The 57,671-nt window shown below is 43.1% G+C and carries 53 protein-coding genes and 4 other annotated features (1 of these 57 running past the window's edge); of the genes, 2 read left to right on the plus strand and 51 right to left on the minus strand.

Annotated elements, in window-relative coordinates:
- Nucleotides 1-127: 127 nt before the first annotated feature.
- Nucleotides 128-1,897, minus strand: coding sequence for an aspartate--tRNA ligase (aspS, locus tag EP58_RS02020; RefSeq protein ID WP_036089413.1), 1,770 nt, complete (start codon nucleotides 1,895-1,897; stop codon nucleotides 128-130).
- Complete coding sequence (gene hisS, locus EP58_RS02025) at nucleotides 1,894-3,186, minus strand: histidine--tRNA ligase (protein WP_036089414.1); 1,293 nt, start codon at nucleotides 3,184-3,186, stop codon at nucleotides 1,894-1,896. The genes aspS and hisS overlap by 4 nt, the downstream gene beginning before the upstream one ends.
- Nucleotides 3,187-3,436: 250 nt before the next feature.
- Nucleotides 3,437-3,673: a binding site (T-box leader), on the minus strand.
- A gap of 155 nt (nucleotides 3,674-3,828) precedes the next feature.
- On the opposite strand from hisS, the gene EP58_RS02030 reads away from it, so the two are divergent.
- A complete protein-coding gene (locus tag EP58_RS02030; protein WP_036089416.1) occupies nucleotides 3,829-5,115 on the plus strand; it encodes an N-acetylmuramoyl-L-alanine amidase family protein in 1,287 nt (428 codons plus the stop codon).
- 240 nt (nucleotides 5,116-5,355) lie between these two features.
- Here EP58_RS02030 and dtd read toward each other — a convergent pair whose 3' ends face one another.
- From dtd to ruvA, 14 genes are all read right to left on the minus strand, one after another.
- Nucleotides 5,356-5,811 (minus strand): D-aminoacyl-tRNA deacylase, encoded by a 456-nt coding sequence (dtd, locus tag EP58_RS02035; protein ID WP_036089419.1) that lies wholly within the window; start codon nucleotides 5,809-5,811, stop codon nucleotides 5,356-5,358.
- 21 nt (nucleotides 5,812-5,832) lie between these two features.
- A complete protein-coding gene (locus tag EP58_RS02040) occupies nucleotides 5,833-8,052 on the minus strand; it encodes a RelA/SpoT family protein (RefSeq protein WP_036089421.1) in 2,220 nt (739 codons plus the stop codon).
- Nucleotides 8,053-8,220: 168 nt separating this feature from the next.
- On the minus strand, nucleotides 8,221-8,742 hold the full coding sequence (locus EP58_RS02045) for an adenine phosphoribosyltransferase (RefSeq protein ID WP_036089424.1): 522 nt from the start codon (nucleotides 8,740-8,742) through the stop codon (nucleotides 8,221-8,223).
- Nucleotides 8,739-11,102: a single-stranded-DNA-specific exonuclease RecJ gene (recJ, locus tag EP58_RS02050; RefSeq protein WP_036089428.1), complete on the minus strand. Its 2,364-nt coding sequence runs from the start codon at nucleotides 11,100-11,102 to the stop codon at nucleotides 8,739-8,741. The genes EP58_RS02045 and recJ overlap by 4 nt, the downstream gene beginning before the upstream one ends.
- 243 nt (nucleotides 11,103-11,345) lie before the next feature.
- Nucleotides 11,346-11,675, minus strand: coding sequence for a LapA family protein (locus EP58_RS02055; protein WP_036089433.1), 330 nt, complete (start codon nucleotides 11,673-11,675; stop codon nucleotides 11,346-11,348).
- 49 nt (nucleotides 11,676-11,724) lie between these two features.
- Complete coding sequence (locus tag EP58_RS02060) at nucleotides 11,725-12,288, minus strand: hypothetical protein (RefSeq protein ID WP_036089435.1); 564 nt, start codon at nucleotides 12,286-12,288, stop codon at nucleotides 11,725-11,727.
- A gap of 88 nt (nucleotides 12,289-12,376) precedes the next feature.
- On the minus strand, nucleotides 12,377-12,634 hold the full coding sequence (locus EP58_RS02065; protein WP_036089436.1) for a hypothetical protein: 258 nt from the start codon (nucleotides 12,632-12,634) through the stop codon (nucleotides 12,377-12,379).
- A gap of 134 nt (nucleotides 12,635-12,768) precedes the next feature.
- Nucleotides 12,769-15,030, minus strand: a complete 2,262-nt coding sequence (gene secDF / locus EP58_RS02070) for a protein translocase subunit SecDF (RefSeq protein WP_036089437.1) — start codon at nucleotides 15,028-15,030, stop codon at nucleotides 12,769-12,771.
- A gap of 70 nt (nucleotides 15,031-15,100) precedes the next feature.
- Complete coding sequence (locus tag EP58_RS02075; protein ID WP_036089583.1) at nucleotides 15,101-15,382, minus strand: post-transcriptional regulator; 282 nt, start codon at nucleotides 15,380-15,382, stop codon at nucleotides 15,101-15,103.
- A gap of 246 nt (nucleotides 15,383-15,628) precedes the next feature.
- Nucleotides 15,629-15,955 carry a preprotein translocase subunit YajC gene (gene yajC, locus EP58_RS02080; RefSeq protein ID WP_052165054.1) on the minus strand — a complete coding sequence of 109 codons (327 nt, stop codon included), beginning with the start codon at nucleotides 15,953-15,955 and terminating at the stop codon, nucleotides 15,629-15,631.
- A gap of 34 nt (nucleotides 15,956-15,989) precedes the next feature.
- Nucleotides 15,990-17,129, minus strand: a complete 1,140-nt coding sequence (gene tgt / locus EP58_RS02085) for a tRNA guanosine(34) transglycosylase Tgt (protein WP_036089440.1) — start codon at nucleotides 17,127-17,129, stop codon at nucleotides 15,990-15,992.
- A gap of 87 nt (nucleotides 17,130-17,216) precedes the next feature.
- Entirely contained in the window at nucleotides 17,217-18,248 is a 1,032-nt protein-coding gene (queA, locus tag EP58_RS02090; protein WP_036089442.1) for a tRNA preQ1(34) S-adenosylmethionine ribosyltransferase-isomerase QueA, read from the minus strand.
- A 14-nt stretch (nucleotides 18,249-18,262) separates the two neighbouring features.
- Nucleotides 18,263-19,264 (minus strand): Holliday junction branch migration DNA helicase RuvB, encoded by a 1,002-nt coding sequence (ruvB, locus tag EP58_RS02095; protein ID WP_036089444.1) that lies wholly within the window; start codon nucleotides 19,262-19,264, stop codon nucleotides 18,263-18,265.
- A gap of 16 nt (nucleotides 19,265-19,280) precedes the next feature.
- Nucleotides 19,281-19,883, minus strand: a complete 603-nt coding sequence (ruvA, locus tag EP58_RS02100) for a Holliday junction branch migration protein RuvA (RefSeq protein WP_036079740.1) — start codon at nucleotides 19,881-19,883, stop codon at nucleotides 19,281-19,283.
- A gap of 158 nt (nucleotides 19,884-20,041) precedes the next feature.
- On the opposite strand from ruvA, the gene EP58_RS17415 reads away from it, so the two are divergent.
- A complete protein-coding gene (locus EP58_RS17415; RefSeq protein ID WP_156110610.1) occupies nucleotides 20,042-20,179 on the plus strand; it encodes a hypothetical protein in 138 nt (45 codons plus the stop codon).
- 60 nt (nucleotides 20,180-20,239) lie between these two features.
- Here the strand turns inward: EP58_RS17415 and EP58_RS02105 are convergent, their stop codons facing one another.
- The 35 genes from EP58_RS02105 to icd form a co-directional block, all read right to left on the minus strand.
- Nucleotides 20,240-21,178: an L-lactate dehydrogenase gene (locus EP58_RS02105; RefSeq protein WP_036089586.1), complete on the minus strand. Its 939-nt coding sequence runs from the start codon at nucleotides 21,176-21,178 to the stop codon at nucleotides 20,240-20,242.
- Nucleotides 21,179-21,352: 174 nt separating this feature from the next.
- Nucleotides 21,353-21,721 (minus strand): DUF4064 domain-containing protein, encoded by a 369-nt coding sequence (locus EP58_RS02110; protein WP_036089451.1) that lies wholly within the window; start codon nucleotides 21,719-21,721, stop codon nucleotides 21,353-21,355.
- Between the two features lie 84 nt (nucleotides 21,722-21,805).
- The gene (locus EP58_RS02115; RefSeq protein WP_036089453.1) at nucleotides 21,806-22,531 is read right to left on the minus strand and encodes a YebC/PmpR family DNA-binding transcriptional regulator; all 726 of its coding nucleotides are present in this window, start codon (nucleotides 22,529-22,531) and stop codon (nucleotides 21,806-21,808) included.
- 129 nt (nucleotides 22,532-22,660) lie between these two features.
- The gene (pheA, locus tag EP58_RS02120; protein ID WP_036089455.1) at nucleotides 22,661-23,518 is read right to left on the minus strand and encodes a prephenate dehydratase; all 858 of its coding nucleotides are present in this window, start codon (nucleotides 23,516-23,518) and stop codon (nucleotides 22,661-22,663) included.
- Between the two features lie 18 nt (nucleotides 23,519-23,536).
- On the minus strand, nucleotides 23,537-24,826 hold the full coding sequence (gene obgE / locus EP58_RS02125; protein WP_036089458.1) for a GTPase ObgE: 1,290 nt from the start codon (nucleotides 24,824-24,826) through the stop codon (nucleotides 23,537-23,539).
- A 418-nt stretch (nucleotides 24,827-25,244) separates the two neighbouring features.
- A complete protein-coding gene (gene glpK, locus EP58_RS02130) occupies nucleotides 25,245-26,738 on the minus strand; it encodes a glycerol kinase GlpK (protein WP_036089459.1) in 1,494 nt (497 codons plus the stop codon).
- 46 nt (nucleotides 26,739-26,784) lie between these two features.
- Complete coding sequence (locus tag EP58_RS02135) at nucleotides 26,785-27,597, minus strand: MIP/aquaporin family protein (protein WP_036089461.1); 813 nt, start codon at nucleotides 27,595-27,597, stop codon at nucleotides 26,785-26,787.
- Between the two features lie 434 nt (nucleotides 27,598-28,031).
- Nucleotides 28,032-28,322 carry a 50S ribosomal protein L27 gene (gene rpmA, locus EP58_RS02140; protein ID WP_036066768.1) on the minus strand — a complete coding sequence of 97 codons (291 nt, stop codon included), beginning with the start codon at nucleotides 28,320-28,322 and terminating at the stop codon, nucleotides 28,032-28,034.
- 14 nt (nucleotides 28,323-28,336) lie between these two features.
- A complete protein-coding gene (locus EP58_RS02145) occupies nucleotides 28,337-28,657 on the minus strand; it encodes a ribosomal-processing cysteine protease Prp (protein ID WP_036089462.1) in 321 nt (106 codons plus the stop codon).
- Nucleotides 28,658-28,678: 21 nt separating this feature from the next.
- Nucleotides 28,679-28,987: a 50S ribosomal protein L21 gene (rplU, locus tag EP58_RS02150; protein WP_036066764.1), complete on the minus strand. Its 309-nt coding sequence runs from the start codon at nucleotides 28,985-28,987 to the stop codon at nucleotides 28,679-28,681.
- A 12-nt stretch (nucleotides 28,988-28,999) separates the two neighbouring features.
- Nucleotides 29,000-29,078 (minus strand) — a sequence feature (ribosomal protein L21 leader region).
- A gap of 61 nt (nucleotides 29,079-29,139) precedes the next feature.
- The gene (locus tag EP58_RS02155) at nucleotides 29,140-30,492 is read right to left on the minus strand and encodes a ribonuclease E/G (RefSeq protein WP_052171326.1); all 1,353 of its coding nucleotides are present in this window, start codon (nucleotides 30,490-30,492) and stop codon (nucleotides 29,140-29,142) included.
- Nucleotides 30,489-31,118 carry a hypothetical protein gene (locus tag EP58_RS02160; RefSeq protein ID WP_036089468.1) on the minus strand — a complete coding sequence of 210 codons (630 nt, stop codon included), beginning with the start codon at nucleotides 31,116-31,118 and terminating at the stop codon, nucleotides 30,489-30,491. Before EP58_RS02160 ends, EP58_RS02155 begins: the two co-directional genes overlap by 4 nt.
- An 88-nt stretch (nucleotides 31,119-31,206) precedes the next feature.
- Nucleotides 31,207-32,007, minus strand: a complete 801-nt coding sequence (gene minD, locus EP58_RS02165) for a septum site-determining protein MinD (protein ID WP_036089470.1) — start codon at nucleotides 32,005-32,007, stop codon at nucleotides 31,207-31,209.
- 2 nt (nucleotides 32,008-32,009) lie between these two features.
- The gene (gene minC, locus EP58_RS02170) at nucleotides 32,010-32,687 is read right to left on the minus strand and encodes a septum site-determining protein MinC (protein ID WP_036089471.1); all 678 of its coding nucleotides are present in this window, start codon (nucleotides 32,685-32,687) and stop codon (nucleotides 32,010-32,012) included.
- A 176-nt stretch (nucleotides 32,688-32,863) separates the two neighbouring features.
- Nucleotides 32,864-33,388 carry a rod shape-determining protein MreD gene (mreD, locus tag EP58_RS02175; protein WP_036089472.1) on the minus strand — a complete coding sequence of 175 codons (525 nt, stop codon included), beginning with the start codon at nucleotides 33,386-33,388 and terminating at the stop codon, nucleotides 32,864-32,866.
- A complete protein-coding gene (gene mreC, locus EP58_RS02180) occupies nucleotides 33,388-34,251 on the minus strand; it encodes a rod shape-determining protein MreC (RefSeq protein ID WP_036089477.1) in 864 nt (287 codons plus the stop codon). The genes mreD and mreC overlap by 1 nt, the downstream gene beginning before the upstream one ends.
- An 85-nt stretch (nucleotides 34,252-34,336) precedes the next feature.
- Nucleotides 34,337-35,350, minus strand: a complete 1,014-nt coding sequence (locus tag EP58_RS02185; RefSeq protein WP_036089479.1) for a rod shape-determining protein — start codon at nucleotides 35,348-35,350, stop codon at nucleotides 34,337-34,339.
- Between the two features lie 238 nt (nucleotides 35,351-35,588).
- Nucleotides 35,589-36,263 (minus strand): RadC family protein, encoded by a 675-nt coding sequence (gene radC, locus EP58_RS02190; RefSeq protein ID WP_036089483.1) that lies wholly within the window; start codon nucleotides 36,261-36,263, stop codon nucleotides 35,589-35,591.
- Between the two features lie 15 nt (nucleotides 36,264-36,278).
- Nucleotides 36,279-37,022, minus strand: coding sequence for a prepilin peptidase (locus tag EP58_RS02195; protein WP_036089485.1), 744 nt, complete (start codon nucleotides 37,020-37,022; stop codon nucleotides 36,279-36,281).
- Nucleotides 37,023-37,253: 231 nt separating this feature from the next.
- Nucleotides 37,254-38,537, minus strand: coding sequence for a bifunctional folylpolyglutamate synthase/dihydrofolate synthase (locus EP58_RS02200; RefSeq protein WP_036089589.1), 1,284 nt, complete (start codon nucleotides 38,535-38,537; stop codon nucleotides 37,254-37,256).
- Between the two features lie 76 nt (nucleotides 38,538-38,613).
- Nucleotides 38,614-41,256 (minus strand): valine--tRNA ligase, encoded by a 2,643-nt coding sequence (locus EP58_RS02205; protein ID WP_036089487.1) that lies wholly within the window; start codon nucleotides 41,254-41,256, stop codon nucleotides 38,614-38,616.
- Nucleotides 41,257-41,318: 62 nt separating this feature from the next.
- Nucleotides 41,319-41,540: a binding site (T-box leader), on the minus strand.
- Nucleotides 41,541-41,584: 44 nt separating this feature from the next.
- Nucleotides 41,585-42,871, minus strand: coding sequence for a glutamate-1-semialdehyde 2,1-aminomutase (hemL, locus tag EP58_RS02210; RefSeq protein ID WP_036089488.1), 1,287 nt, complete (start codon nucleotides 42,869-42,871; stop codon nucleotides 41,585-41,587).
- On the minus strand, nucleotides 42,872-43,852 hold the full coding sequence (gene hemB, locus EP58_RS02215; RefSeq protein ID WP_036089490.1) for a porphobilinogen synthase: 981 nt from the start codon (nucleotides 43,850-43,852) through the stop codon (nucleotides 42,872-42,874).
- 2 nt (nucleotides 43,853-43,854) lie between these two features.
- Nucleotides 43,855-44,562: a uroporphyrinogen-III synthase gene (locus EP58_RS02220; RefSeq protein WP_036089491.1), complete on the minus strand. Its 708-nt coding sequence runs from the start codon at nucleotides 44,560-44,562 to the stop codon at nucleotides 43,855-43,857.
- Nucleotides 44,555-45,487: a hydroxymethylbilane synthase gene (gene hemC / locus EP58_RS02225; protein WP_036089492.1), complete on the minus strand. Its 933-nt coding sequence runs from the start codon at nucleotides 45,485-45,487 to the stop codon at nucleotides 44,555-44,557. Before hemC ends, EP58_RS02220 begins: the two co-directional genes overlap by 8 nt.
- Nucleotides 45,484-46,782 (minus strand): glutamyl-tRNA reductase, encoded by a 1,299-nt coding sequence (hemA, locus tag EP58_RS02230; protein WP_036089493.1) that lies wholly within the window; start codon nucleotides 46,780-46,782, stop codon nucleotides 45,484-45,486. Before hemA ends, hemC begins: the two co-directional genes overlap by 4 nt.
- A 96-nt stretch (nucleotides 46,783-46,878) precedes the next feature.
- On the minus strand, nucleotides 46,879-47,463 hold the full coding sequence (yihA, locus tag EP58_RS02235) for a ribosome biogenesis GTP-binding protein YihA/YsxC (RefSeq protein WP_036089494.1): 585 nt from the start codon (nucleotides 47,461-47,463) through the stop codon (nucleotides 46,879-46,881).
- Between the two features lie 99 nt (nucleotides 47,464-47,562).
- Nucleotides 47,563-49,485, minus strand: a complete 1,923-nt coding sequence (thrS, locus tag EP58_RS02240; protein ID WP_036089495.1) for a threonine--tRNA ligase — start codon at nucleotides 49,483-49,485, stop codon at nucleotides 47,563-47,565.
- Between the two features lie 101 nt (nucleotides 49,486-49,586).
- Nucleotides 49,587-49,820 (minus strand) — a binding site (T-box leader).
- A gap of 60 nt (nucleotides 49,821-49,880) precedes the next feature.
- Entirely contained in the window at nucleotides 49,881-50,804 is a 924-nt protein-coding gene (gene dnaI / locus EP58_RS02245) for a primosomal protein DnaI (RefSeq protein WP_036079331.1), read from the minus strand.
- Between the two features lie 5 nt (nucleotides 50,805-50,809).
- A complete protein-coding gene (locus EP58_RS02250; protein ID WP_036089496.1) occupies nucleotides 50,810-52,207 on the minus strand; it encodes a replication initiation and membrane attachment family protein in 1,398 nt (465 codons plus the stop codon).
- A gap of 21 nt (nucleotides 52,208-52,228) precedes the next feature.
- Nucleotides 52,229-52,687, minus strand: a complete 459-nt coding sequence (gene nrdR, locus EP58_RS02255) for a transcriptional regulator NrdR (protein ID WP_036089498.1) — start codon at nucleotides 52,685-52,687, stop codon at nucleotides 52,229-52,231.
- A gap of 64 nt (nucleotides 52,688-52,751) precedes the next feature.
- A complete protein-coding gene (gene coaE, locus EP58_RS02260) occupies nucleotides 52,752-53,348 on the minus strand; it encodes a dephospho-CoA kinase (RefSeq protein WP_036089499.1) in 597 nt (198 codons plus the stop codon).
- Between the two features lie 9 nt (nucleotides 53,349-53,357).
- The gene (gene mutM / locus EP58_RS02265; RefSeq protein ID WP_036089501.1) at nucleotides 53,358-54,179 is read right to left on the minus strand and encodes a DNA-formamidopyrimidine glycosylase; all 822 of its coding nucleotides are present in this window, start codon (nucleotides 54,177-54,179) and stop codon (nucleotides 53,358-53,360) included.
- 21 nt (nucleotides 54,180-54,200) lie between these two features.
- The gene (polA, locus tag EP58_RS02270; RefSeq protein WP_036089502.1) at nucleotides 54,201-56,828 is read right to left on the minus strand and encodes a DNA polymerase I; all 2,628 of its coding nucleotides are present in this window, start codon (nucleotides 56,826-56,828) and stop codon (nucleotides 54,201-54,203) included.
- Nucleotides 56,829-56,977: 149 nt separating this feature from the next.
- Nucleotides 56,978-57,671: the 3' portion of an NADP-dependent isocitrate dehydrogenase gene (icd, locus tag EP58_RS02275; protein WP_036089504.1), read on the minus strand. It continues 575 nt past the right edge of the window; 694 of the gene's 1,269 nt are visible here — the last part of the coding sequence; its start codon lies off the right edge, out of view; the stop codon is at nucleotides 56,978-56,980.

Consider the following 57,671-nt stretch of genomic DNA (forward strand, 5'->3'; position numbering starts at 1 on the left):
CAAGAAAATGCTTGGGTTGGAAAACACCGTATGAAGTTTTCTTTGATATCGTGTTGCACTTGACTTGACAATTCAAGGCAAAAAAATAGGATTTCCCGCATGAAACTACGCGAGAAATCCTATTTTCTTATTCCGCTTTCTTCGCCTCAATCGCAAGTTCTAGTTCAGCCAATTGTGCCGCACTAACTTCACTTGGCGCATTCGTCAACGGATCTGCTGCACTTCCTGTTTTAGGGAAGGCAATCGTGTCGCGCAAATTATTTCGTCCAGCAAGAATCATGATAATGCGGTCCAAGCCAAGCGCAATCCCACCATGTGGCGGTGTTCCGAATTCCAACGCTTCTAGCAAGAAACCAAATTGTTCTGTCGCCTCTTCATCTGTGAAGCCAAGCGCGCGGAACATTTGTTGCTGCATTTCTTTTTTATAAATACGGAGCGAGCCCCCGCCAATTTCATAGCCGTTCAAAACGATATCATACGCTTCTGCCATCGCTTTTTCTGGCGCTGTTTCAAGCAATGATGCGTCTTGTGGCATCGTGAATGGATGGTGAGCCGAAACAAAACGCCCTGCTTCTTCGTCGTATTCGAATAACGGCCAATCCGTCACCCATAAAAACGCCAATTCGTTTTGGTCAATCAAATCTAACTCTTGGCCAAGTTTCGAGCGTAACGCACCGAGCGATGCCGCAACAACTTCTGCTTTATCAGCAACAAATAGTAATAAATCCCCAACTTCTGCATCTAAAACGCCCGCCACTGCCGCTTGATTTTCTGGTGTGAAGAATTTTGCAATCGGTCCTTTGAAGCCGTCCTCTTCCACTTTCATCCATGCAAGGCCTTTCGCGCCGTATCTGCCGACAAACTCGCCTAGCGCATCAATATCTTTACGCGAATAGTTCGCCGCTGCGCCTTTCGCGTTTATCGCTTTTACTTCGCCGCCGCTTTCGATTGCGTTCGTGAACACTTTGAAATCAACATTTGCCACTGCTTCTGCCACGTTTTTCAATTCTAAACCGAAACGCACATCCGGCTTATCGCTTCCAAAACGATCCATTGCTTCTGCATATGTCATGTGCGGGAATGGTTTCGCGATTTTAATGCCCTTCGTCGCCTCAACGACCGCTACCAACATTTCTTCTGTAATTTCTTGAATCTCCTCTTTCGTCAGGAAACTCGTCTCTAAATCGATTTGCGTAAACTCTGGTTGACGATCCCCGCGCAAATCTTCATCGCGGAAACAACGAACAACTTGGTAATATTTATCAAAACCAGCAGACATCAACAACTGCTTCAAAATTTGCGGTGATTGGGGTAAAGCATAGAAGTTACCCGGATACACACGACTCGGTACCAAATAATCACGCGCACCTTCTGGCGTACTCTTCGTCAAATACGGCGTTTCAATATCGAAAAAGCCCATTTGATCTAATTTTTGGCGGAATGTTTTCGTTGCCGTATGGCGCATCTGGAAAATCTGATTCATCTCCGGACGACGCAAGTCCAAATAACGATATTTCAGGCGCAGCTCATCCGACACGTTCACACCATCTTCAATATAAAAAGGCGGTGTTTTCGAAGCATTCAGCACTTCAATTTCCTCCGCTAAAACTTCAATCCGACCTGTCGCCAACTTGTCGTTTATCGCGCCTTCACTTCTCGCCGCAACTTTACCAACAACCGTCACAACGAACTCATTACGAACCGATTCTGCAATCGAGAGCGCATCCGCCGAAAAATCGGGATTAAAAACCACTTGGACGATTCCCTCACGATCGCGCAAATCGATAAAAATAAGTCCTCCTAGATCACGACGCTTTTGTACCCAGCCGTGCAGTGTTACTTTTTCCCCGATATGTTTTTCCGTGACATCGCCACAATATAACGTTCTTTTCTTCATTTGTTTTCCCCCTCTAATTGCTCGCGCGCGGCCTGTAAACCAGCCGTCACAGCTGCCAAATCGATTTCCGTTTGCTCGCCTGTTTTCATGTTTTTCAACTTGCAGATACCGCTTTCGAGTTCTGTGTCGCCTAAAATCATCGTGAACCACGCATTTTTGCGATCGGCATCTTTTAACTGGCCTTTCATTTTGCGACCCATATAATCTTTCTCTACGCTAAAACCGTTTAATCGCAACTCGTTAACGATCGTCACAGCTTTCACCTCAGCCGTTTCTGTTGCCGTAATGACGTAGCAATCTAGTTCGCGCGCTACAGGAAGTTCGATTCTCTCCACATCAAGCGCAGCGAATAATCGCTCCACGCCTAGACCGAAGCCAACACCTGGCGTTTCCGGGCCATCAAATTCTTGCACCAAACCGTGGTAACGACCGCCGCCACAAAGTGTAGATTTCGCGCCAAAACCTTCTGCCGTACTCATAATTTCGAAGGTCGTGTGATTGTAGTAATCCAAACCACGAACGAGCGTTGGGTCAACCGTATAAGCAATACCTAACGCATCCAAATACGCCTTCACTTTTGCAAAATAAGACCTCGATTCCTCATTTAAAAATTCCAAAATCGATGGTGCCGTTGCGATAAGCGGGTGAGCATGATCGACTTTACAATCCAAGATGCGTAGAGGATTCTTGTGCAAACGCACTTGACAATCTGCACAGAACTCATCGATTTGAGGTTCGAAATGGGCAACCAAGGCGTCTTTGTGCTTCAAACGGCTTTCTTTATCACCTAAACTATTGATGACTAGTTCGATATTCTGTAGTCCTAGTTCTTTATAAAATGACATCGCAAGCGAAATAATCTCCGCGTCAATCGCTGGATCATTACTTCCAATCGCTTCTAGTCCCATTTGCGTAAACTGGCGTTGCCTCGCGCCTTGTGGACGTTCGTAGCGGAACATTGGTCCGGAGTAATATAATTTCACTGGTTGGTTCACTTGTCCGAATAGTTTATGCTCTACAAACGCGCGTACCACTGATGCAGTACCTTCTGGGCGCAACGTCAAGCTTCTATTTTTCTTATCTTGAAACGTGTACATCTCTTTTGAAACGATGTCCGTTGTATCTCCTACGCCGCGTTGGAATAATTCTGTATGCTCAAAAATCGGTGTCCGAATTTCTTCATATTGAAATCTCTCACAAATCGATTGAAAAACGCGCTCTACATAATGCCACTTCTCTACTTCTCCTGGTAAAATATCGCGTGTTCCCCTTGGCAATTTCATCTGCATGCCTTATCCCTCCTTAAAATTACGATAGTATCGTTGGTTTGGTTGAACTGTTTTGGGTTTGGTAGATTAGAGCAAACTAAGCAACTTGGTTTTCTGCTGCTTATTTGTGTAGTGGTTGCTCCTGGTAAGACCCACTGGGGGATTACATGCTCACTGCGTTCGCATGCATATTGAGGCTCTAATTCAGCAGAGTACGCTTCATAAGACCCACAACAAAAACAACCCCCGCCCCTTGTCTTAACTAAATAAAACAAGGGACGAGAGTTAACCCGTGGTACCACCCTAAATTGAAGAACAAAAAAGCTCCTCCACTCAAAACAGTTAACGCCTGTCAACGTTCTTACTTACTCAGCGCATATTCGCCTTTTAGCAAGAAGCCTCTGGAGTGTCTTTCTAACAGTTTAACTGCGATAGGTTTTACAGCCTAGGAACCTATCTCTCTTTACCAGCAAATGCCTGTTATACTTTTCTCCGTCATCGGTCATCTATTAATTACCCTTAAGACTACTAGAATTTGCCTCGAAAGTCAATAAGATTTTGAAAAATAATCGCGAAATTGTAGGTTTAATGTTTCATAATGCCTTGTTTTGTGATAATCTTTTTATAGTAGATATTTATTAGGGGTATAGGTGGTGTCCATTGATGAAAAATAAGTTCCTGTTTATAACCGTGCTCTCGTTCTTGCTTATTGGAGCCGGCATCTTGTCTACAATCGCGATGGCAAATGCAAACACGGTGCAAGTAAAAGCGGAAGTTCTAAACGTCAGAAGCGGACCAGGACTCGCATTCGACGTCACATCTCAAGTCAGAAAAAATGAAATTCTAAACGTTATTGATGAGGAAAATAAGTGGTACAAAGTTCGTCTTGAGAACGGGCAAAGCGGTTACGTGGCAAGCTGGCTCGTGAAAAATGTCGATGTCAGTGCTTCCAGTAACAGTCTCGCCACCGTCACAAGCGATGGTAGTCTGAACGTTCGAAGCAAAGCCTCCACAAACAGCACCATTCTCGGAACTTTAAAAAGCGGCGATCAAATCACCGTCACCAGTCAATCCAATGGTTGGACGCAGATCCAGTACCAAGGTCAAAGCGCGTGGGTCAACTCGACATATATTAAAATGCAAGAATCCGCGACGAAAGAATCGAAAAGCAATTTGCAAACCGTTACCATCCGATCTAACGGCACGAATATCCGTTCAGGTCCAGGTCGTAACAACAATACAATCGAGAAAGCCGATTCAGGAACCGTCTATAATATCGACGGCGTGCAAGGCGATTGGTACCAAATCACAACATCATCCGGCGCACAAGGTTACGTAGCCAACTGGGTTGTTGATGTCTCGACCTCCAAAACTGAAAGCGCACCGAAATCCAAAACAACATCACTTGCCGAAGCAACCATCGTGATTGACCCAGGCCATGGAGGCAACGATCCAGGCGCCAAAGGACAAAACGGTACCGTGGAGAAGAAAGCAACATTAAAAACCGCCAAAGCCGTGGCAAAACGCTTAGAACAAAGCGGTGCGAAAGTCATTTTAACACGAGATAGCGATGAGTATGTTTCTCTAAAAGATCGCGCGAGAAAAGCAGAGAAATACAACGCAGACGCCTTCATCTCGCTTCATTTTGACTCCGTAGAAGACGCAAGCGATGCCAGTGTCAACGGCCAAACAACCTACTACTACAAAAACAAAGACCAGAGCTTAGCCGAAAGCATCAACGCGAGCCTAGCAAGCAACTTAACCAGCAAAAACCGCGGCACACGCTCCGGCGACTTCTACGTACTACGCGAAAACACCCAACCGTCCGTACTGCTAGAACTAGGATACCTAAGCTCAAGCATCGACGAAGAGAAAATGAACTCCGACACTTTCCGCGAAGACGTCGCCGATGCGATTTTCGAGGGACTGAGCGGGTATTTTAAAAACTAGGTGCCGAAAGAGCCCATTAGACTCGACAGAAATTGTTAGGGGGCGCAAGGATCGAATGCTCACTTCGCTCGCACTCATATTGATACTCTAAGGAACCAAAATACGATTCCTAAGAGCATCAACAATTTCCGAGAGTCTGGCTCTTGAGGCCCGATTCGAAGACGCAAAACATGACGCCAAAACAAAAAAATGCGAGGACAAGATTCCAAATCTTGTCCTCGCATTTTTTCATCCCCAACCCTATTTCCCCAACAACTCCTGCGAATCCAAAATAACCGTCACCGGACCGTGGTTCACTATACGCACATCCATCATCGCACCGAAAACCCCAGTCTCCACAACAATCCCTTCAGCCGCAAGCAGTTTGTTAAACAAATCATACAAATCCGATGCCACATCCGGAGCCGCCGAATTCGTAAAACTCGGGCGCCTTCCCTTTTTCACATCGGCATATAACGTGAATTGCGAAACGCTAAGAATCGCGCCTCCAAAATCTTGAATCGACAAATTCATTTTATCCTCATCATCTTCAAAAATGCGCAATCCAACAATTTTCTTCACAATGTAATTCACGTCTTCTTCTGTATCGCCATGCGTGAAACCAACGAGCAGACAAAGCCCACCCGCGATTTCTCCCACATTTTCATCATCAATCGTTACACTTGCTTCGAAACAACGCTGCGCCACAACTCGCATACTAAAATCCCCCAGTCAGTCTCAATTCATTAAACGTCTAACCGTGTAGACATCAGGAACTTGCTTGATTTTATCGACAACGCGTTGCAAATGATTAATATTATGAATCTGAAGCGTCAGAACGAGCGTCGCCATTTTGTTATTATCGACTTTTGCGTTAACGCCATTAATATTGCTTGTCAGGCTGTTCACGACTTGTAAGATATCATTCAGCATACCATTGCGATTATAGCCAAACACCTCAATATCGACGTTGTAATCGGTTTTAGCCGTCATATCCGCATCTTCCCACTCGACATCAATCAATCGCTCCGTATCTGGACCATTGACATTCGGACAATCTTTCCGGTGAATCGAAATACCACGGCCTTTCGTGATGTAGCCGACAATCTCGTCACCTGGAACCGGGTTACAACAGCGCGATAATCGAATGAGTAAATTACCAACACCCTGCACTACTACGCCTGCATTGTGCTTGATTTTAAGACGCTCATTATTGCTGTCTGTCGGGTTTTTCGGTTTCGCTTCGATTTTATTTAATAACTTCTCTGTTTGCTCCTCAAGTTCCCGCTCGCGACGCTCTTTCTCCGTCAAACGATTCGCAACTTGAAGCGCCGTAATACCATTGTAGCCAACCGCCGCAAATAAATCGTCTTCATGACTAAAATTCAAACGTTCGGCGAGTTTGTTGATGTTCTCCGTCGTCATCACTTTCTTCGGCTCGAAATCAAGTTGGCGCAATTCCTTCTCGACCATATCGCGACCTTTTTCGACGTTTTCTTCCTTCGCTTGGCGTTTGAAGAACTGGCGAATCTTGTTTTTCGCTTGCGACGTCTGCACCAGTTTCAGCCAATCACGACTTGGTCCATACGAATGTTTTGACGTCAAAATTTCAATGATATCGCCTGTTTTTAATTTATAATCAAGCGTGACAATTTTGCCATTGATTTTAGCGCCAATGGTCTTGTTCCCGATTTCGGTATGGATTCGATAAGCAAAATCAAGCGGCACAGAACCGTTTGGTAGCTCGAAAACGTCTCCTTTTGGCGTGAACACATAGACTACATCGGTGAACAAATCGAGTTTCAGCGATTCCATGAATTCCTCAGCGTTCTCCGACTCATTTTGGTATTCAATAATTTCGCGGAACCAGCTCATTTTATTGTCAAAGGATGTCTTCGAATTGATGACTTTGCCTTCTTTATAAGCCCAATGCGCCGCAACCCCGTACTCGGCAATTTGATGCATTTCCAGCGTCCGAATCTGAACTTCTAGCGGCTCGCCTTGCGGACCAATCACCGTCGTATGAAGCGACTGATACATGTTTGATTTCGGCATCGCAATATAATCTTTAAAACGGCCAGGCATCGGTTTCCAACGCGTATGGATGATTCCAAGAACCGCGTAACAATCCTTGATGCTATCCACTAAAATCCGAACCGCCAGCAAATCGTAAATTTCGTTAAACTGCTTGTGCTGCTCCGACATTTTGCGGTAAATCGAATAAATATGTTTCGGGCGACCAGAAATATCCGCCTTAATATGAAGTTCATCCAGATTCTCATTCACGCCATCAATAACATCGCGCAAATAACGCTCCCGCTCTTCCCGTTTCTGCTTCATCAAATGCACAATGCGGTAATATTGCTGCGGATTCAAATAACGTAACGCCGTATCCTCGAGCTCCCATTTCACACGGGAAATCCCCAAACGATGCGCAATCGGTGCAAAAATTTCCAGCGTTTCATTCGCAATACGGCGCTGTTTCTCTACCGGTAAATGTTTCAACGTCCGCATATTGTGCAGTCTATCCGCCAATTTCACGAGCATCACACGAATATCCTGTGCCATCGCGATGAACATTTTGCGGTGATTCTCCGCTTGCTGCTCTTCGTGCGACTTGTATTTAATTTTTCCAAGTTTCGTAACGCCGTCGACAATCATTGCGATTTCTGGGCTGAACGTTTCTTCTAAATCTTGCAATGTAATCGGCGTATCTTCTACCACATCGTGCAAAAATCCTGAAGCAACAGTAGCCGGATCCATCTCCAGCTCCACTAAAATGCCTGCCACTTGGATAGGGTGAATAATGTAAGGTTCCCCCGATTTGCGGAACTGATCCTTGTGCGCCTCACGTGCATAGTCACACGCTTTTTTGACAAGCGCAAGATGCTCCTCATTCATGTAATGAGAAGCCATTTCAATTACTTGATCCGCTGTTAAATTTTGTTCTTTAGCCATAATGTCCCCACACCCTTTTCATCCACGCTATCTATTAAAGTATGTAAAAGCACCCACGAATGAGTGCTTTTTAAAATAATTCTTATTTGATATTATAACATGTTTTACACGACTCACAAAGCAATTTTGTTGCCCGAGCCTGAAAAAACACTTTTTTCGAAAATAGTTCTAGAAATCCATCAAAATCAGGCGGTCATATCCTTCTAATTTCTTATGGCCTTCAAGCTCTGTTAGTTCGATCAAGAAAGCACAACCAGCTACCACGCCGCCAAGTTCTTCGACAAGTTTAATCGTCGCTTCAATCGTACCACCTGTCGCTAGCAAATCGTCCGTAATAAGCACGCGTTGCCCAGGTTTAATCGCATCTTTATGCATCGATAATTTATTCGTGCCATACTCTAAATCGTATTCCATATCCACCGTTTCACGCGGCAATTTATTCGGTTTACGAACTGGCGCAAAGCCAATGCCAAGCGAATAAGCTACCGGACATCCGATAATGAAACCACGCGCTTCAGGCCCAACAATGACATCCACACTTAATTTTTTTGCATATTCTACAATTTGGTCCGTCGCAAATTTGTAAGCCTCACCATGACTCATCAATGGCGTGATATCCTTAAAAACAATACCTTCTTTTGGCCAATCATTGACAATCGCTACATAACTTCTCAATTCTTCTAAGTTCATTTTACTGTTTCCTCCAAAATTGAATTCCCCTTCGAATTCATTAGCTTCTCCATCCAATCATACAATTCGTTGTAATTGGAATAGAGTAATTTCTGTTCCATCGCAATCCGGTATACCCGAGCTTTATAAACAGCCGAGTCCTCCAGATTACGCTTTTCCCCAATTTCATTCAATCTAATCACGCCATCCTCTATTGTAGCAAAATTTAGATCAAAAAACACGCGTGACATAAAATCAACTTGATCGTCCGTCCAGCTAAATTGCTTACAAAGGCGTGACATGTTTTGAGCGAGCGGGAAAGGTTGGTGTTTTTTAAGCACCGCATAAAGTTGCGCAAAATGTTGACGACTAGGCATAGACGCAATCGCATTCCCATTTTTGGCTTCCACATGCAAATAAATTCGATCCGCTGACGTGTTCGTAACCAACGCCTCAAGCAAAGCCACATCATCCGGCATATCCGCAAAAATAAGATCTTTCGTCGCAGCGTCCGTGCAGTCATCGATCGACTGGATTTGCGCACAAACAAGATTTGCATTCTCGGCTAACAGTTTTTCTCGCGTCCCATCTTGGAAACACACGAATACTTTATCAGCCATGCCATCCGTTTGTAGCAACTTCTCCCATTCTGCGCGACTTCTGACATCAAACAATTGCCAATGTCCGATTTTCAAGTCTACAATGCGGAGTTGCGGTTTACGCATATTATTCCATTCATTGATCGATAGTTCGCCGACCACGTCCACTTTTGCCATTGGAGAAATTTTTTCAACGAGTTCGCCCGTTCCAAATCCAACCGCATCAATCGAAGCACCCGAATCCGCCGTAATCGCTGTTTTCAGATGATTCTTGTCCGTGCCAATTCGCTTTGTACCGCTCAACCGAACGCCTTCCAACGCAAAAACTGGTTTTGGATTATCCGTTCCAAACGGCGCCAACTTGTTCAACTGCACGATAAAATCAATCGTCACCGTCTCCACAGGAATCGCCTCTTCCACGCGCAAAATAGACACAAAATCCTCTGGCGACAACGTTTCCCGAGCTAACTGCGATAAATTGGTCCGCAACGTCGCCACATCAGCCACATCCAGCGTCATACCAGCTGCCATCGGGTGACCACCAAACGCTTTTAACAGCGCCTGATTCGCGTCGAGCGCTTGGTATAAATGAAACGCCTCAATGCTCCGTCCAGATCCCTTTGCAATACCAGTGACCTCATCGATGCCAAGCACAATCACAGGTCGCGCGTAACGATCCACTAAACGCGAAGCCACAATCCCAACAACACCAGGATTCCAGCCCGCTTTTCCGATAACAAGCACTTCATTTCCTTCACCAAGAAATTCGGCTTCAATCATCGCAATCGCTTCCTCCGCAATCTGCGCCACAATTGTTTGCCGTTCCTTATTCGCCTCATCGATTTCCTCCGCCAAGAAAACCGCCTCTTCCGGATCTTCCGTAAGCAATAAATCAGCCGCCGGATCTGCAGGGCCTAACCGACCAACCGCATTCAAACGCGGCGCAATCATGAAACCAATCGTCTCTTCCGTTGCTTCAGGCAGTTTCGCACTAGCTAGTTTTGCCAAAGCAGACACGCCGATATTCGCATTTTCACGCAAAATTCGCAGTCCTTTTTGTACAAATAAGCGGTTCTCATCCGTCAGCGAAACCAAATCCGCCACCGTCCCAATCGCCACTAAGTCCAGCAATTCCGTCGGTTCCTCTCCCAACAACGCGTGAGCCAGCTTGTAAGCCACGCCAACGCCCGCTAAATCAGGAAACGGGTAATTAGACTCCGGATGACGCGGATGGATCACAGCGACCGCCTCAGGCATCGTTTCCTTCGCCTCATGGTGATCCGTGACAATCACATCCAAACCAATCTCTTTCGCATGCGCCATCACATCCAGCGCCGAAATCCCATTATCCACCGTGATCAGCAAATCAACGCCCGAATCCTTAGCCTGCGTAAAAGCCGCCACATTCGGTCCATAGCCTTCCGTAAACCGATTCGGAATATAGAAATCCGCGCTCGCACCGAGCTTCCGCAACGTTTTCAACAACACCGTCACACTCGTCACACCATCCGCATCATAATCACCATACACCAGAATCTGCTCCTCGGCCTCAATCGCCTGCTTAATCCGATCCACCGCAAGCCCCATCTCCGCAAACAAAAACGGATCATACGCCTCATACTTATCCGGATTTAAAAATTTATCCAATTGACCAGCAGTCGTGACCTTGCGACGCGAAAATAACTCCGCCATCGGTAACGTGCATTTCAGTTCATCAGCAACCTGTTGCATCGCCGCCGCATCCGCCGTTTCCACTTGCCATTTATATTTAGAATGAATCATGATTTACCACCCCTCAACCCTACCCATTATACAGAAAAAACAACAAAAAGACCACCCACTTGGATGGTCTCAGTGCGCCGACAAACGCACATTTTCGTCATTAAAATCTCCGTTCCAGGCTCACATACTCCAGTACGCTCCGCACCGATACTCGCTTTTGCCTAGAAACTGAGCATTTGTCAACACACAAAAGTTTGACGTAAGATCATGTTAAATGTTTTTTCTAGCGTTTCCTAAATATTTTTATACAGTCGGTTTCGGCGCCTCATCTGGCACATCCACTTCCGAAACTTTCACTTTACGCGATTTTTCCGCAGCTAGTGTGCGTTCCAATTCTTTCTTTGTAGCTTCCAGCGTTTTAATCTGCTTCTTCATCGCATTCACGCGCACAATGTTCAAACAGAAGAAAATCAAGCCACCAACAAGCACGGACCCCAAAATAACCAAGATAAGCGGCCACTCCACTTTTGCGAATAAGAAGCTCACCTGTACCGAATCAACATTCACAACTGCGAAAATTGCAATAATAATAGCTAACACAATCCCAACAATCACTTGCCATTGTCCTTTCATCTCAAAAACCTCCTTCATTCTCTTATAAAATACCCGCAAATACACGAGTTCAATCCCTTTTCGGCTGCTCATAAAGCAACGCCAAGTTTGTCAAATCACTCGAACCCAGCTGTATATCAATGATCGACGCCAATTCAAAGTGAACCTCGCCGTAGGATTCCGCATCATTATCCAAATCATCCATCACGATATGTTCCTTCACAACATGGCGCACATAGCCATTAAACGACTCACGCTCCTCATCCTGATCCAGAAATACCGAAATCGCGATTTTCTGATCCATCGCAACCATCAGCACATTCACCAACAAATTCCCAAACGTGCTCACCGCAAATCCCTCATGCCGCTCCTGATTCAAATAATACAACCGCTCCGCTCGCTTCGCACTCTGACCACCATTATCCACCCGAAAAACCATATCGAGCCGAGCAATCAGATAGCCAGCCGCCCTCGCTGCCGAGGAAACAAGACGCATCACCACATAATCCTTCGTCACCAGCTGCACAAACCCACCGTAACGCTCATCTTTACTGGTCGAATCATTATAGATATACACAATCGTCTGCGCTTTCATCGCGTTTTTCAACACACGACACAAAATCTCTCTGTCCATCAAAATCTCCTCATTTCTTTCAAATCATCTGAGGACGAGCGATTTTCCTATTTTTTCACATACTTTCTTTTATGCATCCTAAATCCTCCTAAAACGAAAATACCCAAATCGCACAATAAACCAGCGTCAAACCGCCAGTAATCAGTAACGACTTCATGACATACCACGGCAAAATGGCGATGACAATAATAACCGCCCCGAACACAATCGAGATAAAAAACGAATCCCAACCATCAAAATCAGGTCCACCGCCATCTTGCCAGTTCTTATGCCAACTTTTCGAATAAAACAATCCGAGCACAAAAAGCCCCACACCGATTGCTATCACAACTATCTGCCAAATCATGAATACATCGTACTCCTTATTATCAATAAAAAATGCCGAATGCCTATCCCACCTGAATTTTACGTCTCAGATAAGATAAACATTCGGCATTAGACGCGTTAGCTAAGTCTTGCCGAAAATCCGCTTATCACAGATTATACGACTGGTTGGTCTGTTCTTGCGCGTTTCTTTTTCTTCTGTGTATTAATAACGCCTTTTTTCTTCAGCTCACGTTTTTTGAATACATACCACAATTGCATTGCCATGAAGATGGATGAGAACACACTGGATACTAATCCAACTAAAAGCGCAATCGAGAAGTTCAGAATCGACTCATTACCAAAGATAATAAGCGCGATAACCGTGAATAATACAGTCAAAATGGTATTGATCGAACGGATAAACGTTTGACGTAAACCATGGTTAACCGCAAACGCGATATCCTCTGGTTTTTTGAAACGTCCCATTTTGAAGGAAACGTCTCGAATCCTATCCGCCGTAACAATCGTATCATTGATGGAGTAACCGATAACGGTCAGCACTGCCGCAATAAACGTCAAATCGACCTCCAGTTGGAAGATACTAAAGAAGATGAAGATCACGAAAGCGTCAAATAGTAACGACAGAATCGTCGCAATACCCATTGACAACTCGAAACGAAACGCGATATAAACCACAATCAGTAACGAGGCAATAGCAAGCGCCCACAACCCATCCTTCGCCAGTTCCTGTCCAACAGTCGGCGTTACCGTACTAATATTCGGATCTGTCCCGTACGCTTTCTTGAAATGCGTTTTAAACTTCGCAATTTCGTCCTGCGTCAAGGCACCCTTATAACTAATAACGGCCGTCTTGTTATTATTTTGGAAATTGACATCATCAGAAGGCATATCAATCTCTTTCAAATCCTTATTAATCTGCTCCTCGGTCAGCGCCTGTGTCGAAGTGACCTCCGCACGCGTACCACTCGCAAAATCAATACCCAGATTCAACTTGAACACCGATAGAATCACAATCCCGATCACCACAATGACCGCAAAAGTAGTCAAGAACGCACGGTGATGTTTGACGAAATCATACTTATCAAAATGCGTTTTCAAATCGAATGTTTGTTTACCTTCATGTAAATCGTGGATATCTTTACGACGAACCGCAAATAATCCTGGTTTGTTATTCAGTGCATTACTACTTACAAGAAGTCCCATTAGCGCTCTTGAACCCCAAACAGCAGTCAAGAAACTCACAAGAATACTTATAATCAATACCGTCGCGAAACCTTTAATCGAGCTTGACCCGAAGTAGAAAAGAACCCCAGCAACAATAAGCGTCGAAATGTTTCCATCAAAGATAGCTCTGAAGGATTCTTTCCCACCTGTATCGAAGGCTGTTTTCGTGGATTTACCAACCTTGAGTTCTTCCCTTATCCGCTCGTAGGTAATAACGTTGGCATCGACCGCCATACCAATACCGAGAATTAATCCGGCAATACCTGGTAGTGTAAGGGTTGCATTTAATAATCCTAAAATAAGTAATACAATGTACGTGTACGCCACCAAAGTGATGGAAGCGATGATACCTGGTAAACGGTATACAGCCATCATGAAGATAAAGATAGCAATAACACCAACAAGTCCGGCTACAACGGTTTCAGACAAGGCATCTTGACCAAATTGTGCGCCGACAGAAGTAGAGTAAACCTCGGTTAATTTAACAGGAAGCGCACCAGAATTTAGCAAGTTCGCTAGTTCTTTCGCAGAATCCATTGTAAAACTACCTGATATTTCCACTTTCTTCGTGTCTAATTCACGATCTACGTTTGGCGCAGAAAGGAACGCTGGTTTTTCTTTAACACGTTCTGTTTTGTATTTCAGGCCTTCTTTCCAGTCCAACCAAATAACTAACTGATTGTCTGGCGCTTTTGCAACAATTGTTTTGGTTACACTAGCAAACTTATCTTTGTTTTTCATTTCCAACGTAACGATTGCTTGGTTTTTGTCGTTTGTTACAGCTTTTGCGCTGCCTGGTACAAGGTCACTACCGTCCATCATCAGCTTGTCATTAGCATCACGGAATGACAAGACAGCTTGTGTCGATAGGATTTTTCGTGCTTCTGTTTGATCCGTTACCCCTGCGAGTTGAACCCGAATACGGTTTCCGCCCTCAATTGTGATAACTGGTTCTGTAACCCCTAATGTATTAATACGTTGATCCAATGTTGCCACTGTTTCTTTCAGTGTTTCATTGGTTACTTTACTTTTCCCGTCAGCAGGCTCTACTTGGTAAAGAACCTCGAAACCACCTTGCAAATCTAGCCCGAGATTAATTTTATCCAGAACAGGTTTTGCAGTAAAAATAACTGTTCCAAAAATAATTGCTACGATCAGGAAAAATGTAATTATTTTACTTTTCTTTATCATTTCTTTCTAATTCCTCCCTCATCTACTAACAACAGACACCTTTGTAGGCGCCATTACGCTATGTAGAATGCTACTCTTGAGCTTCCGTTAGTTGCAGCGAAATAGCTTCCTTCTCTGCTTCTTCTGGCGGTCCCATGGTAATAAAGTCCATTAATGATGCTATCTTCATTTGTAAAATGTCGTGAATGCGCTGATGCAAACGCGGGTCCTCTTGATCCTTCCAAACAACTTCAACCAAAAAAGACCAAATATGTTCCGCTTTGATTTCACGGTACCCCATAAGTTTAAAATCTTCTACACGAATTAAAATTGCCGTTTCTAACTGATCGTACCACTCTTTGTCGGATCCCATCCTCATTCTCACACCTTCTTTTTCAAACAACATAGATTCATTTTATCTAATTATGAAGTAAATGGGAAGCATAATCTTCAAAAAAGCCAAATCTTTATTTCCAACTCGTTCACAAAACGATCGCATTCCCCATGAAAAATGTATCTTTTTTTGCTTAACGATATTTCTATATACCCACTTATCTACAAGAAAAAACAAGCCAGTACAAGGATTTTCATCCACGGCTTGTTTTTTCAAAAAGAAAACTTATTTTTTCTCCGTGTCTACTTCTGTTGTTGTTACTTCTTCAACTTCTGCTTCCACTACTTCTTCCTCAACTGCATCTGATTTCGCTAAAACAGTACGAACTGCATTGCGATCAAAAGTTAGTTCACTACCAGCACAATCAAGTACAACATTGCCATCTTCAATTGCTACGACAGTTCCGTGCAAGCCTCCGATAGTAATGATTTTATCACCTTTAGATAGACCGCTTTGCATTGCGTTTACTTCTTTTTGACGTTTTTGTTGTGGACGGATAAGCAAGAAGTAGAACAATACGATCATTAATAATAACGGTATTAACATTGCCATGTGTTTATTCAGCTCCTTTCGTTCTTATTCTATATTAGAAATTTTTCGCATTCGGGCCATTAAGACCATACTGCTCAAAAAATTCTTCCCGGAAATCAGCAAGGCGGTCGTTCATAATTGCGCCGCGAACTTGCTCCATTAAGTTTAACAGAAAATGTAGATTATGATAAGTAGTAAGCCTAATTCCAAAAGTTTCATCACAACGAATCAAATGTCGAATGTAGGCACGCGAGTAATTCTTACACGTATAGCAATCACACGCCTCATCAATCGGACGGAAATCACGCGCAAATTTGGCGTTTCGAACGACTAACCGGCCTTTACTCGTCATACATGTCCCATTTCTCGCAATACGCGTTGGAAGCACGCAATCAAACATATCAATCCCACGTATTACGCCGTCAATCAACGCATCTGGCGAACCTACACCCATCAAATAACGCGGTTTATTCGCTGGTAATAATGGCGTCGTATACTCCAACACTTCATTCATAATATCTTTCGGCTCCCCAACGGACAATCCGCCAATCGAGTAACCTGGGAAATCCATCGACACAAGATCACGCGCACTTTGCTCACGTAAATCTTTGTACGAACCACCCTGCACAATCCCAAAAAGTCCTTGGTCATGCGGACGCGCGTGCGCTTTCAAACCACGTTCTGCCCAACGAGACGTCCGCTCAATCGACTTCTTCATGTAGTCATGCGTCGCTGGATATGGCGGACATTCGTCAAACGACATCATAATATCCGATCCCAACGAGTTTTGAATTTGAATCGCTTTTTCAGGTGACAGGAACAGCTTATCTCCGTTCAAATGATTGCGGAAATGCACGCCTTCTTCCTTAATATCACGCATATCGCTCAAGCTAAACACTTGGTAACCGCCAGAATCCGTCAAAATCGCCTGATCCCAGTTCATAAATTTGTGAAGACCACCTGCTTCTTCAATCAAATCCTCACCTGGGCGTAACCACAAGTGATACGTATTGCTCAAAATAATGCCAGAACCCATTGCTTTGAGTTCCTCTGGAGACATCGTTTTAACAGTTGCAAGCGTCCCCACTGGCATAAACATTGGCGTATCAAAAGAACCGTGCGGCGTGTGAATTTTGCCGAGACGAGCGCCTGTTTGCTTATCAGTTTTTATTAGTTCATAGGTAATCGCAGCCATTTTCTACCTCTTTCTATTTGTGATATCCAAATCATAGCATATCTAAAAAAGCACTGAAAAACAAGTCTTTTCTAGTAAAAAAATAAATTAAGCGTAAATAAACATCGCATCGCCGAAACTAAAGAAGCGATATTCCTGCGCAACCGCGTGTTCATAGGCCGCCATAATTTTTTCGCGATCCGCAAGCGCACTCACTAGCATAATAAGCGTCGACTTAGGCAAATGGAAATTCGTAATCAAGGCATCCACCGCTTTAAACGCGTAACCCGGCGAAATAAAAATCTCCGTCCAACCGCTATCTTCTTGCAATTTTCCATCAAATTTCGACGCAATCGTTTCCAATGTCCGAATCGATGTCGTCCCAACCGCAACAACCTTGCCATCAGCCGCCTTCACGTCATTTAATTCTCGCGCTGCTTCCGCCGTCAAACGATAAAATTCCGAATGCATTTTGTGATTCGCCGTATCTTCCACATCCACCGGTCGGAACGTCCCCAACCCAACATGAAGCGTCAAAAATACCACTTTCACACCTTTCGCGCGCACCTGATCCAACAAATCTTCCGTGAAATGCAACCCAGCTGTTGGCGCCGCTGCAGAACCATTTTCCCGCGCAAAAACAGTTTGGTAACGATCCTGATCCGCCAATTGCTCCTTAATATACGGAGGCAAAGGCATCTCGCCCAAACGCTCTAATATCTCATAAAAAATACCACTATACTCAAATTGCAAAATACGGCCACCATGTTCCAATTCTTCCAAACAAACCGCAGAAAGTTCGCCATCACCAAACACAATACGCATCCCTTTTCGAATCCGTTTTGCTGGTTTAACAAGCGTTTCCCAAGCATCGCCTTCCGTCTGTTTCAATAACAAAACTTCAATATGCGCGCCCGTCTCCGCCTTTTCCCCGTGAAGTCGCGCCGGCAACACACGCGTATCATTCAAAACAAGCGCGTCACCCGCATGCAGATGTTCCAAAATCGCTGGAAAATGCTTGTCCTCGATGGCGCCCGTTTCCTTATTCAATAACATCAAGCGACTCGACGTCCGATCAAGCAATGGCGTCTGCGCGATTAATTCCTCTGGTAATTCAAAATCAAAATCCTCTACTCTCATTCCGACACACCTTTTCATTCACTTTTCGTTAGTCCTAAATGCTCATAAGCCGCGTCCGTCACCAGTCTCCCACGTGGCGTCCGCTGTAAAAAGCCAATCTGTAACAAATAGGGTTCTTGCATATCTTCAATCGTTTCGCGCTCCTCACCAATACTCGCCGCAATCGTATCCAGACCAACCGGCCCACCACGAAACGAGCCAATAATCGTCGCCAGTAAACGCTGATCAATCGTATCCAAACCTCGCGGATCCACCTGCAAAAGCGTCAACGCCTCACGCGCCAAACTCTCCGTCACCAAACCATCACTACGAACCTGCGCAAAATCACGCACCCGTTTTAGCAACCGATTCGCAATCCGAGGTGTCCCACGCGATCGTCTTGCAATCTCCACCGCGCCATATTTCTCCACTTCCGTATCCAAAATATCCGCCGTCCGCGTCACAATATCCGTCAACTGCTCCTCCGAATAAAATTCCAAATGATCAATCACACCAAACCGATCCCGCAAAGGCGCCGATAACTGCCCAGCACGCGTCGTCGCCCCAATCAACGTAAATGGTGGCAAATCCAAACGCACCGATCGCGCCGTAGGACCCGTCCCAATCACAATATCCAGACAATAATCCTCCATCGCCGGATATAGAATCTCCTCAATCGAGCGGTTCAATCGATGAATCTCATCAATAAACAACACATCCCCCGGCTCAAGCGTCGTCAAAATCGTCGCCAAGTCACCAGGACGCTCAATCGCAGGACCACTCGTCGTACGCATCGCGGTTCCCATTTCATTCGCAATCACCATTGCAAGCGTCGTCTTCCCAAGCCCCGGTGGCCCGTACAAAAGCACATGATCCAGCGCCTCTTCCCGCTGTTTCGCCGCCTCAATAAAAACCGCTAAATTATGCTTCACTTTTTCTTGCCCAATATATTGCGCTAAGGTCTGTGGGCGGAGACTTTTCTCGAAGGAAACTTCTTCTTGATTCACGTTTTCACCAGAAATGATGCGGTCTTCCATATCACATTCCCCTTCCTTACTTCGTCATGAGTTGCAACGCCAATTTAATATAATCATTGCTCGTCAACACTTCTTTTTCCAATTTCGGCAGTACTTTTTTGAGCTCCCGCGTGCTATAACCAAGCGCCTCGAGTGCCAAAACTGCCTCCTCAAGCGCTGGCGGTAACCCATCAGAAATGTCTTTCGTCGCCTTCTGAACCGTAATCTGATCCGCCGCCACATCCGCAAGCTTCCCTTTTAAGTCCAAAATAATCTGGCGCGCCGTCTTTTTCCCAACGCTCGGAAACTTCGTCAAATACACATCGTCCTCCGCTTCAATCGCCGAAATAAGCGGCACAGGGTCACCCGCAGCAATAATCGCCAGCGCACTTTTCGGCCCAATTCCAGAAACGCCGAGCAATTTCTTAAACAAATAGCGCTCCTCCGATGTCTGAAAACCAAACAAGGAAATATTATCCTCACGCACATGTTGATATAAATAAACCTTGGTTTCCTTACCCTCTAGACTCGAGAATGAAAAAGGATTCCCAGTAATAATTTGATAACCAATGTGACCCGTCTCAATCACAATATACTCCGGAGAAATATCCGTCACCGTACCTTTTATATATTCATACAAAGAAAATGCCCCTCCATCTAAAAATAAATTCACTCCCTCCATGATAGCATAAAAAAGAACATTTGTACTACCACAAATCATTGTTTGCGACATTTTCTCCCGTTCCTACTTGCCACAAACCAAGAAACCGCATACAATAAAAAGACGAGGTGATAATCATGTCAGAAAAAACAATCGTGACAACCCTGAAAAAATTACTAAACGCCATCGCATCCACCGGCAGCACCACAGACACATCCATGACCAACCATCACATCCATCAAAAACTAAAACAGCTAAAAAAAGAAGAAAAATAAAAAACGGCTTACCGATATCGGTCCAAACACAACAGACAGATACTGGTAAACCGTTCTTTTTTATCCCAAATGCGTAATATTCTCCGCAATCACTGCCGCAGAAGCATCAAATTGTTCCTGTTCCAACGCGTTCAATCGCAACTCAATAATTTCCTTGACCCCATCCTGCGCCAAAACGGCTGGAACTCCGATAGCAATACCACGTTTCCCGTATTCCCCATCGAGCACACAAGAAACCGCCAACGCACGGTGACTCCCGCTAAAAATATTGCGACAAATCTCCACAATCGTCCCAGCGATGCCATATTCGGTACATCCTTTTTGATGATAGATCTCAAAACCAGTATCCCGCGCTCGGTCGCCGATTTCCTTCAAATCAAATTCCGTGCCAAACTTCTCCTTGCTGTAAGCGTTGATCGACTTCCCGTACACCGACGAATGCGACCAAACAGGAAATTGCGAATCCCCATGTTCCCCTAGCACAAAAGCATCAATACTCTGCGGCGCCACGTCTAGTTGCTCCGATAACAAGCGACGCAATCTCGTCGTATCCAGCCAAACACCCGTGCCAAGCACCCGATGCCTCGGCAAACCTGAAAGTTGCCACACCTGATACGTAATAATATCTACCGGATTCGCCGCCACTAAGAAAATACCTTCAAAACCATTCGCCATCATTTCCGGAACGATATTCGCAATAATCCGCGACGTACTTTTTAGCTCATCCAGTCTCGTTTGCCCTTCTTTCAAAGCACCCGCCGTCACTGTGATGACCGCGATATCGATATCACGACAGTCCTTCGCCTCACGTACGCTGATTTTCATCATCCCATGCGTAAAAGCCGCCGCATCCGCTAAATCCTTGCGATGGCCCTCCACACGCTCTGTATTCAAGTCAACTAGCACTAATTCCTCACAAATATTCTGATTCACAAAAGCATGCGCTGCCGCCGAACCAACATTTCCAGCACCGATAATCATCACTTTTCTAGGCTTCAAATTAATCATTCCTTCCTCACACAATTCTTGCTCCCATTTTACACAGAAACAAGCAGAAAAGAAAGTAATCGATTTGTTGTAGTTCTTTGAAGCAAAGCGAATTAGAACCTCAATATGCATTCGCGATATCTTGCTTGTTTTGTGTGAAACCAAGTCTTTATAAGCCTCTGCCAGTTAAAAATCTTCATACGACGGTTTACGAGACACGCACATAATGCCCGAAATAAGCAATAACGCGCCTGGAACGATCCATAACAGTTGAATCAGAATAAATCCAGCTCCTCCGACGATGATCAGTCCAATTCCCCAAGCTTTCGGGTTCGATTTAATCATGCACGCCGCAACAATAGCAAATCCAGACATGAAAAATACTAACACGCCCATGCCCATCATGCCAAAGCTAAAAAGCCCACTCCACACATCTTCTGGCATAATTGCAGCGATACCAACCATAAAGAAACCAAATACAATCGTTACTATGGATGCAATCACACCCGTAATCCCGCCAATTAACCCCAACACAAATTCTGCTGTTCTAGTCATTAAATTCTCCTTCTTATTCACGAATTTAAAAGCCCAAAGCCTCTAAAACAAGATTACACTAATATCTGAGCGCTGTAAAGCACCTCAAAATCCATCCGCATTCGTATACACTTCCTGCACATCATCATCGTCCTCTAACGCATCGATCATCCGCTCAAATTGCTCCTTTTTATCATCTGGGACTTCATTTACAACTTGAGGAATCATCGACAATTCAGCCGTTGCAAACGCATATCCAGCCTCACTAAGCGCATCTTTCACGTCCGTAAAAGCGCTTGCCTCCGTATACACTTCAAAAGCCTCTTCGCTTATCTCCACGTCATCCGCCCCAGCCTCAATCGCCTCCAACATAAACGTGTCCTCATCCACTTCCAAGCCTTCACGCTCAATCACAATATACCCTTTGCGATTAAACATATAGGCGACACTCCCCGTTTCCCCAAGACTGCCACCATTCTTATTAAATGCCACACGCACATTGGTCGACGTCCGGTTCCGATTATCTGTCAGCGTATGTACCAAAACCGCGATACCACCAGGTCCATAACCCTCATACGTAATCTCATCATAATGTTCCCCACTCGTATTTCCAGCCGCCTTATCAATCGCCCGCTTAATATTATCGTTCGGCATATTCACAGCTTTCGCCTTATCCACCACAAGTCGCAACGATGCATTCGTAGCCACATCCGCCCCACCTTTCGCCGCCACAAAAATTTCCTTCGCTAACTTTTGAAAAACTTTCGCTCGTTTGGAGTCCTGCGCATTTTTCCGTCCTTGAATATTCTTCCACTTCGAATGTCCTGCCATAATTCCACCACACTCCCTTAAACTTATTTCTTAAAAGTCTAGCCTAGTTCCCGCGAAACTTCAATAAAAACGATAAACAAAAAATCACGCGGAACCGATTTTACCCGGTCAAGCGTGATTCGACACGTATTATTTCATTTTCACAGGAAGACGATACACATGATATGTCCCCAATTCTCGCGTTTTCCCGCCAAGTAAAGCGATTTCTTCCAACGCATTCTGGACTAATTTCGCCTCACCATCCGAAAGTAAATCAATCAAAAAGAAATACTCTCCAAGCGATGTTTTTAACGGCCGAGATTCAATTTTGCTCATATCAATATTACGCCAAGCGAACGTTGCCAACACTTTATGAAGCGCCCCCGGCATGTTATTCGGTAAAATAACGCTAACCGAAGTCTTCTCTTCTTCCCGATCAGGCAAAGCAATACGCACCGGATTTCGACTTAAAACAACAAACCGCGTCTGATTCAATTCGATATCCTGCGCATTTTCTTGAACGATTGTAAGTCCATACTCGTCAGCCGCCATATACGGCGCGATAGCCGCAACAAGCTCATCTGGATGCTTGCTTACCCATTCCGCCGCATAAGCCGTTGAAGGGGTCGTCTCGCGCTCCACACCATACAGCTCGGTTTGCAAGAACGTGTGACATTGCGCAATCGCTTGAGGATGCGACATCACTTTTTGGACAGAGTGCCAGGTAGCTTTATTATTTGGGTGAACCATGAGATGTTGCGCAATCGGGACGACAATCTCCGCCACAATCGGCACGCTCGAAATATGAAATAAATAATCTAGCGTGATATTAACCGTTCCCTCGAGCGTATTCTCAATCGGAACAACCGCCACATCCACTTTTCCCTTTTCAATCGCCATAATGCAATCTGGAATCGTTGCATAAGCGACCGCTTCCCCATTCGGAAAAGCACTAATCGCCGCTGAATGCGTGAACGTCGCAACCGGCCCCAAATAACCAATCTTCATAAAAATGCCACCCCTTTATTAATCGATGAATTCAAACTCGAAGTCAAACAGACGAATCGTTTCGCCATCTTTCGCACCACGTTTACGAAGCGCATCATCGACACCCATCGCACGCAATTGACGAGAGAAACGTTGAATCGAAGCATCACGTTCAAAATTCGTCATCGCAAATAGTCGTTCTAATTTCTCACCGCTAAGCACGTACGTACCATCCGGATCACGCGTAATCTCGAAATCAGGCGCCTCAGCTTGATATTTATAAAGAACTGTTTCCTCTTCTTCTTTTTCCAACAACTCATCAAGCGGGAATTCCGCCGTCGTTTCCAGTTTATCCGCAATCGTAAGCAACAACGGATTCAGACCTGTCTGCGTCACAGCCGAAATCGGGAAAATTGGAATCTCTTCTTTTAACTTCCCTTTAAAAATTTCTAACTGTTCGTCAGCGCCTTCTATGTCCATCTTATTCGCAACGATAATCTGCGGACGCTCCATCAAACGTAAATTATATTGTTCTAACTCGTTATTAATCGCTAAATAATCATCATACGGATCGCGACCTTCTGATGCCGACATATCAATCACGTGCACAATAACACGCGTCCGCTCAATGTGGCGCAAGAATTGATGCCCCAGACCAACACCTTGGCTAGCACCCTCAATCAAACCAGGCAAATCCGCCATAACAAAACTACGACCATCACCCGTATCGACCATTCCTAAATTCGGCACAATCGTTGTAAAATGATACGCCGCAATCTTCGGACGAGCAGCAGAAACAACAGATAGCAACGTCGATTTACCAACACTTGGGAAACCTACCAAACCAACATCTGCCAATACTTTCAACTCTAGTTGGATCGAACGCTCTTGCCCTGGTTCACCATTTTCCGATAATTCCGGAGCCGGATTCGCTGATGTCGCAAAACGTTTATTTCCACGTCCTCCACGACCCGCTTTTGCAATCACAGCCTGTTGACCATGCGCAACTAAATCCGCGATAACCTCACCTGTATCAACGTCTGATACAACCGTTCCTTGTGGTACTTTAATAATTAAATCATCCGCGCCACGTCCGTGCATACTTTTACTCATCCCATGTTCGCCACGCTCCGCTTTAAAACGGCGCTGATAACGGAAGTCAATCAATGTACGCAAACCCTCGTCTACTTCAAAAACAACATCGCCACCATTACCACCATCACCGCCAGCTGGTCCACCATTTGGAACAAACTTTTCTCGACGAAATGCAACCATTCCATCTCCACCGTCACCAGCTCTTACATATATCTTAACTTGATCTATAAACATAATCATTCTCCCGTCCAATTTTATATCATCTGTTCATTATAACGAACTTTACTTGCATAGTCATCCTTTTTCGAAAATATTTTATGGCTGGGTGATTTTTATCCATAGAAAAAGCCTAAACCCACAGGAATGGTTTAGGCTCTTCTTTCATATGTGGCGTCACGTTTGGCGCCTCCGGATCCGGCTTCAACGGCCAGACTCTCGAAAATTTCGTGCCCTCCGCAAAAACCAAGTGCGGGTTTTCACTGCGGCCCCTAACAATTTTTTTCGATTCTAACGGGCCGTTTCAGCACTTCTTTGGATCCGGCTTCAATGGCCAACTCCTCGAAAACTTCACGCCCTCCACAAAAAGCAAGAGCGGCTTTTTCCTACGGCCGCTCCAGTTTTTTCGGAGCTGAACGGGCCGTTTCAGCACTTCTTATTTAAAAGCTTGTGCCGCTTTCACTGCTTTCTTCCAGCCGCCGTATAACTCAGCGCGTTCTTCTTCTTTCATCTCAACTTCGAATTTCTTATCCAATTTCCAATGTCTCTTAATCTCATTCTTATCTTTCCAAACACCGACTGCTAATCCTGCTAAAAATGCAGCGCCAAGTACAGTTGTTTCGCGGTTTTCCGGACGTTCTACTGGAACATCCAAAATATCTGCTTGGAACTGCATTAGGAAGTCATTCGCACATGCTCCGCCATCGACATGTAGCAATTTCAACTCAATGCCTGAATCTTTTTCCATCGCATCCAATACGTCTTTTGTTTGATATGCCAACGATTCCAATGTCGCACGGATGAACTGCTCTTTTTCCGTTCCGCGAGTTAGACCAAATACCGCACCACGCACGTCAGAATCCCAATACGGCGCACCCAAACCTACAAACGCTGGTACAACGTAAACACCATCAGATGACTCAATCCGAGACGCGTAATTTTCCGAATCTCCCGAATGACGCAACATCCGCATGCCGTCACGCAACCACTGAATCGCAGAACCTGCAACGAAAATACTACCTTCTAGCGCATATTCGACTTTTCCATCAATACCCCACGCAAGCGTTGTCAACAGCCCAGTATCCGATTTAACCGCTTTATCTCCTGTATTCATTAACAAGAAACAACCCGTGCCGTACGTATTTTTCGCCTCGCCTTTTTCAAAGCAACCTTGTCCAAATAACGCCGCCTGTTGGTCACCCGCAATCCCAGCAACTGGAACCTCTTCGCCAAAGAAATGATACGGTACCGTAGTGCCATAAACCTCTGAGGATTGGCGAACTTCCGGCAACATCGCTTTTGGAATATTCAACATCTCAAGCAATTCATCGTCCCACTGCAAATCATAGATATTGTATAAAAGCGTCCGCGAAGCATTCGAATAATCCGTCACATGCGCTTTCCCACCAGTCAATTTCCAAACAAGCCACGTATCAATGGTTCCAAATAACAACTCACCATTTTCCGCACGCTCCTGCGCACCATCCACATGATCTAAAATCCAACGAGCTTTCGTTCCCGCAAAATACGCATCAATCAATAATCCCGTTTTGTCGCGAACAATATCATTGTAACCGTCCTCTTTCAGCTGGTTACAAATATCCGCCGTTTGACGAGATTGCCAAACAATCGCATTATAAACCGGATTTCCAGACTCTTTCTCCCAGACCACCGTCGTTTCACGCTGATTCGTAATACCAATCCCAGCAATGTCCTTCGATGAAATATTCGTTTTCAGTAACACGCCCGCAATAACCGCTAAAATCGAAGCCCAGATTTCGTTCGCATTATGCTCTACCCAACCCGGCTTCGGAAAAATTTGCTCGAATTCCTTCTGCTCCACACCGATAATTTCGCCCGTTTCATCTACAATCATCGCTCTTGAACTCGTCGTACCTTGATCTAATGCTAAAATATATTTTTTCTCCATCTAAAATTCCCCCTTCAAAATAAGTATGTCATTTTTTCTAATTTTGTCACGCTTTTTGCTTTTTATCAAGTTGCATGGTGAATAGTAAAATCACAAGGAATAGAGCAACAACTATCCACAGCCAAATTCCGAAATCCTCATTAACAATCGCGTTATAGCCTAATCCACCAAGCGCCCCGCCGACAATCGGTCCTAAAACCGGAACCCAAGAATACGCCCAGTCAGAGCCACCTTTTCCAGCAATCGGCCAAACGAAATGCGCGATACGAGGTCCAAGGTCACGAGCTGGATTAATCGCATAACCCGTCGTTCCACCAAGCGACATCCCGATAACAACAATCAGCCCACCGACAACCAGTGGATTCAAGCCATCCGAAAAACTATTAGCCCCAATCGATAGAAGTCCGAAAATCAGAACGAAAGTACCCAATGCCTCACCGAAAAAATTCGATGTATAATGACGGATCGCCGGCGCCGTGGAGAACACGCCTAATTTTGTAGGTTTGTCTTCCGTTTTTGCCCAATGCGGGTAGTAATGAAGCCATACCAGCGTCGCGCCGATAAAGGCTCCGATAAACTGCGCAGATATGTACGGAAAAACATCTGCCCAAGGAAATTTACCAGCTAAAGCCATACTTAATGTTACCGCCGGGTTTAAGTGAGCCAAACTCATATAACCGGACACATACACACCCATTGTAACCGCCAATCCCCAAGCAATCGTGATGACAATCCAACCACCCGATTCCGCTTTGGAACCTTTCAGCGAAACGCCAGCAACCACGCCTCCGCCAAATAACACTAGGATCATCGTACCCAGTAATTCTCCTAAAAATTGTGTGCCAATACTTGTGTCCATTTATTCCAACTCCTTTTGATTTTTTGGTCTAGACACCGCAACATAACACGCCCCTTGTTACTTATCGCCTGTAACCCTTTTCTTCATTTATTTCAAAAAAAGAATGACAACCAAAACTAAGCACCGCATAAAAGCAGACTTATAGACGTTTTGATTGTCATCTCTTCTCCTGACAAATTTATTAACTTAAAGCTATTAAACCATATCAAGAAAACGCTGTCAACCCTTTAGCCCCATAAGTTCGCTTGTGTTTTATTGCACTTGTCTATGGACTATACCCTAACAGATATGGCAGGTAAACATGATTTTCATGGAAAAATAACGAGAGTGTGGTTTGGAAGTATCATCTAGTAATATAATATGGATTAAAGGCTCCCTTTGTCAGAACGCTCCTACAAAAAGAGACCCCTCAATAGAAGGATCCCTTTAACATATTATGCTTCTTGTGCTACTGGATAAACACTAACTTTTTTCTTGTCGCGACCCATACGTTCAAAACGTACGATGCCGTCTGCTTTAGCGAAAAGAGTATCGTCGCCGCCGCGTCCAACGTTAGTTCCAGGATAAATTTTTGTCCCACGTTGACGGTAAAGGATAGACCCACCAGTCACGAATTGGCCATCAGCGCGTTTAGCACCTAAGCGTTTCGACTCGGAGTCACGTCCATTGGATGTAGAACCACCGCCTTTTTTATGGGCAAAATGTTGAATATCAAATTTTAACATGAAAATTCCACCTCCTACTTTTTGGAGTTAATCGTAATATAATCAGGATAGCTATACGCTAAAGATATCAATTGATGCTCCATGCCTTCCAGCAAGATTTGAACATCCTCACTAGCTCCTAATTCTTCAGGGACAGAATAATAAAGATAACCATCATCCTCTTCCATCACAGGTTCGACTCCCATTCTTTCACTAATCGCATTTACCATGCCAAAAGCAATCGAAGTAGCCCCTGCACACACTAAATCAGCACCTTGTTCGGCGAAATTTGCGTGTCCATCCATCTCAAAAGCAACGATTCGTTCCTCATGCCGAATAAAATCTACATGAATCATACGTATCATCCCCTTTACAAATTAAGCGTTGATTGCATCAATCGTTAATTTTGTATAAGGTTGACGATGACCTTGTTTTTTGTGATAGTTCTTTTTAGGCTTATATTTGAAAACAGTCAATTTCTTAGCGCGACCTTGTTTTTCAACTTTTGCTGTAACTGTTGCGCCTTCCACGAATGGAGCCCCAACTTTAACAGCGTCACCACCAACAAAAACGACTTTGTCAAATGTTACCACATCACCAACTTCACCTGCTAATTTCTCAACATAGATCTCTTGGCCAGCTTCAACTTTAACTTGTTTTCCACCTGTTTCAATAATTGCGTACATACTTGCACCTCCTCATATACTTAGACTCGCCATCATGAGGGGATTGTTAGAAAACAATGCTTGACCCTATTCTGAGCGGTTGTAGCATGGTGCGCTACAAACATAACATTAGAATGATACCATAGAAAGAAAGCCTGTGTCAACAACTATTATCAGTGCTCCACCTGCGATATCCGATAAAACGGCCGCACTTCATCCGCAATCATCCAATCAATATCTCCATCAAATGAAATTTCATCCAAAAAAGCATCCATGACATCCATCGTCACCGTCACAGCAACATACGACGGATCACTTGCAAAAACGCCTCTAAGCTCTCGCTCCATCTGATAAATAAGCGTCTGAACAGAAGATACATACCCACTTCCTTCACAAGTAGGACACATGCATTGCATTTCCTCAAGAAGTGATTTCTGTCGTTTGCGTCGCGTCAATTGCATCAAGCCATTCTCAGAAAGCCCCTCCACACGAACCGTTGTTGTATCTAAAGAAGCCACTTCTTGCATTTGTTCCTGCAAACTATCTAATTGAGCTCGACTCATCCCACCAATAAAATCAACTAAAATAAAGCCACTCATGTTTCGCAATTTCATTTGACGACCGATTTCTTCAATCACCGCCAGATTAACATCAAACGCAACTTCATCCACTTCTTTTTTCGATTTATAATTACCCGAGTTTACATCAATCACCCACATAGCCTCGGTTTTCTCGATAACGATCGAAGCACCATTTTTTAAGAATACAGTCGGGCGCAACAACCGATTAATCGCCACTTCAAGATTATAGGCAGAGAAAATCCCGCCCTTTTCACGAAAAAGCGACACATTAGAAAATTGCGTTTTCAGACTACTATAAAGTGTAGCATCATCACAAATAATCTCTGTCTGTTCGTCCAGAAGCGGATTACTATGCAACATTGTTGGGATATTAACCATCGCTTCTTGAATTTTCCGATTAGCCCCTTTAGCTCGAGTCATAAGTTCTTCCATTTCACACCTAGCTTGTACAAGATTTTCTTTTATTTCGTCAGGGCTAACATCAACCGCCGCCGAACGGAGAATAACTCCTTCGTTATCTAGTAAAAGCGGCGCTACCAGTTGCTGTAATCGAACTTTATCTACTTCTTTTATTTTCTTGGATATCGCTAAAAACGGTTTCCCGTAGCTGTACACCACAGAACCACAAGACACTTCAATCATGGCTGTGAGTAGCGGAGCCTTCGTTACGCTTCCTTCCCGCTTTACTTGCACCATTAATTTCAGCCCTTCATGCAGGCGATATGAATCCGGAATATCCTGCAGATGAATAAACGCATTCTCCTTGTAGCCTATATTTACAAACGCAGCGTTGATTTTTTTGTTTATTTTTGTAACCGTTCCTAAGTAAATATCCGATACTTTGGGCTCCGTAGTTGGCCTGATAATATCCAATCCCACTAAAACCTTATCTTCTAAAAAAGCCACCCTTTTTTCTTTCCCCATAGCGTTAATAACAATTCTCAATGCCATGCCTCCCAGACACAATATTTTTTAATATTTCTATACCACACTGCCAGGGATGTTCTAGATACTTCATATTTATCTGCTAGCGCTTGCTGGTCAAAATCCTTTAACTCTGGGTATCGATTCGCAATAACAGCATATTCCGCAGCACCAACAATCGATTTAAAATCCACATTCTTTTTAAATGTATTCGGGTATGCATCAAAAAAGTTTCTCAACAAGCCTTGTATCTCAGCACCCACACTAACATCATAGCGTCCCACTGCTAATTGTGAATACATCCATACTTCTGGCATATCAAACACAATTTCATTTACATCTATCGTAGATTCTTCCATCGAAGCACTGATTGTTTTTTCCCAAGCTAATATCTCACTTTTTTTAACACTGTACGCTTTAGTAAGCACTTCCATAAACTTTTGTCTATCGGCAGGCATTAAAAACATATAGTTCGCCGTGGCAACAACTGCTCTTATTTCGTCATCCGACAACACTTCTACATGTGTCATAACATGATTAATAATTTCAAAATTGGTCTGTTCATCCTGTTTTTCGATTGGCACAGGATTCCTATCTCTATACTGTTCTATAATTTTATGTGTATCTTCTGGTTTCCATCCATCCATAAAAATTCCTCCTGTAGCAAAAAAGCTGGTTATTGACGAGAGGCATCAACGTCCCCATCAATAAATCCAACTTTTATTATCTGTCTAATCAATTACCACCAAATAAGATTTTTAAGCGACTAAAGAATCCTTGTTTCTGTTCGTCAATCGACATCAATGGAATAGATTCACCAAGCAGTCTACGGGCAATATTCCGATACCCGATACTTGCTTTATTGCTCGCTTGCATAGAGACTGGCTCACCGCTGTTAGAAGAACGAATAACCTCATCATCATCAATAATGATACCAATCAACTCGATAGACAAATGCGTCGTAATCTCATCAATATCCATTACATCACCATTTCGCATCATTTGTGTCCGAATACGATTAATAATCAACTTAGGCGCCTCAATGTCCTCTTGTTCTAGCAAACCAATAATCCGATCCGCATCACGAACAGCTGAAATCTCAGGTGTCGTCACAACTAATGCACGATCCGCACCAGCAACCGCATTCTTATACCCCTGCTCAATTCCAGCCGGGCAATCAATAAGAATAAAATCATAATCAGGCTTCATCTGCGCAATTAACGCTTTCATCTGTTGGCCTGTAACCGCACTCTTATCCGTTGTTTGCGCTGCTGGTAATAAAAACAACAAATCCTCAAATCGCTTGTCCTTTATAACTGCCTGATGCAATTTACAACGACCCTCCACAACATCTACAAGGTCATAAATAATTCGATTTTCTAAACCTAAAACAACATCGAGATTTCGAAGTCCTATATCCATATCGACTAAGCACACTTTCTTGCCTTGCAATGCAAGCGCTGTACCAAGGTTGGCCGTTGTAGTCGTCTTGCCAACGCCACCTTTTCCTGAAGTTATAACTATAGCCTCACCCATGATTATTGTCCTCCTTGAAAATTAGAAATTTCTGGTCTAATTTTTCTTAAAATGTGTAAACTATCAATCGCCAGTTTACCTTTACCATCTATATATGCAGTCAGAATATTCTCTTCCACCCGACCTTTATTTTCCTCATCATCAAATCCACGAATCTCACCGGCAATTCTAATTTGCGATGGATACTGGAATTTTCCAGTAACAACTGCTTTTGAATCCCCCTCAAAACCCGCATGAATAATGCCTTTTACATTCCCAAGAATAAAAATATTACCCGTTGCGCGAATGGAACCACCTGGATTAACATCTCCAACAAGTAATAAATCACCTGGCACATTAATTACTTGACCAGACCGAACCACTGTAGCCAGTGAAAAAATCTGCTCTTCTTCCTTCCATTTCTTTGCATCCTGTTTACTCATAACGTTGCTTGTAAAGCCACGAACTTCCATAGCACTATTTTCCTGAATAATAGTCCTGATACTCTGTTCTTCATCTTCTGTAAAAAGGCGATTCCCTATATGTACTTGAACAGTCAACTTTTGATCTTGAGATACTATTTTTTGCTGTTCCTTAAGGTGTTGCATTAATCCTTCTTCCAGTTCGACAATACTCGCTACATCACTCAAAAAAATGCTTATACCATCTTTCGTCCCTTTTATTTGGACATATTTTTTCAACTTACCTTCACCTCACAGCCATATATTTAGTATACACTAGAATTCAAAAGATTACTCCTCCATCATAATAAAACTATATCAGTCTGTAAAGCCCTTTTCAGTAAGTAAAATTACATTACTGAGTACGCATTCCAAATACATACAAGCAAACAGACTGATATCGACTTTCATTCTATTTATCTTCCATCGCTTCTCTTTAGTTTCAATAAAAAGCTTCTGAATGGGAAATACATAACTAAAAAGAAAGCTAGATTTAACAAAATCGTTGTCCATAAACGTTGATCCACAAAGGAAGCTAATGTCATATCGGTTCCACCAATAAGAACATAAAAACCGTACACCAAGCACTCTGTTAGAATCACATTAAAAACAGTTACAAGTCCCACCAACATAATATTACTTTGCAGAACTTTCATAAATTTATCCGTCAAATATACAACTAAAGGAAATATAGCGAAGTAAATCCCTAAAATCCCAGTGTAATAAATATCGAATACCATTCCAAGTACGAAAGCATAGATTAATGTAGTATTTCTACTATAAAAAGTGGTCATCAAAACGAGCATTACAATAAGAAAGTGTGGGATAAAAAATCGTTGTTCACCAAAGAACGCTTGACTAAACAACATGCTAGAGACACCTTCTAAAATAAAAATCGCGATTGCAATAAGTGGCATTACAACTACTTTTCTCATATTCATCAGGAGCCAGATCCTTCCGAATCATCGCCTTCCAATGTACGTTTCAATACAATGACATGACTCAAATCATATAAATCAGCACCAGGCTTCACAAGCGCAGTCTGAGATAACCCCATTTTATCAGTCTCCACTTTTTCAATTGTCCCAATAAAAATGTCAGATGGGAAAATTCCGCCTAAACCAGATGTGACTACCTTTTCGCCTTTAGTAAACTTCTGGTCTACTGGCAACTGCTTCATTTCTAAAAGTCTTTGTTCCGCATCATAGCCATTGATAATACCATAGGCTGCCGCTTTTCCTTGTACTATAGCAGAAATCCTATTCCTGTCATCCGTAGAACTAAGTAATTTCACTGTCGAAGATTTAGCACCAGTCTTAGTGACCTTTCCAATCATTCCCTCGGGGGTACGAACTGCCATATTAGGCTGCACTCCATCAACAGATCCCTTGTCAATTTGGATTTGTGTATTCCAGTTATCTGGGTTTCTTGAAATGACCGTCGCATTGATTGGCTCGTAATCGCTAAGATCCGCTTCAATGTCTAGTGATTTCTTTAGCTCTGCATTTTCTTTAGTTAAATCTGATACTTTACTTTCAAGTTGTGCCAATTCTTCTAAACGTTTTTTTAAATGCTCGTTCTCTGTGTATGTGTTTCTTAAGTCTTTTGCACCATCAAAAAAACCTGCAACAAAGCCAACTGGTTTAGAGACAATATTTTCTCCAAATCCCGCAACATCTTTCACAAATTGCTCTGGCCATGATGCTTTACTTTTCCCACTCAGTGAATATCCTACCAATGCTACTAAAACAATAATGGATATCAACAAGATAATTAAACGTTTATTTAAGAAAAACTGTGGCATAATGAACACCTCATCTCGTCAATCCTCTTCTTTTACAACTGTGCAATAGGTTCCAAAAATCCACCCAAAAATAAGTAAGCTTACATTAGTTCATTTTTTTCTTTTTGTATAGATCCATGTTTTCTAGTGACTTACCTGTTCCAATTGCAACACAATCAAGTGGATTTTCAGCAATGATTACTGGCATTTTGGTTTCTTCTGCAATAGCTGAATCCAAATTACGAAGAAGCGCTCCACCACCAGTTAGAACAATACCCTTATCCATGATATCCGCCGAAAGTTCAGGAGGTGTACTTTCCAAAGTGCTCTTCACAGCATCGATAATCGAAGCAACCGTATCGGCTAATGCCTCGCTTATTTCTTCAGGTGAGATTTCAATTGTTTTTGGTAAGCCTGTCACCAAATCGCGACCTCGGATGCTAAATGGTTCCAAGCCAAGATTAACAGGATCAGCAGAACCAATCTCCATTTTAATGGTTTCGGCAGTACGATCACCTATTAATAGATTATACTTCTTACGGATGAAATTAATAATGGCATCATCCATGTCGTCTCCAGCAGTTCGCTCTGAACGGCTAGTTACGATACCACCAAGTGATATAACAGCAACTTCTGTTGTTCCACCACCAATATCAACAACCATACTACCTGTTGGATCCCACACAGGTAAGCCAGCCCCAATTGCAGCTGCAAACGGCTCCTCAATAGTGTAGGCTTCCTTCGCACCAGCTTGACGTGTAGCATCTGTAACAGCGCGTTTTTCAACACCTGTTATTCCAGATGGAACGCAGATCATAACGCGTGGCTTACTCGCACTTGAGCCCTTACTCGCTTTTTGAATATAATATTTCATCATTGCTGCTGTTGTATCGTAGTCAGCAATAACGCCATCTTTCATCGGGCGAATAGCGACAATATTCCCTGGCGTTCTACCAATCATATTTTTCGCCTCACTACCAACTGCAACAATTTCCTGTGTATCTTTCTTCATTGCTACAACAGATGGTTCTCTTAAAACAATACTCTTACCTTTCATGTATACTAAAGTGTTTGCAGTTCCCAAGTCGATCCCAATATCTTTATTACCAAATCCAAACATTTATTAATCTCCTTTTCTCTTCTTAATTATCACTTTGTTCATGATTGCTGTCTCTCTATTAACTTATTAGTTCTTAAATTCCCAGCCCCAAAGTATTGTCTTTTAATAATCAGGTATGCTGATATCCCTTGATGTTTTATGTAAAAACAGATACACATAAACAACCATCTTATTATAACATAACTAAGAAGAACAGACATTAATTTTTGATGAGATACTTGAAATATTTATCTTTTCTTTAGAAATAGCCTTCTTGCTTTAAACTTGTGAACGTATTATTGCCAATTATGATGTGATCGATTAATGGAATTCCTAGTAAATCCCCAGCTTTTTTTAGCCGTTTTGTCACAGTGATGTCTTGACTTGACGGACTCGCATCACCTGAAGGATGGTTATGAAAACACATGACGCTTGCCGCAGAATACTTCATTGCCTGTTTGAAAATTTCTCTTGGATGAACCACGCTACTATTTAAACTTCCAATAAATATCGTCTCTCGGTGGACTAATCTGTTCCTAGTACTCAAAAAAACGCAGTGAAAATGCTCTTGTGACAGCATGCTCATTTCTTGCATCACTAAATCTGCACCATCTTGTGGCCCTCTAATTACTGGACATGTATTTACCTTTTGTTGTCCTATCCGCTTACTAATCTCAATTGCAGCCAGTACTTTCGCAGCTTTAGCAAGACCGATCCCATTTATTTCTGTTAACTCTTGCAAGGTTGCTTCTCTCATATCTGCTATCTCTGAATACTTTGCAATTACTTTGTTAGCCAAATCTACGACAGACTCCGTTCGACTACCCGTTTCAAGAATAATCGCGAACAATTCAATGTTAGATAGACTCGATACTCCTTTTTTTTGGAGTCGTTCACGAGGCTTTTCTGTGTCAGACATCTCTCTTATAAACATGTGCTTCTCCTCCTTTTAATTATACAGAACAAACTCCCAGAAAAAATCATTGACAAATGGACATAGCAAAAAACCAATCAGTATAAACGGAACAAATGGTATTCGCTTCTTTCTCATCCCTCTCTGAAATATAGTGACTATCCCAATTAAAATGGCTCCAGAGAACACGGCAATAATAAAGATAAATAAAGCTTCCTTCAAACTCAATAAAAAACAAAGCAATATTAGTAATTTTATATCTCCAAAGCCAAAGCCCTTTCTAACAAATAAATATATCCCAACAAACACTGCTGTGCCTATGATTAATTGGTACATATGTTGCAAAAGAACAGAGAAATCAATATACCCGTAATAGCTGGCACAACTAAAAAAGTAAACAAATAAAAACATGTTTGGTATATGCAAATAATATACATCGCTCACATACAGGATTAGTAATAGCGAAAATATAAAAATATAGAGATAAAATGAGCTTTCAAATCCATATACACTGTAGAGAATGCAGACAAATATAGGCGATAGTATTTCCACGATAAAGTAACTCCAACTCATAGGCTGATTGCAACACCCCGTACGCCCTTTGAGAAGGACAAACGAAGCAATAGGCAACATACGGGTGAGCTGTAGCTTTTCCCCGCAATAATCACATTCCGAAGATATTCTACGTAAAAATGGCTTTCGTAATGGATAATTCATGCCCACAACATGTAAAAAGGATGCTAAGACTAAGCTATAGACAGATAAGATAAAATAAATCATGCGACACCTCCAACTTCTTGGACACAAATATAGCATGATAAAATTTGACTGTCATATTGCCAAAATAGTTTTTTCATGTAGAATTGTAGCTAAAAATACAGATTTAGCCTAAGAACAAAATACGATTTTCGAGAAAAAAAGAAGCCCAAAATACTTTTATGTACAATTTACACGCATCAAAAATAATTATAAAATAACAAAAAAGACCCTTTAACTAGAGTCTCCCTTGTCTTAATAATGCAATAGTACTTTCCTAACTTCTGAGATAAAGTAGAGCGAACCTGTAACTAAGATGACCTCTTCTTCTCTTCTAGCTATCCAGTTACTAAGCATATCCTCCCAGTTCTCAACGGAAATAATATTATTGGCAATCGCGATTTGCTCTATCTCACCTTTAGTCAGTGCTCGAGGATAATCAAATGTGGTAAGGTAAATCTGTACATTTTCGATATCGTTTAGCAAAGAAATCATCTCAGTAAATTCTTTATCTTTCATTGCCGTGAACAGCACCTTTACAGGAACACTTTTGAATTTTTTTGCTGATTGGACCAATACTTTCATTCCTTCAAGGTTATGCGCGCCGTCTAAAAACACGATTGGATTATCATGTATTTGCTCCATCCGACCAGGCCATTTTGCTATTTTTAAACCATTTTTGATATTCTCATCTGTCATACTAAATTGTTGCTCTTTAAGTAATTCTGCTACCCTTATCGCAACTGCAGCATTATTTAATTGATGATCACCTATCAACCCGACCTCTATCTCCAGTATTTTTCGATTTGCCAGTTGATAAGTAAATAGTCCATCTGCCTGCTTCTGTGAAAAGAAATCAGTCCCTAGTTGGTATAGACCAGATTGACATTCCTTTGCTTTTACCGCGTACAATGCACGTATTTCTGGCTGTATCACACCGCTCACAATGGGGATCTGCCTTTTGAAAATACCCGCTTTTTCCATGGCGATACTTTGAAGTGAATTACCTAGAAATTCCATGTGATCCATACCTATCGTTGTAACAACAGAGACTAATGGTGTAATGACATTCGTGGAATCCAATCTACCTCCTAATCCGACTTCTATAACGCCAATATCGATGGTGTCATAATCAGCAAAATAAAGAAACATCATAGTCGTAATAATTTCAAATTCAGATGGATGACCCATCTCAGTTTGAGCTAGCTCGTCAGCCAGAGGTTTTATTCGATCACATAGTAGGACAATTTTTTCATCTTCAATAGGTTTACCATTGACACTAATTCGTTCGTTAAAGGTCTCGATATAAGGCGATGTGAACGTGCCAACCCGATATCCAGATTGTTCCAAAATATTACGAAGAAAAGTTAATGTTGATCCTTTTCCATTTGTTCCAGCAATGTGTACCCACTTATTTTTATTTTCTGGATTATCCAGCTTAGCAAGCATCCACTCCATCCGCATAAGTCCTGGCTTAATTCCCATACGTAGTGTTCCGTGTATCCATTCTAAAGCCTCTGTATAGCTTTTAAAACTCATATGCGCCATCTCTCCCCTATACTAAAAATCAGACCTCCTGCAAAAATACGTACACAGAAGGTCTGAAATAGTTCATTTAGTTATTTTTCAATGAATTAATTCTTTCTTCGACCAATAGTTTTTTCTCCATATAGTCTTTTTCTTTCGCTCGCTCTTCTTCAATGACATTGGCCGGTGCTTTTGCCATGAATTTCTCGTTTGATAGCTTTCCTTGTACACGTGAAACTTCTTTTTTCCATTTTGATAACTCTTTTTCTAATCGAGCAATCTCTTCATCCATGTTGATAAGCCCTTCAAGTGGCAAGTATATCTCCGCCCCAGAAACTACGGCTGTCATTGCGGTTTTCGAAGGCTCTAAATCAAATGAAATCGTAGTCGTCTCAGGATTACAGAAGCGCTCAATATAAGAAATATTTTTCTCTAAGATAGCTTTATGTGTTTCTGTTTTCGGTTTTAGTTGTAATTCAATTTGCTTGCTAAGCGGAGTGTTCACTTCTGCGCGGATGTTACGAACTGCTCGGATAACTTCCACAAGTAGCTTCATTGAGTCCGCTGCTTCTTTATCCACTTGCTTCTCATTTACTTTTGGCCAATCTGCAATGGTGATGGACGCCCCTTCATGAGGTAAGTTTTGCCAAATTTCTTCTGTTACGAATGGCATGAATGGGTGTAGTAATCGCATCGTATTATCCAACACATACGCTAGAACAGATCTGGTTGTTTTCTTCGCCTCTAAATCATCGCCGTACAGGGATATTTTTGCAATTTCGATGTACCAGTCACAAAACTCATCCCAAATAAAATTATAAAGCGTTCGACCTACTTCGCCAAATTCGTATTTTTCCGCAAGGTTAGTCACCGTTTCAATCGTTTCATTAAGTCGCGTCAGTATCCACTTGTCACTCACTTCTGTCACGTTTGATAAGTCGATAGCTTCGTATTTCATGCCTTCCATGTTCATCAACGCAAAACGGGAAGCGTTCCAAATTTTATTAATGAAATTCCAAGTTGATTCTACTTTTTCAAAGCTAAATTTCAAATCTTGACCTGGCGCGGTTCCTGTCGATAGCGTATAGCGTAGAGAATCTGCACCGTATTTCTCAACCACTTCTATTGGGTCAACACCATTTCCGAGTGATTTAGACATCTTTTTACCATCTGCATCTCTGACTAAACCGTGTATCAGTGTATCTTTAAAGGGCCTTGTATCCGTAAATTCCACTGATTGGAAAATCATTCTAGATACCCAGAAAAAGATAATGTCATATCCGGTTACAAGCGTACTCGTTGGGAAAAACTTTTGAAAATCCGGATTTTCCTCATCTGGCCATCCCATTGTTGAAAAAGGCCATAGTGCAGAGCTGAACCAAGTATCAAGTACATCTTCGTCCTGATTCCAGTTCTCAATGTCTGCGGGCGCATTTTCTCCCACATAGAGTTCACCAGTTTCTTTATGGTACCAAGCAGGAATTCTGTGCCCCCACCATAGCTGACGAGAAATACACCAATCGTGAATGTTCTCCATCCAAGAAAGATATGTTTTTTCGAAACGCTCAGGTATGAAGTTTATTTTTTCATCTTGATTTTCTTGTAATTTCACTGCTTGCTCTGCTAAGGGTTGCATTTTTACAAACCACTGCATGGATAAATAAGGTTCAACAACAGCTCCTGTACGTTCTGAATGCCCCACAGAATGAAGATGTGGCTCTTGTTTAATGAATAGCCCCAGTTCCTTAAAGTCTTCGATAATAGCTTTTCTCGCTTCAAACCGGTCCATACCATTATATTTTCCTGATGCTTCGTTCATTGTTGCATCCTCATTCATTACGATAACGCGGGGTAAATCATGGCGATTACCGACTTCAAAATCGTTAGGATCGTGTGCTGGCGTAATTTTTACAACGCCAGAGCCGAATTCGCGTTCCACATAGTCATCTGCAACAATTGGAATTTCTCGGCCAATGATTGGTAGTGTGATAGTTTTTCCGATGAATGATTGGTAGCGCTCATCTTTAGGATGAACGGCAACCGCTGTGTCTCCTGGAATTGTCTCCGGTCTTGTCGTTGCAACCTCAAGGAAGCCCGAACCATCTGTTAAAGGATATTTCAAATGATAGAATTGACCTTCCACGTCTTGGTGGATAACCTCGATATCTGATAGGGCTGTTTTAGCAACGGGATCCCAGTTAATAATGTATTGACCGCGGTAAATCAGATCTTTTTCGTATAGTGAAACAAAAACTTTTTTTACTGCATCAGATAGACCTTCGTCCAATGTAAATCTCTCTCTAGAGTAATCTAACCCTAAGCCGATTTTCTTCCACTGCTCTCTAATGAATGTAGCGTATTCTTCTTTCCAATCCCAAGCTTTGGATAGAAACTTCTCTCGACCAAGATCATAGCGAGAGATATCGCTTTCGCGCAGTTTAGCTTCCACTTTTGCCTGTGTAGCGATGCCGGCGTGGTCCATTCCCGGAAGATAAAGCGTGTCATACCCTTGCATCCGTTTCATTCGTGTTAGGATATCTTGTAATGTCGTATCCCATGCATGACCTAGATGTAATTTTCCTGTGACATTGGGCGGTGGGATAACAACGGAGTACGCGGGTTTATCATTTTTACCGTCCGCTTTAAAAAATTCTTGCTCAATCCACCAGTCGTATCTATTTTTTTCGATATCTTGCGGGTTATATTTGGTTGGCATATTCAGTTCAGTCATTGTTTTTCCCCCTATAAATTGATTTTCAGCATTTTTGAAGCACAAAAAAACTCCTCTCATCCATAAAGGACGAAAAGAGTATTTTCCGCGGTACCACCTTTTTACCGTACACAAAACCGGCACTTCATTAATTTAACGAGAGAAAGTTTCCCGATATCCCTTACTCTTTTTTCAGGGATACTGCTCAGAGGCTACGTTCGAATACTTTTCTTAGAGACTCGCACCAGCCGTCTCCTCTCTGTAGTAAGAAAAAATATTCTACTCTTCCTCATCCTTGCATTTACGAATATTTAGATTGGATTTATTGTATCAAATAAACGCAGAAACGTCAACGCAGTGCCTTCATAGCTGCTTCCATTGCTTCTAGTGTTTTTGCGATTTCTACATCTGTGTGTTCCGTTGAGATAAACAAGCCTTCATATTGAGAAGGTGGTAAGAAAACCCCATTATTGAGCATTTCTCGGTAGTAGTTAGAGAAATAAGTCAGATCCGATGTTTTTGCAGTGTCGTAATTTGTTACTTTTTGATTGGTGAAGAAAAAGCCGAACATGGAACCTGCTCTGTTGATAGAAAGTGGGACTTCATATTGCTTCGATAATACTTCTAGCCCCTCTTCCAGCTGATCTATCAGAGCTCTAAACGCATCATAGTGATGTGGTGTTAATTGTTTTAGTGTGGCATAGCCTGCGTTCATTGCTACCGGGTTTCCTGATAATGTTCCTGCTTGATAAATAGAACCTGCTGGGGCAATGTGTTCCATAATTTCTTTTTTCCCGCCGTAAGCGCCGACTGGTAGCCCACCACCGATTACTTTTCCAAGACAAGTGATATCAGGCGTGACAACATAAAGACCTTGTGCGCTATAAAAATCAACGCGGAAACCCGTCATGACTTCATCAAAAATCAGAAGGCTTTCATACTGAGTCGTCACTTCGCGTAGCCCTTCTAGGAATCCTTCGATTGGAGGCACAACGCCCATATTTCCTGCTACTGGCTCCACGATGACAGCTGCTATTTCTGCACCATATTTTTCGAAGACGAACTTTACGCTTTCTAAGTCATTGTATGGAACAGCTATGGTATCAGCAGCAAGTCCTGGCGTGACTCCTGGGGAATCTGGCAAGCCAAGCGTTGCAACGCCTGATCCTGCTTTTATTAGCAAGGAATCGCCGTGGCCGTGATAGCTTCCTTCGAATTTCACTATCTTATTTCTTTTGGTATAGCCTCTTGCTAATCGAATGGCGCTCATTGTTGCTTCTGTTCCTGAGGATACCATGCGAACCATTTCTACAGATGGGACACGTTCTACGACAAGTTTTGCTAGTTCGGTTTCGATTTCTGTCGGTGTTCCGAAGCTCGTCCCTTTCATAGCGGCATCGGTAACTGCTTTTATAACGCCTTCGTTCGCATGACCTAGAATTAAAGGCCCCCAAGATAGGACGTAATCGATATATTTATTGCCGTCGATATCGGTTAAATAAGCGCCTTTTCCATGCTCCATAAAAACAGGATTCGCGTTTACTGATTTAAATGCACGAACTGGACTATTAACACCGCCTGGCAATATTTTTTCTGCTTCTTTAAAGGCTTTGATTGAGTTTGTATATTTATTCATCTAAGCATCTCCTTTTAGATAGAGGGCAACGTCTTTGGCGAAATAAGTAATAATCAGACTCACGCCAGCACGCTTCATACTCGTCAGCATTTCCATCACAATTCGCTCTTCATCGATCCAACCGTTGGCGCTCGCAGCTTTTACCATCGCGTACTCGCCACTTACATTGTAGGCCACGACGGGAAGATTCGTTTGATTGCGCACATCTCTGATAATATCGAGGTAGGAAAGGGACGGTTTGACAATCAGGAAATCCGCGCCTTCTTGTTCATCACTTTTTGCTTCGCGCAACGCTTCAAGTCTATTAGCGGGATCCATTTGGTAGGTTTTTCGATCACCGAATTGAGGTGCACTATTCGCTGCATCACGGAAAGGACCATAAAAAGCGGAGGCATATTTCACAGCATAAGACATAATCGGGATATCTTGATAGCCTGCTTCATCTAGACCTTCACGAATAACTTGCACAAAGCCGTCCATCATATTGGAGGGGGCAATGATATTGGCACCAGCTTTTGCTTGGCTAACTGCTGTTTGTTTGAGCAGTTCTAACGATGCGTCGTTTTTTACTTCGCCATTTTTAATCACACCGCAATGTCCATGATCTGTGAATTCGCAAAGGCATGTATCTGCAATAACAATCATTTCTGGAGCTAATTTTTTCACTAATCGCGTGGCTTCTTGAACAATTCCATGGTCGTGATATGCGCCTGTTCCTACGTCGTCTTTATCGTCAGGGAGCCCGAACAAGATGATTGCTTTGATACCTAACTTGGTAAGCTCTTCAATTTCAGCCTCCAATTCATGTAAAGGGAATTGGAAAACGCCAGGCATGGAGCTCACTTCTGTTTTGGCCTCTTTACCTTCTTTTACAAAAATAGGATAAATCAGATCATCGGTATGTAAAACCGTTTCGCGAACAAGGTCGCGCATTGCGGCACTGCTCCGCAAGCGCCGATGTCTATCAAAATTTGGACTCATTGTCATATCTCTCCTTCTATTAATAATTCGCATATTTGTTGCATTGTATAGTTATCTGGCTCATATGCGACCGAAAAACCAGATTTTTTAATCGCCTCGGTTGTTACTGGGCCGATGGATGCGATTTTTAAAGATTTGATATCTCCGGTATAGCTTTTCAGAAAATGGCGCCATGCAGAAGGGCTAGCAAATATCGCGATATCGATGGGCTGGTAATGCATAACCGATTGTAACTGATTGATAGATTCTTCTGGAAAACCAGTTTCATAAATCACGCTTTCTTTGACTAAATGCCCTGATTGAGCGAAGCGTTTCGCAATTTCATCACGCGCGATATTGCTTTTTGGAAGGAAAATAAGTTGCGATACTAAACCAAGCGCTAGCCATTCTTCAATAAACACATCCGTTGTAAATAATGACGGATGAAAATGAGGCGAGTAACCGTATAAAGCAAGTGCCTCCGTTGTTTTCTCACCGATCACTGCTATTTTTATTTTTTTAGGGATTACTGCTTGTTGCTCAAAAAAATAACGAACTGTGTTTGCACTTGTGAATATAATCCAATCGTATTCGTCTAAAACCTCGTCGCACGGGTGTGGCCTAGTCTCAATCATCGGAACTGCCGAAGCACGAAACCCTGCGCTTTCCAACACATCTAGCCAAGGCATATTTTTCGAAGCTTCACGTGTTAATAAAACGTGTTTAGACATTATCTCTTAATCCTTGAATAACCTCTTTAGCACCAAGTTGGATAAGCTGATCCGCTACACTTAAACCAAGCGCCTTAGGGTCTTCTCCCTGTTCTGTAATTTGATAAAATAACTTGCCATCAACAGAACTAACCAGACCTTTTAACTCTAAAGAACCATCTTTTACAGTCGCGTGACCAGCAATTGGAATTTCACAACCGCCATCTAATGCTTTTAAAAGTGTGCGTTCTGCTGTTACGGCAAGGTTTGTTCCCTCATCATTCAATAGTGCGAGCATCTCTTTGACAACGGTATCATCTGCGCGACACTCAATCGCAAGTGCTCCCTGTCCAACAGCTGGTAAACAAATCGATTCATCCAAGAAAGCATAACCTTGCTCCAGCTTATCTAGCCAATCCATGCGTTTCAATCCAGCAACTGCTAGCACGATTGCGTCAAAATCCTCTTCCCGCAACTTCCTAAGCCTTGTATCAATATTCCCGCGAATGGGCTTAATGTTTAAATCTGGTCGTACATGCAATAATTGCGCAGCACGTCGCAAACTACTTGTCCCAATGACAGCACCATTAGCCAAACTATCTAAGCTATTTCCCTGCTTAAAAATAAGGCAGTCCAGTGGATTCTCACGTTTTGGAATGGCACCAATCATTAGTCCACCGGCTAGCTCAGATGGGACATCTTTCATACTATGTACAGCGAAATCAATTCGCTTTGCAATCAGCGCATCTTCTACTTCCGACACAAAAAGGCCCTTGCCACCAACTTTGCTCAATGTAACATCTAAAATACGATCGCCTTTTGTCACAATTTCCTCAATCTCAAAACTTATTTCTGGAAATTGTTCTTGAAGTTTTGCAATCACCCATTTTGTCTGCGTTAAAGCTAGTTGGCTGCGTCTTGAACCAACAATAATTTTTCGAGTCATGCTTTTTCACCAACTTTTTCTTTAGTTATTTCTATCGTTTCTTCTGTTTTTTGAAGGTCAAATATATTTTGGAAAACTTCAATGTCATGCGCGGCATCTGCACTTGTTGCCATCTCTTTTAATTCAGAAATTGGATGTTTCAGTAACTGATTAATGATACTCTTCATGTGTTTACCGACAATGACTTGTTCCCGATCTGATAGGTTTGGCAATTTATTCGAAAGACTCTGCATCGTTTCTGCTTGTAATGCCAACGCTTTTTCACGTAGATCTTTAATGATTGGAACAACGCCGAGCTGTTTCTCCCATTCATAAAAATTCACGCAAGCTTCTTCAATTTGTGCTTCGATTTCGATGACCATTGCTTGCCGTTGTTGTGTGTTTTCTTGGATGACATCACCTAAGTCGTCAATGTCAAACAACGTCACATTGGGAATCTCTGCACATGTCGCTTCAACGTTTCGCGGTAAAGCAATATCTATAATGACAAGCGCTTTTTCACGCTCAGCTATCATATTTTGGGTGATGATTGGTGTCGTTGCTGATGTGGAAGTAATGACAATGTCTGCATGCTTTAGTTGTTCGCTCAAGCTAGCGTAATCCGACCACTGGATACCTAACTTTTCTGCCACATCTTCCGCGCGCGCGCTCGTTCTATTTAACAGCGTGACATCAGCTATTTTGGCTCCAAGCATGTTCTGAATCGCTAGCACGCCCATTTTCCCAGCGCCGACAATGACTGTTTTCTTATTTGCAACATCCATACATGCTTTTTTCACGACTTCCACCGCGGCATAACTAATAGACACTGCATTTTCGTTGATTTTCATCGTATGGTGTACGTTTTTGGCGAAATGAACTGACTCGCGGAATAGTTGATTTAAAATTGTTCCCGTTGTTCCGATTGTTTGCGCGCTTGTGAACGCGTCCTTGACCTGACCAAGAATCTGCGTTTCACCGATAATCAAAGAGTCCAAACCACTTGTGACGCGATACAGATGTTTCACGGCCTCTTCTTCTTCAAAAAACAGCAAATAAGGCTCCAAAATTTGCATATCCATTTGGAACCAATTGGCTAAGAAACGCTTAATATAGTATCTTCCTGTATGGAGTTGATCCACCACAGCAAAAATTTCAGTACGGTTACATGTCGATATAATAACATTTTCTAAAATACTTTTTTCTTGATGCAAGGAAACCAATGCCATTTCCTCTTCTTCTGGATTGAAAGCTAACCGTTCTCGTATTTCGATTGGCGCGCTTGTATGATTTAGACCGACAGAGAGAATGTACATCAATAAGCCCCCTTTTTACATTAATAAATTCAAGCTTCATTCTATCACTTTTTAGAACGGGCGCCAACTTGTTCGCTTGTGAATAATCGCAACGACTTACTGCATTGCTTCTTCAATTAATTTCCAAGCTTCTTCTTTGCCCATCTTTGTTTCAGAGGAAAACATCACAAAACCATCTTCTGGATCGAAATCTAGTGCTTCTTTCACTATTTTCATGTTTTTATGCCATTTGCTACGCGGAATTTTATCAGCTTTTGTAGCAATAACGATAGCTGGAATCTGATAGTATTTCAAAAATTCATACATGTTCCGGTCATCTTCGGTTGGCTTATGACGTAAATCTACAATCTGAATCACTGCTTTAAGAGGCGTTCTGCTCGTCATGTATGTTTCAATCATCTCGCCCCATTTTTGACGTTCCTTCTTAGAGACTTTGGCAAAACCGTATCCTGGAACATCGACGAAGAAAAAGGAATCTTCAATTTTATAAAAGTTCAATGTTTGCGTTTTCCCTGGTTTTTGCGAGATTCTGGCCATACTTTTACGGCGAATCATCGTGTTAATGAAAGAAGATTTCCCGACATTCGAACGACCTGCGAGCGCAAACTCTGGCAAACCGCCATCTGGATACTGCTCTTTCCAAACAGCACTTATTACAAGTTCTACATTATTTATATTCATAGTTTCCACCTTTATCTAAAATGATCTTTTTTAAGTATAACGGAATTATGCAAATTAAGCAAAAAGGCTCTCCGCTGATGGGAGAACCTTCCTTGAAAACTAGATTTGCGATACTTCTGCTTGTACGCGTGCGATGAATTCGTCTAGTGGTAATGTTTCTGAATCTTTCTCGCCATATTTACGTACGTTGACTGTGTTGTTCTCTACCTCTTGATCACCGATAACGAGCGCATACGGGATTTTCTTTGTTTGTGCTTCGCGAATCTTGTAACCAAGTTTTTCATTGCGTTCGTCGACTTCCACGCGGAAACCGGCATACATTAACTTATCTTTCAGCGCTTTGCTGTGATCCATATGTGCATCGATGCTAACTGGGATAAGCTCCATTTGGATCGGTGCCAACCATGTTGGGAACGCGCCTTTATATTCCTCAATCAAGTAGGCAACGAAGCGTTCCATTGTTGAGACAACGCCACGGTGAATCACGACTGGACGGTGTTTTTCGCCATCTTCGCCGATATAAGTTAAGTCAAAGCGTTCTGGAAGCAGGAAATCAAGTTGGACAGTAGATAATGTTTCGTCTTTGCCAATTGCAGTTTTCACCATAACGTCAAGTTTTGGCCCGTAGAATGCAGCTTCGCCATCTGCTTCATAGTAATCCAAGCCCATGTCGTCCATCGCGTCTTTCAACATGCCTTGCGCTTTTTCCCACATCGCGTCGTCATCGAAATATTTCTCCGTGTTTTCAGGATCGCGATAGCTTAGACGGAAACTATAATCTGTAATCGCGAAATCTTTGTACACAGCTAAAATAAGTTCGACAACACGTTTGAATTCGTCTTGAATTTGATCTGGGCGAACGAATACATGCGCGTCATTTAGAGTCATACCGCGAACCCGTTGTAAGCCTGAAAGCGCGCCACTCATTTCATAGCGATGCATCATACCAAGTTCTGCGATGCGGATTGGTAATTCGCGATAACTGTGAATGTCATTTTTGTAAATCATCATGTGATGCGGACAGTTCATCGGACGAAGCACAAGCTCTTCATTGTCCATTTTCATTGTTGGGAACATGTCTTCATGATAGTGATCCCAGTGACCGCTTGTTTTGTAAAGCTCTACGTTTGCCATAATTGGAGTGTAAACGTGGTTGTAGCCTAGGCGTTCCTCTTTATCAACGATGTAACGCTCGATCACGCGGCGGATTGTCGCACCTTTTGGAAGCCATAGCGGTAAGCCTTGTCCAACTTCTTGACTATTCGCAAATAACTCCAACTCTTTACCAAGTTTGCGGTGATCACGCTCTTTCGCCTCTTGTTGCAGACGTAGAAATTCTTTCAAACCATTTTTATCGAAAAAGGCTGTTCCGTAAATACGTTGCAACATTTTGTTATTGCTATCGCCGCGCCAGTAAGCACCAGCCACACTTAGCAATTGGAATACTTGAATTTTACCAGTTGATGGAACGTGCACACCACGACATAGGTCGAAAAATTCGCCTTGTGTATAGATAGTCACTGTTTCCTCTGCTGGAATCGCTTCGATAAGTTCTAATTTATAGTTATCACCGATTGCTTTGAAACGTTTGATCGCTTCATCGCGGGAGACTTCTTCACGTGTAATCGGCAAATTTTCACGAATGATGTTTTGCATTTCTTTTTCGATTACCGGGAAAGTTTCTTCGCTGATCGCCACTTCCGTATCGACGTCATAGTAGAAACCAGAATCGATAGCTGGACCTACCCCAAAAGTAATACCTGGATATAAACGTTTTAAAGCTTGAGCTAGTAAATGCGCGGAACTATGTCGCAAAATTTGCAGCGCGTCTTCGTGATCCGGAGTCACAATTTCGATTTTTGAATCCTCAAGAATCGGTGTTACTAAGTCGACCAATGTTCCGTTCACTTTACCTGCTAATGCCTTTTTCTTGAGGCCTGGGCTGATGGACGCGGCGATATCTGCTGTGGAAACGCCTGCCTCAAATTCTTTTACTGCACCATCTGGAAATGTAATTTTCATTTTCTTCGACTCCTTCTTCCAATTTTTTAGACGAAACGCGGACTTCTTTCAAGCACATTCTAACTTTTTGGGGAACAAAAAAAGACCCATCCCTAGCTTATGCAAGGGACGAGTCTTTCAACACGTGGTTCCACCCAAGATTCAAGAATTCCGAAAAATTCTACTCTTGTCACAGTTAACGGTGTGATCCGTCTCAAACTACTACTGGGAATACCCAATTTCGAATGAAAAGTTCAAAGGGGGTCACTTTACTGGCTAATTAGGAGGTTCTCAGCAATGCCTCCTTCTCTGTGAATCAGACGCTAATAAAATGTTGTCCTTATCAATACTTGTTTCATCATTACCTGTATTATAAATCGGATTGGACAAAATGGCAAGCTTTAGTACTAAAAAATTTAATAGCGCCTATTTCTGCCATCCAGTTCTACTTCTTTCGACAAGTAACGAATCCGTTCCATAATTCGGCGGGCCTTCATGCGTTCTTCCGTGCCATTATTCGAAAACATCAAGTGGTTTTCTAGATGCTCCATACTGTAATTAGACGAGAAAAACGTTGGCAATTCTTCTTGCATCCGGAACTGCAAAATGGCTCCCAGCACTTCATCACGCGTCCATGTCGTCATCGATTCCGCGCCAATATCATCTAACATCAAAATATCGGTTTCTTTCGCGAACTGGATTTTTTCACCGACGCTGTTATCCGCTATCGATTGCTTGATTTCACGCATAAATTCTGGTAGATATACGAGCGTTGTTGAGATTCCTTTTAGCGCCAAATCCTTTGCCATAGCACCAAGTAAATACGATTTTCCCGTTCCGAAACTGCCGTGAATATAGAGACCTTTTTGCATACCAGTGGCGCCTTTTTCATAGGTGCTTAAAAATTCACCAGCCGCTAAAAATGCCGCACTACGCGACTCATTATCGATTGAAAAATCATCCAATGTTGCCTCCATCACTTGCTTCGGCATATATAGAGACCGGATGCGTTTTTCTATCGCGCGCTGTCGGTCTGCCTGAATTTTCTCCTCGGTCGGGTAATATGTGACCGTGATATAGTCGCCGTTCAAACTAAGTCGCGGCGCGTAACCAGGCATCAATGTATCTTCTTTTTGCTGATACTTCTCGTGCTCCGTCATAAATTCGTAAAGCTTGGATAAGTTCTGATTGATGATTTGTTCGTTTAGCTCTGATTGGTGCTCGTTTAGAAACTGCTTCACCGGCCCATAAGCAAAAACTTGCTGCTTCAATGTTTCATATTGTTTTTCAAAATCGCGACCTTGGAAGAGCTGACCGAGCGTTCTTTCGATTTTATCCATCTTCGTCACCTACCTTCTTTTAAGCGTTTTTTCATCTCTTCAACTTGCTTGTCGAGCGTCGATTTTTCGCGGACAGTCATTTCTTTTTCAACTGGTTTCACTTCTTCTTTATCAAACCAATCTGGCAAAATTTCTTTGCGTCCTGTTTGATTGAATTTACGGTTGTTATTGCGATAATTGGCCGGCGGTTTCTGCGTGCCTTCTTCTTGAAGTTTCTTATATTTTTCATGCTCAGCCCAAGCCATTTCCATCGCTTCTTTGGCGGTCTGTACTTTTTTACGTTTCCAGTGAGCTGCGATGGTCATCATGTAGTTTTTAGAAATTTTACCGTCTAGTCGAAGCAAAACATATTCAATCAATACATTCATGACTGGAATCGGCAAATTCTGTTGCGCCAAAACTTCATCAATGACTTTAAGGTCGGTCTCTGCAGGCACTGCCCCATCGCTAATATCGACCATCAATTGATATGGCGTCACGTTTTCCAAATAATAAGCAAGCGCTTCTGTATCCGACGCACCTTCTTGCGGCTGCAGATCTTGTGACGCGACTTTAGGCTCGGTTTTCGCTTTTAATTCCGGCAAGCGGTTATGTTGCAACTGGTAGCCATCTCGTACAATTTTGCGCAAATAGTCTAGATCTAGCGAACCGTCTGCTTGCACCGATCGATACAAATAATGCACCATATCGAGCTCTTCCACCGCATAAATCGCGTGCAGTTTCAGAATGCACGCGCGAACTTCTTCCGTCACCGCATTTCGTGATAACATCGTCGGCGATAAACTTTGGAGCATCACCGCAAAATCAAATGCTTTGTCATCGAGCGTGACACCTCGCGATACCGCACGCCCAACAGGTTCGCCATTCGCGACCGTACTCACCGGCAATTCGCTCCCTTGAAACGTCTCAAATACATCCTGAAACGAACGCGTCACCTCATCAAAACCATCTTCTGACATCGGTTCATCGGAAAAAAAGCGGCGCAATCGTTGGTACTGTGCGTTTCCAATTTTGCTATATAAATAAATATTCAATAACCCGTCGGAAAAAAACTGCTCAGGAGAAAGCGGTGCTGCCATTTCGTATATGTAATGTCGGGATTCGCCGGTCGTCTGCACGAAACTCCGCAACAAGCCCAACCCCTCTAGCTTCAATCGTGCTTGGAAAAGGTTCGACAAGCTGATCCCGAGCAAGTTTAGCAGCTGGGTATGACTATGGCTCTCGGACCAAAGGCGGTTCTCCTCCACCTCTGTGACAAGCGTGTCGTAGAGCGCCAAACATTCTGCTCCCATTAGCGGCTGATATAAAAAAGTCATGATTTTGCGGTCTTTTTCTGATAAAACACCATTCGCCTTCACTTGATAGCTATCGACCGGCTGTAACTCCATCCAAAATTCTGCCACTCTACTTCACCTTTCTTACTCCTATTTTGTCTTATTCATTAAATCTTTTAGTTCTTCCACAAAAACGCTGATATCCTTGAACTGGCGGTAAACCGAGGCAAATCGCACATAGGCAACCTCGTCTAAAACCGCCAATTTATCCATTAATTTCTCACCGATCAAATGCGAAGATACTTCACTTTCACCGATGCTTCGTAGCTCGCGTTCGACTGCGTTCACGACGTCTTCCAATTGTTCCACGGAGACCGGCCGCTTTTCACAAGCACGAATGAGGCCGCGCAATATTTTCTCTCTGGCAAACTCTTCACGAACACCGTCTTTTTTGACGACGATAAGCGGGCTTTCTTCTACTTTTTCGAATGTGGTGAAGCGAAAGCCGCACGTTTCACATTCTCTGCGACGTCGAATGGAATTGCCATCATCCGCCGGTCTTGAATCCACAACGCGTGAGCTATTGCCTTTACAAGATGGACATTTCATTGTCATCCACTCCTATTTTATGTGATTCCTTTTCCCTAGTATACCACGACTCCCACCAAAGCTTCTACTTTGAAAAGGTGCGGACTAGCGCGCTTACTTGTTGTTCTGTTTCGGCTAAACTCTGTGAATTATCAATCACAATATCTGCCTGTTTTATTTTTTCAGCTAGCGGTAATTGGCTGGCGATTCTAGCTTGTGCCTCGCTTTTCCCTAAATTATTCCGCTTCATCAAACGCTCTAATTGCGTCTTTTCATCCACAAAAACAACGACAATCGTATCTACCATTTCTTGCAGCTTACTCTCTATCAAAAGTGGAATATCAAAAACGATAATATCATGTCCAGCGGCTATCCATCGATCCCGTTCAGCCAACATCCAGCGCCTTACAAGCGGGTGCACAATCGCGTTTAAAACTTCCCGCTTCTCACTATCGTGAAAAATAATGCTACCCAACTTCTGCCGATCAAGCTCCCCGTTCTCTTGAAAAACCTCCGCGCCAAAAGTGGCTCTGATTTGCTTCGCGCCTTCCGTCCCAGCCTCGACAACTTTTCGAGCAGCGATATCCGCGTCAACAATTGGAAAACCAGCTTCATGAAGCATCTGACTAACCGTGCTTTTCCCGCTTGCAATTCCGCCTGTTAATCCAATAATATAAGCCATCCGCGTCACCTATTTCTGACATTTCGGGCAAAAATGCGTGCCCCTGCCATTCAGTTTGATTTTCACAATTGGCGTGCCACAAACCGGACACGGATTGTCTTTTTCGCCGTAGACTTGCAGTTTATCTTGATAACCGCCAATCTTTCCTTGTGAGTTCACATACGTACGAATGGTGGAACCTCCGAGTGCGACTGCTTCTGCCATGATTGACCTAGTACTCTCATAAAGTCGCGTGATTTCAGCTGGCGTTAATGTGTTCGCCGGTCTTTCCGGAAGTACCCGCGCCTGAAAACAAACCTCATCCGCGTAAATATTTCCGATACCCGCAACAAGACTTTGATCCAGCAAAACGGTTTTGACGGCGCGACCTGATTTCATTAGTTTCATCGCAAAAGCGCTCTTTTCAAACGTGTCGGAAAGCGGTTCTGGTCCGAGTTTTTGGATAGATTTGGTGAGTCCTTCTTGCCCTTTTAATACGAGTTCCATCGTGCCAAACTTCCGGACATCAAGGTAGCGTAGTTCTGTGTTATCCGTGAAGTGGAACGTGACGTGTGTGTGCTTGTCCACTGGATCTGTCGCATTATTGAGACGGTACTTGCCCTCCATGCGCAAATGCGATAAAAGCGTGCCATCCGTTGTGTCGATTAGCAGAAACTTGCCGCGACGGCGAACGGCTTCGATTTTTTGCCCGATCATATTCCCAACAAATTGTTCTGCTGGCATGCCGACGATCATCTTTGGAACGCCGACGATAACTTGATCGATTTCTTTTCCTATAACAAGTTCGGCGAGTGTTGCCCGAACGTTTTCTACTTCTGGTAATTCTGGCATGATTTTAACCCCTTACTTCTGTTATTTCGCGTCGTACCACGTGTCTCCGAAAGAACTATCGACTTTGAGTGGGACAGAAAGCGCGACGGCATTCTCCATCACATCGGGAACGATTTCTTCGAGTTTCGCGATTTCGCTTTCTGGTGCTTCAAAAATGAGCTCATCGTGCACTTGGAGTAGCAAACGTGCTTCGAGTTTCTCCGAGATAAGACGGTCATTCATGAGAATCATCGCTTTTTTGATAATATCCGCGGCACTTCCTTGAATCGGTGTATTCATCGCGGTTCTTTCGGCAAATCCACGAACGTTGAAGTTGCGACTCGTGATTTCAGGAATATAACGGCGACGATGCAAAATCGTTTCAACATAGCCTTTTTCCTTCGCAGAACGCACAATTTCTTCCATGTACTCTTTTACGCCAGGATAACTCGCAAAATAACGATCGATAAAATCCCGTGCTTCTTTCCGCGTAATACCTAGATTCTGCGATAAACCGTAATCACTAATGCCATATACGATACCAAAATTGACGGCTTTTGCTTGGCGGCGCATCAACGAATCGACTTCTTCCTGCTCCACGTGGAAAACGTCCATCGCAGTTTTTGTATGGATATCATAGTCGTGTTTGAAGGCGTATTGTAGGTTCTCATCTTCTGAAATATGCGCCAAAACGCGTAGTTCGACTTGTGAGTAATCCGCAGAAAAAATCTTCCAACCTGGTTCAGATGGGACAAAGACTTGACGAATTTTGCGGCCTTCTTCCAAACGAATCGGGATATTTTGCAGGTTCGGGTCAACAGAGCTCAAACGGCCTGTTTGCGCCAATGTCTGGTTAAAACGCGTGTATACTTTTTGCGTATCTTGATGTGTCACTTTTAGCAAGCCTTCGATGTAGGTTGATTGGAGTTTGCCAAGTTGACGGTACATCAGGATGCTTTCAATGATTGGATGCGATCCTGCCAGTTTTTCAAGGACGTCGGCGGATGTGGAATAGCCTGTTTTCGTTTTCTTTTCTGCTGGGAGCCCTAGATTTTCGAACAGGATAACGCCTAATTGTTTCGGCGAATTGATGTTGAATTCAGATCCTGCATACTCATGAATCGTTTTTTCGAGTTCGCTTAATCGGCCTGCCAACTCAACTTTCATATCTTCTAGACGCGCCGTGTCCACTTTGACGCCGTACATTTCTATTTTCGCTAAAACCTTGGATAGCGGTAATTCGAGGTCTTCAAATAAGCCTAACTGCTCATTATTTTCGAGTTCCGTACGCATTTTTTTCTCTAATTCGGAAACGGCGACAACTTTACGCGCCAGATGTTCCGCAACAATGGCTTCTTCTGGAATCGCGCGTTTTGCCCCTTTTCCGTACACCAATTCATCCGTTTTCACCGCGTCGAAATCGTGACTCACTGCAACACTCGCAAAATCACCAATCGTGTCGGATGGGTTGAGTAAATAAGAAGCGAGCATAATATCGAATTCGATACCGTCGACCGCAATATCAAATTTGGAAAGCCCGACAATCGTTTTCTTCGCATCGTATACGACTTTTTCTTTTTTCGGATCTTCCAGCCACGTTTTCAATGCTGGAGACTTTGTGAGCGCATCCGCATTTGCGAAAAATGTACCCGCTTCCGAATGAAACGCAATCCCAATAAACGGTGCCGTATGGTAGTTGTCATTATCCAATTCGACATAAATCGCGGTTTTGTCGCTCAGATGTTCCGCCGTAATCTCATCTACTATTTCAAACGAGAGGCTCTCCATTTCTTTCTCCGGTTCGCTCGATTCCCCCTGTATATTTTTCAAAAGTGTCGCAAAACCAAGTTCTTTCAGTAACGGCACCACTTTTTCCGTATCGTAGCCAGTATATTTCAGATCCGCGACTTTAATTTCTAGTGGCGAATCCGTGTTGATTGTCGCCAATTCTTTACTCATTACGGCTGATTCTTTATTATCCATTACTTTTTCTTGTAGCTTTTTACCCGAAATTTGATCGGCATTGGCTAGTACTTCTTCTACCGTGCCAAATTGATGTAGTAATTTTAATGCCGTTTTCTCGCCGACGCCAGGAATTCCAGGAATATTATCGGAAGCATCGCCCATTAAGCCTTTCATATCAATGATTTGCTCCGGCATAAGATCATATTTTTCTTTCAAACTCGCCGGTGTATTTTGCTCCATATCCGTGATGCCTTTTTTCGTAATATACACCGTTGTTTTATCGCTCGCGAGCTGCGTTAAATCGCGATCCCCCGTAATCACAACGACCTCTAGCCCGTCTTTTTCAGCGTGTTTCGTAATCGTTCCAATAATGTCATCCGCCTCATAATTCGGCAGTTCATAGCGCGGAATCGAATACGCATCCAGCAACTCGCGAATAAACGGAAACTGCTCAGACAGCTCACTTGGCGTCTTCTGGCGTCCACCTTTGTACTCTTTATACTGACTATGCCGAAAAGTCGTTTTCCCCGCATCAAAAGCCACCAACACATGGTCCGGCTGCTCTTTTTCCAACACATTCATAATCATCATCGCAAAACCATACACCGCGTTCGTGTACACGCCCTTATCATTGCTCAAAAGCGGCAACGCGTAAAAAGCACGATTCGCGATACTATTTCCATCAATTAGTACAAGTTTATTCACAGGGATTCCTCCTCAAAATTTAGCGCTCATTATGTCCATTTTAACATAGAAACACTGAATGCGCCTTTATTCAGGCACACAAAAAAACCATGTTTTGAAACAAGAGCCACACGTTCTCTCTCACTTCAAAACACGGTATCCTTTATCGCTTAAAAATTACGAATCAACGCATCTGCAAACTCGGAACATTTCACTTCTGTCGCGCCGTCCATCAAACGTGCGAAGTCGTAAGTAACCGTTTTGTCAGCGATTGTTTTTTCCATCGATTTAATAATCAAAGTCGCCGCCTCGCCCCATCCGATATGCTCGAGTAGCAACGTCCCAGAAAGGATAACCGAGGATGGATTCACTTTGTCAAGGTTTGCGTATTTCGGAGCCGTACCATGCGTCGCCTCAAAAATCGCATGTCCCGTCAAATAGTTAATATTCGCACCAGGCGCGATACCAATGCCGCCAACTTGAGCCGCGAGCGCATCAGAAATATAATCCCCATTCAAGTTCATCGTCGCCACAACATCAAATTCCGCTGGACGTGTCAAAATTTGTTGTAAGAATATATCCGCAATCGAATCTTTGACTAAGATTTTACCTGCCGCGAGTGCCGCGTCTTGCTTCGCATTAGCCGCGTCCACACCTTCTGCTTCCACGATACGGTCATATTCAGACCAAGTGAAGACTTTATCGCCAAATTCGCGTTCTGCAAGGTCATAGCCCCACGTTTTGAACGCGCCTTCTGTGAACTTCATAATGTTTCCTTTATGCACAAGCGTCAATGATTTGCGGTTTTCTCTAATCGCATACTCAATCGCCGCGCGAACTAAGCGCTCTGTGCCTTCTTTTGAA

The sequence above is a fragment of the Paenilisteria newyorkensis genome (assembly GCF_000766145.1).
In the GTDB taxonomy this organism is placed as follows: Bacteria; Bacillota; Bacilli; order Lactobacillales; family Listeriaceae; genus Listeria_A; species Listeria_A newyorkensis.

Bases quoted from the DNA above. Each gene is read 5' to 3' on its own strand.
- EP58_RS02220 (WP_036089491.1), bottom strand. From the start codon at position 44,562: ATGTCTAAACACGTTTTATTAACACGTGAAGCTTCGAAAAATATGCCT.
- EP58_RS02065 (WP_036089436.1), bottom strand. From the start codon at position 12,634: ATGATTTGGCAGATAGTTGTGATAGCAATCGGTGTGGGGCTTTTTGTG.
- EP58_RS02145 (WP_036089462.1), bottom strand. From the start codon at position 28,657: ATGATTCATGTAGATTTTATTCGGCATGAGGAACGAATCGTTGCTTTT.
- hemC (WP_036089492.1), bottom strand. From the start codon at position 45,487: ATGACTCGAAAAATTATTGTTGGTTCAAGACGCAGCCAACTAGCTTTA.
- dtd (WP_036089419.1), bottom strand. From the start codon at position 5,811: ATGCGAGTTGTGGCGCAGCGTTGTTTCGAAGCAAGTGTAACGATTGAT.
- minD (WP_036089470.1), bottom strand. From the start codon at position 32,007: ATGGGTGAGGCTATAGTTATAACTTCAGGAAAAGGTGGCGTTGGCAAG.
- secDF (WP_036089437.1), bottom strand. From the start codon at position 15,030: ATGATAAAGAAAAGTAAAATAATTACATTTTTCCTGATCGTAGCAATT.
- radC (WP_036089483.1), bottom strand. From the start codon at position 36,263: ATGTTTATAAGAGAGATGTCTGACACAGAAAAGCCTCGTGAACGACTC.
- yihA (WP_036089494.1), bottom strand. From the start codon at position 47,463: ATGAATATAAATAATGTAGAACTTGTAATAAGTGCTGTTTGGAAAGAG.
- dnaI (WP_036079331.1), bottom strand. From the start codon at position 50,804: ATGGATAAAATCGAAAGAACGCTCGGTCAGCTCTTCCAAGGTCGCGAT.
- thrS (WP_036089495.1), bottom strand. From the start codon at position 49,485: ATGAAAATTACATTTCCAGATGGTGCAGTAAAAGAATTTGAGGCAGGC.
- EP58_RS02045 (WP_036089424.1), bottom strand. From the start codon at position 8,742: ATGAACTTAGAAGAATTGAGAAGTTATGTAGCGATTGTCAATGATTGG.
- glpK (WP_036089459.1), bottom strand. From the start codon at position 26,738: ATGGAGAAAAAATATATTTTAGCATTAGATCAAGGTACGACGAGTTCA.
- aspS (WP_036089413.1), bottom strand. From the start codon at position 1,897: ATGAAGAAAAGAACGTTATATTGTGGCGATGTCACGGAAAAACATATC.
- recJ (WP_036089428.1), bottom strand. From the start codon at position 11,102: ATGATTCATTCTAAATATAAATGGCAAGTGGAAACGGCGGATGCGGCG.
- ruvB (WP_036089444.1), bottom strand. From the start codon at position 19,264: ATGGAAGACCGCATCATTTCTGGTGAAAACGTGAATCAAGAAGAAGTT.
- coaE (WP_036089499.1), bottom strand. From the start codon at position 53,348: ATGGCTTATATTATTGGATTAACAGGCGGAATTGCAAGCGGGAAAAGC.
- obgE (WP_036089458.1), bottom strand. From the start codon at position 24,826: ATGTTTATAGATCAAGTTAAGATATATGTAAGAGCTGGTGACGGTGGA.
- mreD (WP_036089472.1), bottom strand. From the start codon at position 33,388: ATGAATATGAGAAAAGTAGTTGTAATGCCACTTATTGCAATCGCGATT.
- nrdR (WP_036089498.1), bottom strand. From the start codon at position 52,687: ATGAAATGTCCATCTTGTAAAGGCAATAGCTCACGCGTTGTGGATTCA.
- hemL (WP_036089488.1), bottom strand. From the start codon at position 42,871: ATGAATAAATATACAAACTCAATCAAAGCCTTTAAAGAAGCAGAAAAA.
- EP58_RS02075 (WP_036089583.1), bottom strand. From the start codon at position 15,382: ATGGGATCCGACAAAGAGTGGTACGATCAGTTAGAAACGGCAATTTTA.
- rplU (WP_036066764.1), bottom strand. From the start codon at position 28,987: ATGTACGCAATTATTGAAACAGGTGGAAAACAAGTTAAAGTTGAAGCT.
- mutM (WP_036089501.1), bottom strand. From the start codon at position 54,179: ATGCCAGAATTACCAGAAGTAGAAAACGTTCGGGCAACACTCGCCGAA.
- tgt (WP_036089440.1), bottom strand. From the start codon at position 17,129: ATGGCTGCGATTACCTATGAACTAATAAAAACTGATAAGCAAACAGGC.
- EP58_RS02060 (WP_036089435.1), bottom strand. From the start codon at position 12,288: ATGGACAGAGAGATTTTGTGTCGTGTGTTGAAAAACGCGATGAAAGCG.
- yajC (WP_052165054.1), bottom strand. From the start codon at position 15,955: ATGGCAATGTTAATACCGTTATTATTAATGATCGTATTGTTCTACTTC.
- EP58_RS02110 (WP_036089451.1), bottom strand. From the start codon at position 21,721: ATGACTAGAACAGCAGAATTTGTGTTGGGGTTAATTGGCGGGATTACG.
- hemA (WP_036089493.1), bottom strand. From the start codon at position 46,782: ATGTACATTCTCTCTGTCGGTCTAAATCATACAAGCGCGCCAATCGAA.
- EP58_RS17415 (WP_156110610.1), top strand. From the start codon at position 20,042: ATGTCAGAAAAAACAATCGTGACAACCCTGAAAAAATTACTAAACGCC.
- mreC (WP_036089477.1), bottom strand. From the start codon at position 34,251: ATGCCACAGTTTTTCTTAAATAAACGTTTAATTATCTTGTTGATATCC.
- hisS (WP_036089414.1), bottom strand. From the start codon at position 3,186: ATGCAGATGAAATTGCCAAGGGGAACACGCGATATTTTACCAGGAGAA.
- EP58_RS02185 (WP_036089479.1), bottom strand. From the start codon at position 35,350: ATGTTTGGATTTGGTAATAAAGATATTGGGATCGACTTGGGAACTGCA.
- EP58_RS02195 (WP_036089485.1), bottom strand. From the start codon at position 37,022: ATGATTTATTTTATCTTATCTGTCTATAGCTTAGTCTTAGCATCCTTT.
- hemB (WP_036089490.1), bottom strand. From the start codon at position 43,852: ATGAGTCCAAATTTTGATAGACATCGGCGCTTGCGGAGCAGTGCCGCA.
- queA (WP_036089442.1), bottom strand. From the start codon at position 18,248: ATGAGAGTAGAGGATTTTGATTTTGAATTACCAGAGGAATTAATCGCG.
- EP58_RS02160 (WP_036089468.1), bottom strand. From the start codon at position 31,118: ATGGATGGATGGAAACCAGAAGATACACATAAAATTATAGAACAGTAT.
- EP58_RS02115 (WP_036089453.1), bottom strand. From the start codon at position 22,531: ATGGCAGGACATTCGAAGTGGAAGAATATTCAAGGACGGAAAAATGCG.
- EP58_RS02055 (WP_036089433.1), bottom strand. From the start codon at position 11,675: ATGAAAGGACAATGGCAAGTGATTGTTGGGATTGTGTTAGCTATTATT.
- pheA (WP_036089455.1), bottom strand. From the start codon at position 23,518: ATGAAGATTGGTTATTTGGGGCCGGTTGCGACGTTCACGCATTCAGCG.
- EP58_RS02030 (WP_036089416.1), top strand. From the start codon at position 3,829: ATGAAAAATAAGTTCCTGTTTATAACCGTGCTCTCGTTCTTGCTTATT.
- rpmA (WP_036066768.1), bottom strand. From the start codon at position 28,322: ATGTTAAAATTTGATATTCAACATTTTGCCCATAAAAAAGGCGGTGGT.
- EP58_RS02205 (WP_036089487.1), bottom strand. From the start codon at position 41,256: ATGACTGAACTGAATATGCCAACCAAATATAACCCGCAAGATATCGAA.
- EP58_RS02040 (WP_036089421.1), bottom strand. From the start codon at position 8,052: ATGGCTAAAGAACAAAATTTAACAGCGGATCAAGTAATTGAAATGGCT.
- EP58_RS02200 (WP_036089589.1), bottom strand. From the start codon at position 38,537: ATGAGTTTTAAAAGCTATACAGAGGCTTTAGAATGGATACACGGAACA.
- EP58_RS02135 (WP_036089461.1), bottom strand. From the start codon at position 27,597: ATGGACACAAGTATTGGCACACAATTTTTAGGAGAATTACTGGGTACG.